Source organism: Luteibaculum oceani (genome assembly GCF_007995015.1).
GTDB classification, from domain to species: domain Bacteria; phylum Bacteroidota; class Bacteroidia; order Flavobacteriales_D; family Luteibaculaceae; genus Luteibaculum; species Luteibaculum oceani.
In genome coordinates this window covers 57,672-115,342 of record NZ_VORB01000011.1, presented here as the reverse complement: position 1 = coordinate 115,342, position 57,671 = coordinate 57,672, and the positions used below count along the sequence as shown (strand labels likewise).

At 39.0% G+C, this 57,671-nt stretch carries 59 protein-coding genes and 1 tRNA gene (1 of these 60 only partly in view); 33 read left to right on the top strand and 27 right to left on the bottom strand.

Features of this window, described 5'->3' with window-relative positions:
- Positions 1-18 precede the first annotated feature (18 nt).
- Positions 19-447 (top strand): SRPBCC domain-containing protein, encoded by a 429-nt coding sequence (locus tag FRX97_RS11520; protein ID WP_147015370.1) that lies wholly within the window; start codon positions 19-21, stop codon positions 445-447.
- A complete protein-coding gene (locus tag FRX97_RS11515) occupies positions 447-950 on the top strand; it encodes a cupin domain-containing protein (RefSeq protein ID WP_147015369.1) in 504 nt (167 codons plus the stop codon). Before FRX97_RS11520 ends, FRX97_RS11515 begins: the two co-directional genes overlap by 1 nt.
- Positions 951-1,093: 143 nt before the next feature.
- Here the strand turns inward: FRX97_RS11515 and FRX97_RS11510 are convergent, their stop codons facing one another.
- A complete protein-coding gene (locus FRX97_RS11510; RefSeq protein WP_170227125.1) occupies positions 1,094-1,456 on the bottom strand; it encodes an ArsR/SmtB family transcription factor in 363 nt (120 codons plus the stop codon).
- 196 nt (positions 1,457-1,652) lie between these two features.
- On the opposite strand from FRX97_RS11510, the gene FRX97_RS11505 reads away from it, so the two are divergent.
- The 3 genes from FRX97_RS11505 (at position 1,653) to FRX97_RS11495 (ending at position 3,860) form a co-directional block, all read left to right on the top strand.
- The gene (locus FRX97_RS11505; protein WP_147015367.1) at positions 1,653-2,207 is read left to right on the top strand and encodes a methylated-DNA--[protein]-cysteine S-methyltransferase; all 555 of its coding nucleotides are present in this window, start codon (positions 1,653-1,655) and stop codon (positions 2,205-2,207) included.
- 162 nt (positions 2,208-2,369) lie between these two features.
- Positions 2,370-3,293 carry an SPFH domain-containing protein gene (locus FRX97_RS11500; protein ID WP_147015366.1) on the top strand — a complete coding sequence of 308 codons (924 nt, stop codon included), beginning with the start codon at positions 2,370-2,372 and terminating at the stop codon, positions 3,291-3,293.
- A complete protein-coding gene (locus FRX97_RS11495; RefSeq protein ID WP_147015365.1) occupies positions 3,294-3,860 on the top strand; it encodes a hypothetical protein in 567 nt (188 codons plus the stop codon).
- Between the two features lie 14 nt (positions 3,861-3,874).
- Here the strand turns inward: FRX97_RS11495 and FRX97_RS11490 are convergent, their stop codons facing one another.
- Positions 3,875-5,419 (bottom strand): SulP family inorganic anion transporter, encoded by a 1,545-nt coding sequence (locus FRX97_RS11490; RefSeq protein WP_147015364.1) that lies wholly within the window; start codon positions 5,417-5,419, stop codon positions 3,875-3,877.
- Positions 5,420-5,586: 167 nt separating this feature from the next.
- Between FRX97_RS11490 and FRX97_RS11485 the strand changes: the two genes are divergently transcribed.
- The 6 genes from FRX97_RS11485 (at position 5,587) to FRX97_RS11460 (ending at position 11,430) form a co-directional block, all read left to right on the top strand.
- Positions 5,587-6,423: a hypothetical protein gene (locus FRX97_RS11485; RefSeq protein ID WP_147015363.1), complete on the top strand. Its 837-nt coding sequence runs from the start codon at positions 5,587-5,589 to the stop codon at positions 6,421-6,423.
- Positions 6,424-6,440: 17 nt separating this feature from the next.
- Entirely contained in the window at positions 6,441-7,313 is an 873-nt protein-coding gene (locus FRX97_RS11480; protein WP_147015362.1) for a DUF3575 domain-containing protein, read from the top strand.
- Positions 7,314-7,338: 25 nt separating this feature from the next.
- On the top strand, positions 7,339-8,172 hold the full coding sequence (locus FRX97_RS11475; RefSeq protein WP_147015361.1) for a hypothetical protein: 834 nt from the start codon (positions 7,339-7,341) through the stop codon (positions 8,170-8,172).
- An 18-nt stretch (positions 8,173-8,190) separates the two neighbouring features.
- Positions 8,191-9,363: a hypothetical protein gene (locus FRX97_RS11470; RefSeq protein ID WP_147015360.1), complete on the top strand. Its 1,173-nt coding sequence runs from the start codon at positions 8,191-8,193 to the stop codon at positions 9,361-9,363.
- 30 nt (positions 9,364-9,393) lie between these two features.
- On the top strand, positions 9,394-10,272 hold the full coding sequence (locus FRX97_RS11465) for a hypothetical protein (protein ID WP_147015359.1): 879 nt from the start codon (positions 9,394-9,396) through the stop codon (positions 10,270-10,272).
- A gap of 186 nt (positions 10,273-10,458) precedes the next feature.
- Positions 10,459-11,430, top strand: a complete 972-nt coding sequence (locus tag FRX97_RS11460; protein ID WP_147015358.1) for a c-type cytochrome — start codon at positions 10,459-10,461, stop codon at positions 11,428-11,430.
- A gap of 31 nt (positions 11,431-11,461) precedes the next feature.
- Here FRX97_RS11460 and FRX97_RS11455 read toward each other — a convergent pair whose 3' ends face one another.
- Genes FRX97_RS11455 through FRX97_RS11430 form a run of 6 tightly spaced genes read right to left on the bottom strand, consistent with a single transcriptional unit; the run spans position 11,462 to position 16,421 of the window.
- The gene (locus FRX97_RS11455) at positions 11,462-12,241 is read right to left on the bottom strand and encodes a hypothetical protein (protein ID WP_147015357.1); all 780 of its coding nucleotides are present in this window, start codon (positions 12,239-12,241) and stop codon (positions 11,462-11,464) included.
- Positions 12,238-13,143 (bottom strand): hypothetical protein, encoded by a 906-nt coding sequence (locus FRX97_RS11450; RefSeq protein WP_147015356.1) that lies wholly within the window; start codon positions 13,141-13,143, stop codon positions 12,238-12,240. Before FRX97_RS11450 ends, FRX97_RS11455 begins: the two co-directional genes overlap by 4 nt.
- Positions 13,130-14,245: a poly-gamma-glutamate system protein gene (pgsW, locus tag FRX97_RS11445; protein WP_147015355.1), complete on the bottom strand. Its 1,116-nt coding sequence runs from the start codon at positions 14,243-14,245 to the stop codon at positions 13,130-13,132. The genes FRX97_RS11450 and pgsW overlap by 14 nt, the downstream gene beginning before the upstream one ends.
- A gap of 7 nt (positions 14,246-14,252) precedes the next feature.
- Positions 14,253-14,711: a poly-gamma-glutamate biosynthesis protein PgsC gene (gene pgsC / locus FRX97_RS11440; RefSeq protein ID WP_147015354.1), complete on the bottom strand. Its 459-nt coding sequence runs from the start codon at positions 14,709-14,711 to the stop codon at positions 14,253-14,255.
- Positions 14,708-15,877, bottom strand: a complete 1,170-nt coding sequence (pgsB, locus tag FRX97_RS11435) for a poly-gamma-glutamate synthase PgsB (protein ID WP_147015353.1) — start codon at positions 15,875-15,877, stop codon at positions 14,708-14,710. Before pgsB ends, pgsC begins: the two co-directional genes overlap by 4 nt.
- Before the next feature lie 28 nt (positions 15,878-15,905).
- A complete protein-coding gene (locus FRX97_RS11430) occupies positions 15,906-16,421 on the bottom strand; it encodes a DinB family protein (RefSeq protein ID WP_147015352.1) in 516 nt (171 codons plus the stop codon).
- 102 nt (positions 16,422-16,523) lie between these two features.
- On the opposite strand from FRX97_RS11430, the gene FRX97_RS11425 reads away from it, so the two are divergent.
- Positions 16,524-17,036, top strand: coding sequence for a DUF1648 domain-containing protein (locus FRX97_RS11425; protein WP_147015351.1), 513 nt, complete (start codon positions 16,524-16,526; stop codon positions 17,034-17,036).
- On the opposite strand, the gene FRX97_RS11420 is transcribed toward FRX97_RS11425, so the two are convergent.
- The 7 genes from FRX97_RS11420 to pdxH all read right to left on the bottom strand — a co-directional run bounded on the left by FRX97_RS11420 (position 17,033) and on the right by pdxH (position 24,075).
- Positions 17,033-18,103 (bottom strand): alanine racemase, encoded by a 1,071-nt coding sequence (locus tag FRX97_RS11420; protein WP_147015350.1) that lies wholly within the window; start codon positions 18,101-18,103, stop codon positions 17,033-17,035. The genes FRX97_RS11425 and FRX97_RS11420 overlap by 4 nt on opposite strands.
- Position 18,104: 1 nt before the next feature.
- Positions 18,105-19,256: an alanine racemase gene (gene alr / locus FRX97_RS11415; RefSeq protein ID WP_147015349.1), complete on the bottom strand. Its 1,152-nt coding sequence runs from the start codon at positions 19,254-19,256 to the stop codon at positions 18,105-18,107.
- Positions 19,249-20,379 (bottom strand): amidohydrolase, encoded by a 1,131-nt coding sequence (locus FRX97_RS11410; RefSeq protein ID WP_147015348.1) that lies wholly within the window; start codon positions 20,377-20,379, stop codon positions 19,249-19,251. Before FRX97_RS11410 ends, alr begins: the two co-directional genes overlap by 8 nt.
- Positions 20,376-20,813, bottom strand: coding sequence for a GNAT family N-acetyltransferase (locus tag FRX97_RS11405; protein WP_147015347.1), 438 nt, complete (start codon positions 20,811-20,813; stop codon positions 20,376-20,378). Before FRX97_RS11405 ends, FRX97_RS11410 begins: the two co-directional genes overlap by 4 nt.
- Positions 20,785-22,161, bottom strand: a complete 1,377-nt coding sequence (locus FRX97_RS11400; protein WP_223266620.1) for a sodium:solute symporter family protein — start codon at positions 22,159-22,161, stop codon at positions 20,785-20,787. The genes FRX97_RS11405 and FRX97_RS11400 overlap by 29 nt, the downstream gene beginning before the upstream one ends.
- Before the next feature lie 91 nt (positions 22,162-22,252).
- A complete protein-coding gene (locus FRX97_RS11395) occupies positions 22,253-23,392 on the bottom strand; it encodes a glycosyltransferase (RefSeq protein WP_147015345.1) in 1,140 nt (379 codons plus the stop codon).
- A gap of 35 nt (positions 23,393-23,427) precedes the next feature.
- A complete protein-coding gene (gene pdxH / locus FRX97_RS11390) occupies positions 23,428-24,075 on the bottom strand; it encodes a pyridoxamine 5'-phosphate oxidase (protein ID WP_147015344.1) in 648 nt (215 codons plus the stop codon).
- A gap of 68 nt (positions 24,076-24,143) precedes the next feature.
- Between pdxH and miaE the strand changes: the two genes are divergently transcribed.
- Together miaE and FRX97_RS11380 are read left to right on the top strand one after the other, a co-directional pair.
- The gene (gene miaE, locus FRX97_RS11385; RefSeq protein WP_147015343.1) at positions 24,144-24,728 is read left to right on the top strand and encodes a tRNA-(ms[2]io[6]A)-hydroxylase; all 585 of its coding nucleotides are present in this window, start codon (positions 24,144-24,146) and stop codon (positions 24,726-24,728) included.
- Positions 24,707-25,312 carry a YqgE/AlgH family protein gene (locus tag FRX97_RS11380; protein ID WP_147015342.1) on the top strand — a complete coding sequence of 202 codons (606 nt, stop codon included), beginning with the start codon at positions 24,707-24,709 and terminating at the stop codon, positions 25,310-25,312. Before miaE ends, FRX97_RS11380 begins: the two co-directional genes overlap by 22 nt.
- On the opposite strand, the gene FRX97_RS11375 is transcribed toward FRX97_RS11380, so the two are convergent.
- From FRX97_RS11375 to FRX97_RS11365, 3 genes are read right to left on the bottom strand one after another with little or no spacing between them, the layout of a single operon-like run.
- Complete coding sequence (locus FRX97_RS11375; protein WP_147015341.1) at positions 25,281-26,171, bottom strand: aminotransferase class IV; 891 nt, start codon at positions 26,169-26,171, stop codon at positions 25,281-25,283. The two genes, FRX97_RS11380 and FRX97_RS11375, sit on opposite strands and share 32 nt — an antisense overlap.
- Positions 26,164-26,652: a D-glycero-alpha-D-manno-heptose-1,7-bisphosphate 7-phosphatase gene (locus FRX97_RS11370; RefSeq protein WP_147015340.1), complete on the bottom strand. Its 489-nt coding sequence runs from the start codon at positions 26,650-26,652 to the stop codon at positions 26,164-26,166. Before FRX97_RS11370 ends, FRX97_RS11375 begins: the two co-directional genes overlap by 8 nt.
- 1 nt (position 26,653) lies before the next feature.
- Complete coding sequence (locus tag FRX97_RS11365; RefSeq protein ID WP_147015339.1) at positions 26,654-27,271, bottom strand: rhomboid family intramembrane serine protease; 618 nt, start codon at positions 27,269-27,271, stop codon at positions 26,654-26,656.
- Positions 27,272-27,414: 143 nt separating this feature from the next.
- On the opposite strand from FRX97_RS11365, the gene FRX97_RS11360 reads away from it, so the two are divergent.
- Together FRX97_RS11360 and asnB are read left to right on the top strand one after the other, a co-directional pair.
- The gene (locus FRX97_RS11360; RefSeq protein WP_147015338.1) at positions 27,415-28,308 is read left to right on the top strand and encodes a glycosyltransferase family 2 protein; all 894 of its coding nucleotides are present in this window, start codon (positions 27,415-27,417) and stop codon (positions 28,306-28,308) included.
- On the top strand, positions 28,308-30,200 hold the full coding sequence (gene asnB, locus FRX97_RS11355; RefSeq protein ID WP_147015337.1) for an asparagine synthase (glutamine-hydrolyzing): 1,893 nt from the start codon (positions 28,308-28,310) through the stop codon (positions 30,198-30,200). Before FRX97_RS11360 ends, asnB begins: the two co-directional genes overlap by 1 nt.
- 36 nt (positions 30,201-30,236) lie before the next feature.
- On the opposite strand, the gene FRX97_RS11350 is transcribed toward asnB, so the two are convergent.
- The 3 genes from FRX97_RS11350 to FRX97_RS11340 all read right to left on the bottom strand — a co-directional run bounded on the left by FRX97_RS11350 (position 30,237) and on the right by FRX97_RS11340 (position 33,055).
- A complete protein-coding gene (locus FRX97_RS11350) occupies positions 30,237-30,836 on the bottom strand; it encodes a peroxiredoxin family protein (RefSeq protein ID WP_147015336.1) in 600 nt (199 codons plus the stop codon).
- A gap of 34 nt (positions 30,837-30,870) precedes the next feature.
- Positions 30,871-31,452, bottom strand: a complete 582-nt coding sequence (locus tag FRX97_RS11345; protein ID WP_147015335.1) for a hypothetical protein — start codon at positions 31,450-31,452, stop codon at positions 30,871-30,873.
- A 358-nt stretch (positions 31,453-31,810) separates the two neighbouring features.
- Positions 31,811-33,055 (bottom strand): S8 family peptidase, encoded by a 1,245-nt coding sequence (locus tag FRX97_RS11340; protein WP_223266619.1) that lies wholly within the window; start codon positions 33,053-33,055, stop codon positions 31,811-31,813.
- A gap of 558 nt (positions 33,056-33,613) precedes the next feature.
- On the opposite strand from FRX97_RS11340, the gene FRX97_RS11335 reads away from it, so the two are divergent.
- From FRX97_RS11335 to FRX97_RS11325, 3 genes are all read left to right on the top strand, one after another.
- Entirely contained in the window at positions 33,614-34,246 is a 633-nt protein-coding gene (locus tag FRX97_RS11335) for a hypothetical protein (protein ID WP_147015334.1), read from the top strand.
- A 157-nt stretch (positions 34,247-34,403) separates the two neighbouring features.
- Positions 34,404-35,009, top strand: coding sequence for a hypothetical protein (locus FRX97_RS11330; RefSeq protein ID WP_147015333.1), 606 nt, complete (start codon positions 34,404-34,406; stop codon positions 35,007-35,009).
- Positions 35,010-35,335: 326 nt separating this feature from the next.
- Complete coding sequence (locus tag FRX97_RS11325) at positions 35,336-36,157, top strand: hypothetical protein (protein ID WP_147015332.1); 822 nt, start codon at positions 35,336-35,338, stop codon at positions 36,155-36,157.
- A gap of 475 nt (positions 36,158-36,632) precedes the next feature.
- Here FRX97_RS11325 and FRX97_RS11320 read toward each other — a convergent pair whose 3' ends face one another.
- Together FRX97_RS11320 and FRX97_RS11315 are read right to left on the bottom strand one after the other, a co-directional pair.
- Entirely contained in the window at positions 36,633-37,553 is a 921-nt protein-coding gene (locus tag FRX97_RS11320) for a tyrosine-type recombinase/integrase (RefSeq protein ID WP_147015331.1), read from the bottom strand.
- Positions 37,554-37,650: 97 nt separating this feature from the next.
- A tRNA-Met gene (locus FRX97_RS11315) sits at positions 37,651-37,724 on the bottom strand.
- Between the two features lie 126 nt (positions 37,725-37,850).
- Between FRX97_RS11315 and FRX97_RS11310 the strand changes: the two genes are divergently transcribed.
- From FRX97_RS11310 to FRX97_RS11280, 7 genes are all read left to right on the top strand, one after another.
- Complete coding sequence (locus tag FRX97_RS11310; protein ID WP_147015330.1) at positions 37,851-38,225, top strand: START-like domain-containing protein; 375 nt, start codon at positions 37,851-37,853, stop codon at positions 38,223-38,225.
- A gap of 53 nt (positions 38,226-38,278) precedes the next feature.
- Positions 38,279-39,442, top strand: a complete 1,164-nt coding sequence (locus FRX97_RS11305) for a 5-(carboxyamino)imidazole ribonucleotide synthase (protein WP_147015329.1) — start codon at positions 38,279-38,281, stop codon at positions 39,440-39,442.
- A gap of 3 nt (positions 39,443-39,445) precedes the next feature.
- Positions 39,446-39,937 carry a 5-(carboxyamino)imidazole ribonucleotide mutase gene (purE, locus tag FRX97_RS11300; protein ID WP_147015328.1) on the top strand — a complete coding sequence of 164 codons (492 nt, stop codon included), beginning with the start codon at positions 39,446-39,448 and terminating at the stop codon, positions 39,935-39,937.
- Positions 39,934-40,620, top strand: coding sequence for a hypothetical protein (locus FRX97_RS11295; RefSeq protein ID WP_147015327.1), 687 nt, complete (start codon positions 39,934-39,936; stop codon positions 40,618-40,620). Before purE ends, FRX97_RS11295 begins: the two co-directional genes overlap by 4 nt.
- A gap of 15 nt (positions 40,621-40,635) precedes the next feature.
- Positions 40,636-42,054 carry an LptF/LptG family permease gene (locus FRX97_RS11290; RefSeq protein WP_170227123.1) on the top strand — a complete coding sequence of 473 codons (1,419 nt, stop codon included), beginning with the start codon at positions 40,636-40,638 and terminating at the stop codon, positions 42,052-42,054.
- Positions 42,051-43,265: a glycosyltransferase family 4 protein gene (locus FRX97_RS11285; protein ID WP_147015325.1), complete on the top strand. Its 1,215-nt coding sequence runs from the start codon at positions 42,051-42,053 to the stop codon at positions 43,263-43,265. Before FRX97_RS11290 ends, FRX97_RS11285 begins: the two co-directional genes overlap by 4 nt.
- Before the next feature lie 66 nt (positions 43,266-43,331).
- Positions 43,332-44,552: a bifunctional 3,4-dihydroxy-2-butanone-4-phosphate synthase/GTP cyclohydrolase II gene (locus FRX97_RS11280; RefSeq protein WP_147015324.1), complete on the top strand. Its 1,221-nt coding sequence runs from the start codon at positions 43,332-43,334 to the stop codon at positions 44,550-44,552.
- A gap of 297 nt (positions 44,553-44,849) precedes the next feature.
- Here FRX97_RS11280 and FRX97_RS11275 read toward each other — a convergent pair whose 3' ends face one another.
- Positions 44,850-49,196 (bottom strand): translocation/assembly module TamB domain-containing protein, encoded by a 4,347-nt coding sequence (locus tag FRX97_RS11275; protein WP_147015323.1) that lies wholly within the window; start codon positions 49,194-49,196, stop codon positions 44,850-44,852.
- A 55-nt stretch (positions 49,197-49,251) separates the two neighbouring features.
- On the opposite strand from FRX97_RS11275, the gene tsaD reads away from it, so the two are divergent.
- The 5 genes from tsaD to FRX97_RS11250 are packed head-to-tail and all read left to right on the top strand — an operon-like array spanning position 49,252 to position 53,198.
- A complete protein-coding gene (gene tsaD / locus FRX97_RS11270) occupies positions 49,252-50,286 on the top strand; it encodes a tRNA (adenosine(37)-N6)-threonylcarbamoyltransferase complex transferase subunit TsaD (RefSeq protein WP_147015322.1) in 1,035 nt (344 codons plus the stop codon).
- A 52-nt stretch (positions 50,287-50,338) separates the two neighbouring features.
- Entirely contained in the window at positions 50,339-50,776 is a 438-nt protein-coding gene (locus tag FRX97_RS11265) for a hypothetical protein (protein ID WP_147015321.1), read from the top strand.
- Positions 50,769-51,470 carry a hypothetical protein gene (locus FRX97_RS11260; protein ID WP_147015320.1) on the top strand — a complete coding sequence of 234 codons (702 nt, stop codon included), beginning with the start codon at positions 50,769-50,771 and terminating at the stop codon, positions 51,468-51,470. Before FRX97_RS11265 ends, FRX97_RS11260 begins: the two co-directional genes overlap by 8 nt.
- A 29-nt stretch (positions 51,471-51,499) precedes the next feature.
- Positions 51,500-52,180 carry a TrmH family RNA methyltransferase gene (locus FRX97_RS11255; RefSeq protein ID WP_147015319.1) on the top strand — a complete coding sequence of 227 codons (681 nt, stop codon included), beginning with the start codon at positions 51,500-51,502 and terminating at the stop codon, positions 52,178-52,180.
- On the top strand, positions 52,167-53,198 hold the full coding sequence (locus tag FRX97_RS11250; protein WP_147015318.1) for a hypothetical protein: 1,032 nt from the start codon (positions 52,167-52,169) through the stop codon (positions 53,196-53,198). Before FRX97_RS11255 ends, FRX97_RS11250 begins: the two co-directional genes overlap by 14 nt.
- Here the strand turns inward: FRX97_RS11250 and FRX97_RS11245 are convergent.
- On the bottom strand, positions 53,176-54,270 hold the full coding sequence (locus tag FRX97_RS11245; protein ID WP_147015317.1) for a PAS domain-containing sensor histidine kinase: 1,095 nt from the start codon (positions 54,268-54,270) through the stop codon (positions 53,176-53,178). The two genes, FRX97_RS11250 and FRX97_RS11245, sit on opposite strands and share 23 nt — an antisense overlap.
- 162 nt (positions 54,271-54,432) lie before the next feature.
- Between FRX97_RS11245 and FRX97_RS11240 the strand changes: the two genes are divergently transcribed.
- Positions 54,433-55,497 carry a sensor histidine kinase gene (locus FRX97_RS11240; protein ID WP_170227122.1) on the top strand — a complete coding sequence of 355 codons (1,065 nt, stop codon included), beginning with the start codon at positions 54,433-54,435 and terminating at the stop codon, positions 55,495-55,497.
- Positions 55,498-55,506: 9 nt separating this feature from the next.
- A complete protein-coding gene (locus FRX97_RS11235; protein WP_147015315.1) occupies positions 55,507-55,923 on the top strand; it encodes a response regulator in 417 nt (138 codons plus the stop codon).
- Here the strand turns inward: FRX97_RS11235 and FRX97_RS11230 are convergent.
- Complete coding sequence (locus FRX97_RS11230; protein WP_147015314.1) at positions 55,920-57,311, bottom strand: TolC family protein; 1,392 nt, start codon at positions 57,309-57,311, stop codon at positions 55,920-55,922. The genes FRX97_RS11235 and FRX97_RS11230 overlap by 4 nt on opposite strands.
- Positions 57,308-57,671 carry the 3' end of an HlyD family secretion protein gene (locus FRX97_RS11225; RefSeq protein ID WP_317129542.1) on the bottom strand. It continues 779 nt past the right edge of the window, so 364 of the gene's 1,143 nt are visible here — the last part of the coding sequence; its start codon lies off the right edge, out of view — the gene reads right to left on this strand; it ends in the stop codon at positions 57,308-57,310. The genes FRX97_RS11230 and FRX97_RS11225 overlap by 4 nt, the downstream gene beginning before the upstream one ends.

Below are 57,671 nucleotides of genomic sequence, written 5' to 3'. Positions count from 1 at the left end.
TTTAGCAAAAAATTGAAAATGAGAATATCTGCTAAAGTCCAAAATAGAGTGCATGCTTCGCGCGAGGCAATAATGGATTGTATTATAAACAAGGACAAGCTCTGTAATTTTTTTGTATCCCATTCTAGTTCCGACTTAAGCTCCGGAGCAAAAGTGCATTGGAAGTGGGAAGACTACAATGCAGAAACGGATGTAGAAGTTGTTAGTATATCTCCAGAGCAAATTGTTTTTAAGTGGCCTAACATCGAAAAAATCACAACGGTTACTATTACTATAAAAGAGTTCGAGGATTACTGTGATGTAATAATAACTGAAGATGATTTCTTATTGAATGAAGAGGGTGCGAAACAAATAATGAATCAGTGCCAGGGTTGGACAGATTTTATTTGTTCGCTAAAAGCGTATCTGTATTGCGATATAAACCTTAGGAAAGACCCCAGAAAGTAATGTACAAATACAATGTAGAGGAACTAGTTGAGAAATTACAGCTCCTGCCCCATCCTGAAGGCGGATATTATAAAGAGATCTATCGAAGCCAGGAGGAAATCTGTGAAGCGTCTTTGACGCCTCTAAACATTGATGGAAAAAGGAACTTCTGCACTTCCATATTTTTCCTGCTAACTCAAGAAAATTTTTCTGCTTTTCATCGCATCAAGCAAGATGAGCTTTGGCATTTCTATTACGGTGACCCTTTAACTGTTCATGTAATTGATAACAAAGGACATTATAACCCTATAAAAATTGGGGGAATTGATCAAGGACTCCTCCCAACCTGCACAGTTACTGCAAATCAATGGTTTGGTTCATCGGTGAAAAATGGCTTTGCATTAGTGGGATGCACTGTAGCTCCAGGTTTTGATTTTCGAGACTTTGAACTAGCCAAAAGAAGTGATTTAATAACTCAATTTCCTCAACACAGGGAAATCATATGCAAGCTTACCCGAGATTAGCAACTCAAATGCGATAGGAAACCAAGAAAACCTGGGTTAAGAACACCAAAGATTCTCAAATATTTTAAAATACTAAGTCAACTCTAAATCTTCACTTTTAAGATCGATTATTACTGCAGTTTCTTGACCTTTTTGTAATTTAATTATTGGTTTTGCGACTCAATAAAATCAAGGAAACTATTAGGTTTTGTGCGTTTATTATCGGGGTCTGCTATCTCATTTTGCTTCCACTCGTTTGAACTGGAAATTCCAAAATCTCCCAACCAACTCCCCACGAATTCCAATGGTTCTATATTGGCTCGAAAAAATTTTTCTCTGCCTTCGAAACGTACCTGAATTAAATCTGCCCCTATAAGTTTCGATAGATGCTTACTCAACCCTTGTCTGGTCATCGGAAATAGTTCAGACAACTCCGATAAGTTGTACTCCCTTTTAGCATCGTGGATTAGTTTTAATAGTTTCCTGCGATGCTCATCAGCTAATGCCCTGAAGACTTTTTCTTCCATACCTCTCATATGCAACCATTTGGTTTAGCCAAATTAGTCTATTTAAAAGTTCAATTGAACAACTCCATTTTTTTCACATTTTTTTCATAAATCGAAATTTTATTACAACTTAACGACAGTTTTAAACGTCTAAATGTTATCCCTCTTATTTTGGTACTACTAAAACCACATGCCATAATCTTAGCGTATACCAACCATGCCGAGTTCCATAACTACGACCTTTTATACCACCCCTTTTGGAGAGCTATTTATAGGGAGCTACCAGGGCAAGATTTGTCTTTGCGATTGGAAACATCGCAAACAGCGAAACGTAATTGACAAAAGAATAGCAAGAGGGTTAGGTGCTGATTTTAAGTCGGGGGAAGATTCTGTTATAAAGAAAACCATTGCTGAACTCGAACAATACTTCGCTGGAGAAAAACTCAATTTCGATATTCCACTGTGGTTGGTTGGCACTAGTTTTCAACAATCCATTTGGATAGAACTACAAAAAATTCCATACGGCGAAACACTTTCATACAAGCAATTAGCATCCAACATAGCTAGCGACAACTCCGTAAGAGCAGTAGCTGCCGCAAATGGAGCCAATGCAGTATCCATTCTAATTCCTTGTCACCGGGTTATTGGAAGTAATGGCAATTTAATGGGCTATGCGGGAGGACTAAAAGCTAAAAAGGGATTGTTAACCTTAGAAGGAAGTCTTAAGCAAAGCAATCAGGTTCTTTTACCTCTGGATGCCGAAAAAAAGTAGTTCAAAATATTGTCATTTATATTTCTGTCTTTTTCCCTCCTATTTTTCTGTCTATAGAAATTTAGCAGATGGCCGTATCTGAGGTTCAGCCCATCTACCGTTGGTAAATAATTATTCCAGTCTCTAATTATTTCCTGTATTTTCCGTAAAAATATTTTAAAAATGAACGGACCACAGATTATCATTTTCGCTTTACTACTCATTCTCGTGATTTCGGGAATTTTCATCGTTCGCCAGCAAACAATTGCCATTGTTGAACGCTTTGGAAAATTTCATTCCGTTCGAAGACCTGGATTTCATCTGAGAATACCGATTGTAGATCGTATTGCCGCTAAGGTAAATCTGCGGATACAGCAACTCGATGTTATGGTTGAAACCAAAACCAAGGACGATGTTTTTGTTAGAATTAAAGTTTCGGTTCAATATCTGGTGCTCCCCGATTCCGTTTATGATGCATACTATAAATTAGAAAGTCCTCACGACCAAATCACTTCATACGTATTTGATGTTGTACGTGCCGAGGTGCCTAAACTAAGGCTCGATGATGTTTTTGAGAAAAAAGACGACATCGCCATAGCGATCAAAAGGGAGCTCGAAGAAGCAATGAATACTTACGGTTATGGTATTATAAAAGCTTTAGTTACGGATATTGATCCCGATGAAGAAGTGAAAAATGCAATGAATCGAATTAACGCTGCTGAGCGCATTAAAACAGCCGCTGAATACGAAGGGGAAGCCGAAAGAATTAGAATTGTTGCTAAAGCTACTGCCGAGGCAGAAAGTAAGCGCCTTCAAGGCCAGGGAATAGCGGACCAAAGAAGGGAAATCGCCAAGGGGCTCGAAGAATCAGTGGAGGTTCTAAATAAGGTAGGAATCAATTCTCAGGAAGCCTCCGCTCTTATTGTCATTACTCAACATTACGACACCCTACACGGTATTTCAGAAAATACTAAATCCAACTTAATTCTGTTACCTAATAGTCCAAATGCTGCGAGCGACATGCTAAATCAGATGGTAGCTTCTTTTTCGGCTTCCAATGAAATTGGAAAAATGCAGCGAGAAGACGATGAAGATAAAAGTCGATAAATGATTAAGGTTTCAATTAATAAATCCTCAAGATGGTTATTACCAATCTTGGGGATTTTCTTTTATGGCACCATTTGTGCTCAACAATCGCTAAGGATAGAAGATCCAACCCGGATACTCAATTTATCTTATCCTGAAGGATGGAAATATAAAGACGATGGCTATAATTTGATATTGTATCCAAAAGGCCAGAAAAACAATATCCAGTTGGATATAACCTACTTCTCCTACGATGAAAAAGTACCTGCAGACTCCCTATTTTGGATTCAAGCAGAATTGGTTTTCCCCACCCAGTATAAAGTATTTAACCGCCTTAACCAGGGCAGCTTTGAAACCGAATATGGGTTTGTTCGATTTCTAGAATTTTCAGCGAAAAAAAGCTGGCGGATTTGGAACTATACGTATTACCAATTTATCCAGCTGGGCTCAGAGTTTCGCGTATTTCTTCGGCACCGCAGGAAATTGGATGAAGACACTAAAAAGAGGGTATTAGAAATTTTACAATCCATCCAACTTTCTAACAAGGACTACACCCATTATTACATTTCTACATTAGTAAATTGCTAAACTAAAAAACCAGCCTACGCAAGTTTATCAACCGCTACCTTGTAGGTTGGATCTTCCTCAATATTAACCTCAATGATATCATCGGCGTTTTCAAGAAGTCGCAAACAGTCCTTACTTAAATGTCTTAAGTGCACCTTTTTACCCACTTTAGAATAGCGTTCAGTAATTTTATTCAAGGCCTCAATCCCCGACATATCGGAAATTCTAGATTCCGAAAAATCAATAATTACTTCTTCGGGGTCATTTAAAACATCAAACTTTTCATTGAAGGCACTGATAGATCCAAAGAATAGCGGTCCGTATACCTCATAATGCTTCACTCCCTTGTCATCCATGTACTTCCTGGCTCTAATACGCTTTGCATTTTCCCATGCAAATACAAGAGCTGAAATCACTACTCCTATTAATACCGCCAAAGCAAGATTGTGAAGGAATACAGTAATTAGTGTTACCAAAACCATTACCAGAATATCAGAATTAGGCATGCGTCTAAATGTTCTTAAACTGGCCCATTCAAAAGTCCCAATAGAAACCATAATCATTAAACCGGTAAGAGCCGCAACAGGAAGTTTTTCTATAAGCTCTGCTCCATACATAATAAACACTAGCAACATTACAGAGGCTACAATTCCAGAAAGTCTAGCCCTCGCACCAGAAGATATATTAATTAGCGACTGCCCAATCATGGCGCATCCTCCCATTCCACTGAAAAATCCTGTAATAAAATTAGCAAGTCCCTGAGCGATTGACTCCTTATTTCCCCTTCCTCTGGTTTCCGTTATCTCATCTATTAAATTTAAGGTTAACAAGCTCTCAATTAAACCAACCCCTGCAACGATAAGTGCGTAAGGAAATATAATCTGAAGAGTTTCTAGACTAAATGGAACCTCGGGAATATGAAAAGGTGGGAAACCTCCTTGAATAGAAGCTAGATCCCCTACTGATTTGGTATCAATATCTAATCCTAAAACGATTGCAGAGATTACTAAAATAGCAGCCAAGGAAGATGGAAATACCTTGGTTAATTTTGGTAATCCCCAAATGATTAGCATGGTTAAGCCAACCAATCCGAGCATAATCCATAAATCCGCTCCTTGCATCCAAACAAATTCGCCTGCTTCGTTGGTAAATTTAAAAGAGGCCAATTGCGACATGAAAATTACGATTGCCAGACCATTCACAAATCCAAACATTACTGGATGAGGAACCAAACGGATAAATTTCCCCAATTTTAATACTCCACAAAGCATTTGAATTATTCCAGCAAGAACCACCGTTGCGAAAATGTACTCCACACCATGCGATTTAGCCAGAGAAACGATTACCACAGCTACAGCTCCCGTTGCCCCAGAAATCATACCTGGCCTTCCGCCGAAAATTGAAGTAATTAACCCCATACTAAAGGCCGCATACAACCCTGTTAAAGGAGATAACCCCGCTATAAAAGCGAAGGCAACCGCTTCTGGAATAAGAGCCAGAGCTACGGTTAAACCAGAAAGAATCTCGTTTTTATAATCTACTTTTTGGGATAAATCGAATAGGTTTAAATACTGCTTCATTGCGGCTTCTTAAAATGCGCTGCAAAAGTAGGAATAATAAACCGTTTGAAGCTTTTACTAATTGATCACGAAAATTTTAAAATCACCAATCCAAACTTCGATTAACAAAAATTTGCTAACTTATCTAAAGTTAGTATCATTTGTCGAAAATTATCAGCACTGTTAAAATGAAGTTAATTAGTACCCTTTTCTGCCTAACTCTATCTGCACTAGCCTTTGGCCAAAAAGACACGATTTTCACCGTAAGCTCCGAAAGTATTATTTGCAGTGTAAAGCATATTGGAGATAAATCCATCCAATATCAGCGCCCTGAGATTAGAGAAGACCTTGATTTCAAAATTTCCTTAAACAAGGTGTCGAAAGTGGTATTTGAAAATGGAAAGGTTTTGATTCCAAATAGGGGAAACGCGAAAAACAAAAACCTGTCTTTGGAAAGACAGAAAGGTTCTGCAATTAAATTAAACTTCGCCACACCGGTATTTGCCACCCTTGAAGTTTCCTATGAAAAAAATCTCGATTTAGGTAAATCGATCGAGTTTGTTTTCGCTTACAAAGGCACCAACATGCTAGAGGAAGTATATAGCGGGTATAACTTTAGATTGGGCTATAAATTTTTAAAGGATCCGCATACATACATAGGTGAAGATAAGTATGCACACATTTTAAAGGGAACCTACATCAAACCAGAAATATCTTATTCTTATTTATCGGGAATGGTAGATATGGAAGGAAAAGATAGAATGAGTGATACCCCTAGCGTAAGAGACGATGAAGTTTCGAGTTCTGCAGGGGCGATAATGATCAATTTTGGAAACCAATTCGTTTACTCCAACTCCTTGTTAGTAGATGTCTATATGGGAATTGGCTACGGATTTACCAGCGATAAAGCCTACGATAAAAGAGGCAATGATTTATCCTATAGCTTTAGAGGTGGATACGGAATGTTTGTAGACTTTCCTCATCTTGCTTTTTCGGCAGGAATAAGAATAGGAATACTCCTTTAACCCAAATCCAACCTACCATGAGATACCTTGCCATTTTACTCCTAATTTTTTGCACCCTTGGTGCCGAAGCCCAGCTAGATACTCTTCTTCTGAGGAATAGGGATAAAATTGCATGCAAGGTTCAAAGAATAGAACCCAAACAAATTGTATATGTAAATCCTTCATTATCGGAAGAGGTCATCTTTAAAATTCCCACTTGGAAAGTTGTTTCCATCACCTTTAAAAATGGGAACGCGTGGGAAAATGATGCGGCAATCCTTGTTAAACCAGATACCACCGGGTATGCTACTTTGTACCCACCAAGAAAGTTTGCCTTAAAATTTATCCCAGGCAATTTTGGTCAATTTGGGGAGTTCGGAGTCGAATATGCTGTTGGTACAAAACAATCCGTGGATTTGATGTACGCCTACCAATACAATTATGGCTGGGGAAGGGACAGATATTTTAAATTGGTTTCAATTGGTTATAAATGGAGGGGTAGGAATAAATACAACCGCCAGTTTATGGCAAGCGGTCCCTTTTTAAAACCATCTATATTTTACCATGATTATTACGAACATCTTGGTGAGCAAGAGGAAAAATTAGCAAATAGTGCTGGTCTTATTTTGCATGGAGGATATCAATGGATTGTAAAAGGAAGGGGATTTATTGAAGTTTCCGCAGGATATGGCCTTGCGTACCTTTTAAACTCTGCCCACAATAAAAGAGACCCCAACAATCCAGGAGGGGATTTTATCACTTTGGATGAAGAAGGGGAAGATGAAGAAAGAAGTGGTTGGGGTAACAATAGATACCGAAATAACACCTATAGATTTTTCCAACATAAAAAAGGTATTCCGAATATCGCAGATCTAGCCAATGTTTCTTTCAAAATTGGTGCAATATTCTAACCCACCCCAATCAAATGCTCTAATAATGAAAACTCCTACCCTTTTTATAATTCTTGCTTTACTTCTTTGTAAGATTACACATGCACAGAGCGATACCATTTACTTCGCAGATGACAACATATCCATTTGTGTGGTTGAAAAAATGAATTCGGATGAAGTGGTTTATTCTAAGCCAACGCTTTCTCCCGATGTGAAATTCAATGTGAGCAAGTCAAAAATTAGGATGATTAAATTTCACGACGGTGAAGTTTGGATCAATTACCAGCTTGGAAACAGTAATGAAAATCTAAAATTCCGATATCCTGATAGGAAATATGCAATCAAGTTATTTCCTGCAACTGGCTTCCTAAACTATGGAGAATTAGGTTTTGAAATGGCCACAGACAAAATTTCAAGTATCGATTTTAATCTCTTTTTCAACTTACAAAATAGTGAAAGCTTTCATCTGGGAGCCTTTGGATACAAGTTTAGATTGTACAATAAATACCAACGAGATTATTTAGCCTGTGGGCCCTATGTTAAACCAACGGCCATCTTTTATAAGCACACTTTAAAGTTCGAGAATGGTAAAGAGCACAAATACTTTGGAGTGGGCCCTATGTTAAACTTCGGCTACCAATGGGTAGTTCTAGGAAGAGGTTTTATTGAACTAAACCTAGGTAGTGGACTTAGCTATTCTTCCACCAATTTCGGAGACCGTCTAAGTGAAAATGATAGAGAAACCTTGCAAAATCCTAATATTAAAAACTACAAAAATCCAGACGAACAAAGAATGTTCTTCTTTGAGCAATTGGACGATAAAATTGAAAACTGGTCAAACATTTATCATGGTTCCATTCGAGTTGGAATCGTCTTTTAACCCCAATAACTACCAAATATGAAATCGATTTACGCAGTAATTTTCACCCTTTTCACTGTATTAGGGTATTCACAATCCGACACGCTAGCCCTTAAAAACGGGGAAAAACTTGTGGTAAAAATCACCTCAACAAAGGGTCAAGAAATTGTTTACCAAAACTTCGGTTTTGGAGAAAATGTAACCTTTAGTATCGACAAAGAAAAGGTAAGTTACCTTGTAAGAGCATCATACGGTGAGCGTGAGTACATCAAGAACAAAGGCAACAAGAAAACCAAAAAAACAAAATCATCATCTTTAGCTAAATCTTCAAAAGAACCCAAGAAAGCGAAAGCACCTAAAGAGAAAAAAACTTGGAAACTTTTTACCCCTAAGGAAGCTACGGTTAACAGTGAACCTGGTAATCAGGAGACTGCAAAAGTGGAAAAAGTGGAAGAGAAACAAGAAACCGTTAAGCCTTCAGAAAAAGAGGAGCCCAAAACTAAAGAAGAAGCCGTAAACCAAGAGGAAACTGCTAAAAGTAAGCCTGTTAAAACACCCAAGGCCGAAAAGAAGGAAACAAAGCCCTCAAAAGATGAAAAAGGAAGACCGCGATTTTTCTATCCCCACAAAGTCCCAGGAAATAAATTGCAGTACAACCTCGTAAACCTGGGAACAGGAATTCTAGAATTAACTTATGAGCGTGTTTTTTCTCAACATTTTGGTTTAGAACTAACCTATGGTACCAAATCAACCAATGATATTGAACTTAGAAACTACGGTTTGGGCTTTAAGCTTTATAATAAATCCAAAGGACAAGGTAGAACCGGTAACACCTACTTTAAACCCGAATTGTTTTACCTAACCTATGTGAAAACAGATGATGGTGTTACCCAGGAAGAAGGTGGAATTTTGGGTGGAGGAACCACCAGCACTTACTCTGCAACGTACGAACAGCAAATTGCAGGTTTAGCATTACACATTGGTAGAAAGTGGGATTTTACACCTCGTTTCCAATTCGAGATTTTCCTTGGAATTGGAGCGGGATATTTAATAGAAAGCTACGACAGCGACAACCCGAACAGCGAACCGAATTACGGCTCACAGGACGACATTAGAGGTTCTAAATTTGTTTACACAGAAGGATTTAGAAATGAAGAACTACCTGTAGTACCAACTGCTTCTGGTGGTGTGAAATTTGGTTTTAGCTTCTAATTCTACATCAAAAATTCAATTCAAATAATTATGAAGGCCGGCAAAATTTTCACTTTAACCCTGATCATAGGTTTGTCCAATTTAGTTTTTGGTCAAAAGGATACCATTTTCAAATTTACTGGAGAGGTAATACCATGTAAGTTGGTGGAAATTGGAAATGATATAATTAAATACACCAGACCAGAACTTAACCCTGACTTGGCCTTTACCATTAATTATTCGGCTTGCTCACGAGTGGTTACCGCCAATGGTAAAAATGTGGTTTTACAGGAAAACCTCAACAATCAAGAGAACTACAGTCAACAAAATAAGCGTGCTATCAAGTTTAACTTTTTAACCCCACTGACCAACTACTGGGAAGTTTCTTACGAGAAAAGCATAGAACCTGGTAAATCTATGGAGGTTAATTTGGGATTTAACTTTGGTACAACCGAAATTTTTGGCAGTTCAGACGAAGAAACCACAGGATTTAATGCTCGCTTTGGATATAAGCTACTTAAAAGCCCAGATTTCTATCTAGCTGGAATGAAATACTCCCATATTTTAAAGGGAGCGTACATCAAGCCAGAATTGGTAATTAGTTCGTTAAACCACTCTGGAAAGGCATATCAGTACGACCACGCTACTTTGACATCCTCCGAACAGGGTTATAGCTACAAAACGTTGGGTGCCGCATTTATGGTTAACCTAGGAAAACAGGTGGTGTACTCAGATAGTTTTTTAATTGACTATTTCGTCGGGATAGGATATGGAGCTGTCACTAAGTATGATGAATCGGCGGAAATGGATGAGGACAGTTATTACTACTCCTATGGTACGGGAGAGGTCCACCGTGGAGGTATTATAATTACAGATGGTAGCCCCAAAATAGCATTGAGCGCCGGATTGCGGATAGGTTTTCTTTACTAAGACACAATGAGAATAGCAGGTTTGAGCCTGCTATTTTTTTGTCCTCACTCCAAGTTTTATACACTAAAAACCATTTTTCAGTTCAAATTTTAACGTTTCGTTTGTTTTATTATGATTTAAATTAGCTTAAATGATTTAAATGGTACTATAATGTTATCTTAATGCCGTAATTTAACATCCCGTACCATGAAAGTGCTTCGCTTTTTCCTTTTTCTTATTGCCATTCTTTTGATTTTTGTAGGTGGATTTCTGGTTTATCTCAAGGTATTTTTGCCTAAAGCAGAGCAAGCACCAGAAATAACCGTAGAGCTTACACCACAAAATATTGAAAGGGGAAAATATTTAGCCAATCACGTAATGTTATGTATGGATTGCCATGCCCAACGCGATTGGACCACTTTTGCAGCTCCCCCCGTTAAAGGTTCTATGGGTGCTGGAGGAGAACGCTTTGATCAGATGATGGGGTTTCCAGGGAAATTTGTTTCCCCAAACATTACCCCTGCCGGATTGGGAAAATGGACCGATGGGGAAATTTACCGGGCTATTACCACGGGAATATCGAAAGACGGTAGAGCGCTTTTCAATTTAATGCCTTATCACCATTACGGTAAAATGGACCCCGAAGACATTAAGTCGGTTATCGCATACATCCGAACGTTAGATCCGGTAGATTACCAACCTGAAAAATCCGAACCTGATTTTCCGATGAATTTCATCATTAACACCTTACCAAAAAAGGCTACTCCCAGCAAAAGACCCAGTCAGGAAAACTTAATTGCCTATGGAGAGTACTTGGTTAACGCTGCAGCATGCTATGACTGCCATACCAAGCAAGAAAAAGGTGAATTCATTGGAGAGGATTTTGCGGGAGGCATGGAATTTCACTTTCCCGATGGAAGCATTTTGCGTTCAGCCAATATAACTCCACACGAAACTGGAATTGGAGCCTGGAGCGAAGAACAATTTATAAGCAGATTTAGGCAATACACCGATAGTAGCTATGTACCACCAAAAGTAAAAGCAGGGGAATTTCAAACTGTAATGCCATGGCTTATGTATGCCCATATGGACACCAATGATTTAAGAGCAATATATGCATACTTAAAGTCATTGCCAGCAAAGGAAAACAAGGTGGAGTTGATTACCGCTGCGCTTTAGTCAAACACTCTTTAAAATCTAGAAGATTTTGCTAGAGGCTGTAATTTACCTGTAACCCAATTAAATTATAGTTATTGAAGGGTAATGAAATTCTTGTTCCAGAACTATTTCTCGGAAAGTTTAATTCATTGCCCCATGGCAAATTGAATTCCACATTTCTAGCAATGTACATTCCGACTTTCAAAGGATTAAGATTTCTTATCGGATTTAACATAAATCCAGCCTTAAACCTAATTCGATGTATTCCATCTGGTGATTTCTTTCCAATTGCTTGAAAGTTATCATCGTAGTACGTTCTCTCTTTGCCATTTAAATAATAATAAAGAGCCGTCTGCATATAGGGCTTAATTTTTAAAGGGAGATTTCCCTTTCGGTAATAAGACCTAATTACCAACTGAAATCGTTGTTGATACCTTGAAAATTTGGGATTGTTATTTTGAGCAATCACCCTGGTTAACAAGCCTATTTTTCCAAGTCTAAAGGATCGAGAAATCATTGCTGTTTGGGTAACAAAATTTTTATTCCCACCAGAAGATAATTTATAACTAGATATTGCTATTCCCATTGAAACAGACCAGAACCGATCTAGTTTATAGGCCACAGAAAAATCATGGTAATTGAACCATTTTTTATTCGTAGAAGCTCTTATGCTATATATATTTAGATTACTGGCACTAAACCTATTGTTTAGCTTTTTTGAAAGAAGAACGGTATTCCAATAAGTGTTTTGTGACCTCGAATTATCCTGTCCAAAAAGGGGGTCTAAAAACAGAAAACTGATTAGAATAAAGACTAATTTTATGAGCTTCATCTTTTAATCCCTTTCACATTTTCAGAGACTTTTACAGCTGCTTTTTTACAGCCAGAAATTAACTCCAACTTAAAAGTAGACCCCACATCTTCAGGCTTCATTTCAAGGTAAAGGGTACTGGAAACCCCTACGGCATTTTTTTTGTCATTTACAAAAATTGCTGAAGAAGTACGTTTGGAGTTTATCCGGTATATTTTTTCTTCTCCCGTGTTGAGATTGGTTAGTTTCAATTTCACCAAAATTTCATCCAACATGGAGTAAGAAAATTTTGGTCTTACTATGATCCTTAAATAATCACTGCCGTTAAAATTAAACAGGAATTGATTTGTTTTTCTATTTAGCTCATAATAGTTACTTACCCTACCTGATTTAGTAAATTGAATATTTGATGAAGCGAGAACTTTTTTTGATTTTAAATCCTTCCACTGTGGTTTCGAAAATGGAGTATAATATGCTTTGACGTACACACGAGGCTCGGGCTGATATTTATAAATTTTATAGGTGTTTTTTCCAGGTTCCACTGGGATATCCAAACGATAATACTTGGTAGGCGCTCCTGGCAACTTCTGACTTTTAAATTTCAGATTCCCAACTGTAAGTGCAGGTACCTCATATATGTCGATATGTTTATTATTCTTAATTACCTTTATTTTAAATGGTTCTGATTTTAGCCCCTCCTCTACTCTTACCCTTACATTTAGGCTTATTACTCCTGGTCCGTTGACCTTATAAATTGTGGATGATTTTGAAGAAAGTGCATAATACTTATGCTCGTATTTTCCTTTTAAGGTTACTTTACTAACCTCTTTTACGGGATTTAAATCCACTTTCTTTTGAGCATTGCAGAAAATGCTGAAAATTAGCCCCAGACTAAGTATTAATACTCTGTTATTTAATAACATTTTGCCCTAATTTATTTTGGTGGTTGTCGTAAAGTATGATTGCTGTTATAAAAACGATAAGCAACAAGGTAAGACCAATTACAAGATTTAGATTGTATTCCAAATGTTCAAATAATTCGCCCTCTCCAGGATTGGGAAGCGGAACCGGATCCTTGGGGAGGCCATATTTATCCATTATCCGGTTGATATTCAAAAAGTTTATGAAAGGGACACCCTTTAGTGCAACCATTTCGAAAAGCACCCCTGTTCTATCTTTAAATTGATTCAATTTTGGGTCAAGAACTAATCCAGATGGGATGTTGTCATGATTATCACTGCTACCTAGGCTTGCTACTCCTCCCCCTATATTTATAAACAACGAGATTTCCTTTTCAAATTTATTTTCGTTGTCCTTTATAATTTCAATTCTTTTTAAAACATTATCTCTCAACGACGTACCGTTGATTAATGGAATATTATTTCTTTCTATTGCTATAATTGCCGCCTCCCTACCCGACGGAGTTAATGTTCGACCTATATCTTGATTAGCACCAATTGAAGCACCAACAACCTGAAATGACACCAAGCCTGCTTGGTACAGGTGGTTATGCATATCTAAATAGGTATAATTGGGGTCATTTGCCCCCCAAGAGGATGAGGTAACCGAACTTATAAAGGTAGTTTTTAACCCCAAGACCTCGGATGCCGCTAGATAAGCAATGTTAATAGCAGGAAACGAACCTGTTGCACAAACTGCTACGTGATCTCCTTTTTCAACACCACTTTCTTTTAATAGCTCAATAATTAGAGCTGCAAAATTTGGATTAGTGGTACTTAGTTTAATTGGTAAGGATCCTCTTCCAGAAGTTATTTCGGAATATCTGGTTCCAATTAGCCGAGTGCCATTAGGATCGTTAATATTGTCAATTGAAATTTCATTTAGAAAATTCTTTTGCTTAAGGTATTGCTGATATTTTAAGTTGAGCTCTGCTGCGGCTAGTTTTTCCTCGTAAAACTCTTGTTTGGTTAGTTGCTGAGTCTTTTCAACCAAGAAAATAGCCATAATTGATATAAGAGCTAACACAAGTAGGACCCATGTAGACCTAATGGAGATGTTTCGCATGATACGTCTAATAGAGGTTTGGAATAATTTCACCTCCCATACAAAGGATCACTAATAATCTAGCAATGGAGGAGATAATAATTAGCATTGAAATTGTTTTAACGAACCCTTGTTTAAGAGACCAGTGTGCCACTAAGCCTGGTACAACCCACCCTACTGCTGAGAACTCTAGCGTTGTATTTTGGCCATTTATGAACATAAAATGATGTGAAACCATGGAAAATATTGTTCCTACTAAAAGCGCAATCACCATCTGCCTTCGACCAAATAAAAACGTAAATTTTCCAATTAGCTTCAAAACAAAAAATGTAATTAAGGCAACCAACACCAACCCAACTAATCGGTCTGGAGTTCCTAATTGAAGTGCCACATATCCGGGAACTATAATTCCACCTGCAGCCATTCCAAAAGACTCCAAAAAGAATAATGACAAGGCTATACCAATCGTTACTGCTAATTCTATCATAGCGTTCTTTTTTGAGCAAAATATTCAGACATTTCTGCACCACCTGCTCCCATATTACCTACTGAAAATATCATTGAATTCGATGCAATAAATTCCATGATTTGATTAAACCTAACTTCTGGATCATAGGAAGAAATAACATGAACTTTATCCTCTAAAAACCCATGTTTTAAGGCTATAGACCGGGACAATTCAACATTATCTCCACAAATAATAAGTCCATCAAGCGCTACACTAGAAAATCCAGATAAAAGGGATATTGTCCTGTCTTTTCTGTCTTTTCTTCCGTTCAATAACAAATAACCAGCATCAAAATCTTCAATTGAACTTATATTCTTCCAAATCATTATACTAGACTCAATATCGTTTGCGGCTAAACCATTATAATAGACTATCTTCTTTTGTGAAACATCGATTTCATATTTACGCAAAACACCTTCATCGGGAACACTCTTTTTCATAGCCTCCAAGGCGACGGTTTTATCCACCCCTAGGTCTTCACAAATGTCCAAAGCCAGTGCCACATTGGACGCATGCTCTAAGTAGGTAAAGCCTTTCATATCCTGCTGGCTAACTTGCCCCAAATCGGAGAAATAAATCTCAGAATTCCTTTTCTTACTTTTTTCAGTTAACAAACCTCCAAACCTATCTTCTGCAGTATAAAGTTTTGAGTTTTTTGGTACCGTATTTGAAATGGCCTCAGCAACATTTTCCAATCTAGGTCCCATAACATCCAAATGATCCAACCTAATATTGGTAATAACCCCGTGGGTCGCTTTAATCATCTGATGTTCGGTAATTTTTTGATAAATGGGCTGTAACGCCATACATTCTATCAATAATACATCGTAATTATTTTTTGCACAGTACTTTACTATATCTAACTGTTCAAGAATATTTGCACCTGCTTTACGATGGATAGCTACTTCAGTACCATCACTTGAAACTAACCTCGGAAAAGTTCCAGTAACTTTTGTCAGGGTCTTGAGGCCTCCTGCTCGTAACCCCGCTCCCACCAATCTAGTAACACTGGACTTCCCTCTGGTTCCATTTACATGAATTCTAATTGGAATTTTTCTAAGATAAAATTGGTGTCTTTGGTACTCAAGTACCCCGTAAACCAAGAGGCTTACGGTAATTAAAACAATAAAAATTAGATTCACCATACTTTAAGATGGCTGCAAATCTAATATTTTATAAGTACTTGCTTTCTAACACGTTCATGTGGTGCATTACATGACCGGCCATTATATAGCATATTGCTTGTACACCAATTTTTACACCACTTGCTTTACCCATGTTATTCCATTGAGATTGGGAAAGGTTTTTAAACATGTGTAGGTTAGCTTGGCGTAAATGGTAAAACTCTTCGAGCAATTCCTCCATAGCTACATCATTAAATGGGGCATTAGCCACATAATCATCCTGCTCAAAACCTGGAAGCTCCTTTTCTTCACCGCGACTAAATGCCATTGCGCGATATCCAAATATCCTTTCTACATCATTGATATGTCCTACAACCTCCTTTATCGACCATTTTCCTTCGGCGTATGAGGTGGTGTATTCATTGGGAGCCACTCCACCCAACAATTCATCAAGGGCTTCGCTTTGTTCTTCCATTACTACAACAGGGTCCTTCTTCCCTATTAATCTTATATAACGGTGGTAGTACTCTGGTGCAACCGCCAACACCTCATCCAATAATGACATATGCTATTAAAAATCGAAGCGAAAAATAGGATTTTACAATAGGAATGGGGATTAATTATTGGTTATTTTTAGTCCAAACTTGTAATCAATCCGAGCAATAAAATGTTTGAAACAGAAAATAGACCACCATATCAATTTCGCTATCCTCTTACTGATAAATTGCTCGATATTTCTTGCCTTGCCCTTGCAATATCTTCCTGGTTATACCTATTCTATCACTATGGAAGTATACCTGCAAAAGTTCCTATGCATTTTAATGCCGCTGGCGAAATAACCCGATATGGTGTAAAAGCCGAACTTTTTATCCTAACGGTAGTTGCAACAGCCGTTGCAGGAGGATTGGTAGCGCTTGCGAAATATCCTCGCATATATAATTATCCGGTAGAGATAACAGCGAAAAATGCCCAGAAACAATATAATCTAGCAACTCGAATGGTTCGGGTTATGAATTTATTGGTGACCACTCTTTTGTGTTATGCCACATTTAGCACCATACAAATAAGCATATCCAACAAAAATAAATTATCCCCTATGGTTATTTACATATTGGTTGCAGCCGTTTTCGCATTGATTATAGGCTACCTAATCCTTGCGAACAAAAAGAACAAGGACTAAATAACTCGCTTTTCGATATAATCGGAGTTAAACAGACGAAGAGCACCCATGTACTTCATTTCAAACTCTACAAAATCGCCCACTTTATATTTTTTTGCCTCGTCCCCTAGTTCTATAACCAACATATCGGACGAAGCTCCTGAGATTGTCAAACCCTTTTCGACAGGCTTTACAAAGTCAGTAGAAAGGTCAAGCAGTCCTACATCCAAAATCATACGCTCTGCAGTTAACCCATATTCACTCTCATCAATTTCATAGGTTTCGCCTGAGGGATTGGCCTCCATGTTCCCTATGGGCACCTTAGGTTTTTCAGTAATTTCAATTACCTGAGCGTACAATTTAAATACATCGTTGTGCATTCCCTCAAAAGTGGTCCCGCCCACTAAATCAGCTCCAAAATAAAGGGTCTCTCCCACCCTAAAATGGTTAATCCCCTTAGGAAGGCGATTATTCATAAGTAAGGGCATTACAACAGATGTCCCTCCAGTTACCCATGGAATTTCCACATTAAATTTCGCTTCTAAGAGCTGTTTGTATAAAGACAACTGAATAAGCTTATCCTCTGAAGGCATTACCCCATACAAACAATTTAAATTCGCTCCCAATCCAGTTACTTTAATATGCGGCAATTCGAACACCTTTGAATAAAAGTCCAAAAGTCGTTCTCCCATAATTCCTTCGCGCAGATCCCCGAGCTCTATCATTATAATAATATGATGCGTCTTGCCCTGCTTTTTAGCTTCCTTGCTTATCTCTTTAATGGTAGTGTATGAGGAGTTTAAACTGGCGTCCGCATAGCGAACTACATCTTCTATGATTTCTTTGGCGGGAGGCTTAATATATACGGTTTCAATGGAGGGGTCTAACTCTTTTACCAATACCAAATTACTAAGGCGTGCATCACAAACCTCTTTTGGCTTGTGTTTCAGGACTTCCTTCATCAACAAGGTATTACCACATAACAACTTGGTAACTGGAGCCCATGAAATATTGCGCTCCTTGAATTTCTGGTCGAGAAACTTATAATTCTCTTCTAACTTTTTTGAGTCTAGGGTTACGTAGGCCATGTTACTTAATTAAACGAGGTATGTTATGAGGTAAACGCGTTAATAGTTCGTAATTTAATTGATCTGAAAATTTACTAAACGAAGCCACGGAGATCTGTTGGTCTCCTTCGCCACCTATCAAAGTTACTTCATCTCCTATCTTTACGGTTTCTAGGTTGTTAATGTTTACGGCTATGCAATTCATATTTACTATTCCTATCACACCAGCCCGTTTTCCATTAATAAGTACCCTACCGGTGTTAGAAAGGTTTCGAGAATATCCGTAACCATAGCCCACGGGGACCAATGCAATTTCGATGTTTTCACTAGCCTGGTATGAGGTACCATAGCCAATGAAATCTCCTTTTTCTACTTTTTTGAGGGACATTACAGAGGATTTCCATGAAATCACTCGCTTTAATGGGTCTTGCCCCAACTTTTTCTTTTTTGAGCTGTACTCGATAAAAATCTCTTCACTGGGCCAATACCCGTAATTCATAATGCCAAATCGAACCAAATCGAAATGCATATCTGGATATCTAAAGGCCGCAGCGGAACAGCAAGCATGTATTTGCTCAAATTGTAAATCTTGTTGTTGCAAGTATTTCAGATACTTTTTAAAAGCCCTCTTCTGTTTTTGAATTCGGAGATAATTGCTTATTGATTCAGCGCCTGCGAAATGCGTACAACATCCTACTAGTTCTATATACCCTGCATTTTTTTTAACAAATTCAACCACCTGTGGCAATTCTTCAACTTGAAATCCGGTTCTATTCATCCCCGTTTCCAACTCTAAATGAATTTTAGCAGGAATATTTAAACGCTTGGCTATTTGCACAGCTTTTTCTAGCCTTTTAAACTCAAAAACGAAAAACTCAACTCCTTTTTCTATGGCCCATTCTACCGCTGCATCACTTAGATATCCCATTACAAGAACAGTCGGATGGGCTTTACTTGCGGCATATACCTGCTCCGCCTCTTCGGCAGAATAAACCGAAAAATGATCTACCCCGGCCTTTTCAGCCATACTAACTATAGGCTTAATTCCATGGCCATATGCATTTCCCTTTGCCACAAAGCTCAATCTGGCATTTCCTTTCAATTGCTTTCTTAAGAAAGAAATGTTATTCGCCAAGGCCGTTTGGCTCAGTTCTATATAGGTGGAATTAAACATGAAGCTCTTTAAAGTAGTTGGTAAGTAGTTTTATTGTGGGATAAATAATCTCATCAGGAAAGTTATATCCCGGATTATGCAAGGGCTTTTGATTCTTTCCAGACCCTACTCCAAACATTAAGGTTGGAAAAAGCGGGGACAAATACCCAAAATCTTCTCCCCAAGTGTTGGGACCCGGCAATCTAGACATTTTTAAATCAATGTGTTGGGCTTGACTTTCCAATTGGGTTAACAAAACTTCGTGGGCTCCAGTTGCAGGAAAAATTTCCAATTCTTCGCAGGTAATATCTAGATCCTCCTCCCTAGCCAATTCCTCCGCCTTTTGCTTAAGGGCGTTTTTAAACGATTCGAATAACTGGTTATTTGCCGCGCGAATGGTTATGTGAATCTCTCCGTTTCCTGGGTTGGTACCATAAGCGGTATCTCCAACTCGAACACAAACAACTGTTCCGAATGCAAAGTCATTAGGTTTTGGGAACACGTTATTATCGTCTAACCAACTACTTAACTTAGAAATGGCTGCATTAGGGTTTTTACCATTCCAGGGTTCTGCAGCATGAGAACACAACCCTTTAAACCGAAAAACAAGGGTAGAAACTGCGGCAGAAAAAGTGTTGTGATTGGTTAAGATGGTCCCTAATTCGAAGCTGGGTAAATTATGAATGGCTGTTGCACTTTTAAACTCAATGGAATTAAAGGTTTCATCTTTGAGCACTTCCAACATCCCCATTCCCGTTTCTTCCGCAGGTTGAAAAAGCACGTATATCGGCTCGTTGATCCCGTTTGAAATAACACTAGAGCATAGCCCAACAGCAATTGCGGTATGTCCATCGTGGCCACAAAGGTGGGCTACTCCTTTGTTAACTGATTGGTAAGAAAGATCTGGGTTATCTTCTTGGATGGGAAGCGCATCAAAATCGGTTCTATACAAATGACCTGCAGCACCTATATCTCCCGTGCACTGTACTAAAATTCCCGTACCTGCAACTTTCCAAATTTTTACCGGATTAAACCCTTCTAGTACTTCAATAACCTTTTTTTGTGTTCCCTTTTCCTGAAAAGCAGTTTCTGGGTTTTGATGCAAGTGCCGCCGTAATTCTACTAATTGTTGTTCACCAATCATTTTTGTAACCTCATTTCTAGGTACTTGCTGGTAAAACCTAACTTTTCATACAAATGCCTTGCAGGGTTATCTGGTTCTACATGTAGTGCAACCGCTCCCTTAGCATGGTCGCAAGCTGCCTTCATTAGCTTTTTTCCTACTCCTTGCCCTCTAAAAGCTTTATCTACGGCAATGTAGACCAATATATTTTCTGGGATATATCCGCCCATTCCAGTTTCGTTCATTATTACTACTCCTGCGAGTTTATTATGCTCATCGTGTGCTAGGGTTACAAAACCACCAATTCCGGATTTTAGAGCAAAATCATAACACATTTTTATTTGATCCACCGGATCGCCATATTCTTCTAAATGTTTGTGTAAAAAGGAGCAAATTGTCTCTCTATCAAAAACGGGATGTGCTCCGCTATCCCGTGTAATTATGCTTATATCCATGTCGCTTAAAATATGTAGAAATAGCGTAAAAAATTACTAATGAGGTGGTAAGTCCAAACAAATTAGGATCTAGATCGTAGGGCATTGATACCCCAGAAATCTCCAATGCCAGCGTACATACTCCTCCCCCTATCATAGCTCCTATAGCGGCGTTTGGATGATGATTCTTTCCAAAAAAACCACCCAATAATGGAACTAACAAACCACTAACCATAAAGGCATAAGATAGTAGCATTAGATCTAAAACATTGGTCATAAATCCTGCAAAAACCATCGCAGTTCCACCTACCAAAAAGGTAATAGCACGATTCCATACCATAGATAAATCGCCACCACCTTTTTTGTTAGGTTCTATCAAATCGGAAACGATATTACCAGAAGCAGCCATTAAACAAGAATCGGCGGTTGACATAATAGCAGAGAAATAAGCCGACATAATCAAACCCAATAGTCCAACGGGAAAAACGGTCTTAAGTAATACCGGCAATCCTGTTTCGGCATCGGGCTGTCCGCTCTCTAACAAAGGAAGTTCTATTTGATTTTCTAGCCAAGCAACTTTGGCAATCACCCCCAGCAAAGTGCCCAAAAAAGCCATTACCGGCCATTCGAAAAACCCTGCTATAAACCATGCCTTCTTGGCCTCTTGGGCAGATTTACTTGCATAAATCCTTTGGTATAATGTCATACCAACAAACCAAATCGGGATAATAGTAATGGCCCAATTAATTAGTTGCGACCAGCTTACATTATCCAACCGCATGGTGGAAGGATCTAATTCAGAATACAATCGATCCCAACCACCAATGAAATCTATTGAAAGTGGTATTCCAATGAAAATTAACCCGGCAAGTAGCAGTATCCACTGAACGGTATCGGTATAAATCACCGCCTTTAATCCGCCCATTACGGTATACACCACGGCAACGCCTCCCATTAGCCAAAGGGCTTGATCCAATGAAAGAATATCGAAGGTACCTGAAGCTAATTTAGCACCAGCCAGAATTTGACTGGATGTAAACCCCCAATATCCAATGGCAGAAATTACTGCAGCCACCATGGCCACTTTTCCATTGTATAAGAATTTAAAAAGCTGAGGAAAGGTTAGAAACTTGTGCTGGGCAGATAGCTGGTAAACCTTTGGAACGAGGTAAACTCCACTTAGAATAGCTCCGATTAATCCCGTAAACAACATCCAGGAGCCTGATAAGCCTATCAAAAAACCTAATCCTCCTAATCCTATGCTAAATCCACCTCCTACATCGGTAGCCACTACCGACAAGCCGATATGCCATCTCCCCATACTCCGCCCACCGACGTAGTAGTCATCTTTAGCTTTGCTGGAGCGCATAAAAAAAGCTCCAAAAGCAAGCATGGCAAGAAAATAGAATATGAAAATTATTAGGTCGAGGGTGTGCATGATGGCACACAAAGCTAACAGATTAAGAACTTTTATCTAAATCTCTAAGGCATGAAAGCCTGTAATACCAACCCTTTTTATAATTAATTGACATTTTAATACAAAGCTTCTGAAAAGCCTCATCAAGGTTTTGGTTAGGGTATTTATAATCGCGTAATGCATGGATAAATTTCATGGTGTGGAAAAGATCAAATTTTTGGAAAAACCTCTTAACTCTTTGATCTTCACATGCAGTATTTTGTTGAATAACTTCCCAATCCTTCTTCCACCCAAACAATGCATCTAAATGATTCAATTCTTCTTGATACTTTAGTTTTCCTCCGAATAAAGTACTGTCCACCCAATTTTTAAGAACGTCAAAAATCGCACTGTGGTAGGTATCCAAAACCTTTCCTTGCTTTACTTCCTCCATAGCTCTTCCTGTGCCAAAAGGAACTCGAGTACTTATCCTAGCGCTGGGATATACCGTTGTTTCAAAACACTCGGAAAACCCACCCAGATGCATGAGTTTGTTTAGAAAATAAAAATCCTCACCAGCCTTTTTGGTGTTCATCCCTCCCTGCTTCACATAAGCCGTCAACCTGCAAGCCATAGAACTTCCTACCGTATGAAAAGCGTAGGGATGCCCCATAAACCTTAAGTGTTGCCGGTACAGCCGCAGATGTGACTCGTACGCTGCAATTGGCGGTTCTATATTCTCTGATGGAGCTACCGGATGTTCAAAATTTATACTGCAGGCCGGAGTGTCTTTGTTCTTAGAAAAATGCCTAATTATTTCCTGAGTGTAATTTTCATTTACGCGACAATCTCCATCCAAACACGCCAAAATACAGTCGGTGTGATTTATTGCTGTGCAATGGTCCACAACGGTATCCATCAGTATTTTTCTAGCCAGTCCTACCCCGCCTTCCTTATCGCTAAACACCGAATGGATTACATTTAATGGGTAGTGTAACTGTTTGGAAAGCCCTTGTAGGGCCTCGTATTGGCTGGCATTAAATAACTGCGCTTCCTGGTCGGATTCTAACGAATTTAAATGCACCCAAACCTCGAATTCTCCTTCGTTTGAAGCGAGATCCATCAGTGCTTTTTCCAATTCTGTTTCGTGGTAGGCTGGAATACAAATGTAAAGGGGAGCAGCTTTCTTGCTTGTGACTTTCACCTCCCCTATTCGACCTCTTTTATCGAGGTATTTTTTTACGGATAAAGTCGCTTTAGATCCCAAACCCCTAATTCGGTTTCAGTCATTACCATTCTATCGTGCAAACGGCTAGCGCGCCCTTGCCAAAACTCTATTTTATTGGGGTTAATAATATAACCTCCCCAATGTGGTGGTCTTGGAACATCCTTCCCATCATATTGCAAACGAAGAGTTTCGAGCTTTTTCTCTAAAACTTCTCTTTCTTCGAGGGTTTGACTCTGATTAGAGGCCCATGCTCCCAATTGCGATTCTCTTGGCCGGGATGCAAAATATTCGTCGCTTACTTTTTCCGATGTTTTACTGATTACACCCTGAATTCGGACTTGGCGCTCAAGTTCGGGCCAAAAAAACAAGCAGGACACTTTAGCATCCTTTGCGAACTCTTTTCCTTTTTGGCTATTGTAGTTGGTATAAAAAATAAATCCATCCTTAGAAAAGCCTCGCAAAAGCACTACCCTGCTACTCGGGAACCCATCAATACCATTACTCGACACGATCATAGCATTAGGTTCTTTTGCATTTTTAATCGCATCGGCTAACCATTCCTCAAAAAGAGGAAAAGGAGTTTTTGGCACATCGGATTCTTCGAGTGCGTCTTTGGTATAGTTGGTTCGTATGTCTTTAATCTTTTCTTTTACGCTCATTTTACAGGCATTTTGCTTGTATAAACAACAAAGCTACAATAAGGTTAATACCTACAAGGCCGAATAAAATGAAATTATCTCTAGACCTGAGCTACCAAACCCCAAAAGAATGGGCAAACGTTGTATTGAGCGATTTTGATGCTTTTCTGCAAGACCACGCAGATTGCGAAAGAAAGGCCAGCTCCATGGCCATGTCATTGGTCGCTAAAGCGCCAGACAAAACAAAAATAATTCCTGGGCTAATTGATACCGCCTTAGAAGAGTTAGAGCATTTTCAGATGGTTTACCAAGTTATGGAGAAAAGAGGTGTTATGCTACCTCGGGAAATGGAAAAGGACATGTACATCCATGATTTGGTTGCGAAATGCAGGCACGGCGCAGAGGAACGTTTTTTAGATCGATTATTGCTAGGATCCATTATTGAGTGTAGAGGCGCTGAACGATTTAGACTGGTAGCCGAAGCATTGGAACCCGGCGAATTAAAGGACTTTTACAAAATGCTTTGGACCTCTGAGGCAAAACATGGGAACATCTATGTAAAATTTGCATTAGAATATTATGAGGAGCAGGAAGTTTTTAATAGACTTGAGGAGCTGAACCAAGCCGAAGGCGAAATTTGTGCTCAACTTAAATGGCGTCCAGCACTTCATTAATTATGGACATAGAAATAAAACTAGATACCAATATTGCTCCGGGCGCCGGTAAAATTTTAATCTCCGAACCCTTTTTAGAGGATCCATTCTTTAAGAGAAGTGTGGTTTTGCTATGCAGACACTCGCTTGCTGAAGGTAGCTTTGGGCTGGTATTAAACCGTTTTTTGGATGTGGAAATAAACGAAGTAATTACCAATTTCCCTGCTTTTGGCGGTAGAGTTGGAATGGGAGGCCCAGTAGAACCCTCCAGCTTATTCTACCTACATACCCAGGGTGATGTAATTGAGGATTCCCTGCATGTTTTTGATAATGTTTACCTCGGAGGTGACTTTGAGAAAGTAAAAGAGCTGCTAAATCTTGGAATAATGACCAAAAAAGACGTGCGTTTTTTTATTGGATATTCGGGGTGGGCCAAAGACCAACTCCAGCATGAACTGGATGAAAAATCTTGGCTAGTTGCCGAAACATCGTCAAAAGCCGTAATGGAATCTTCGGATAAAAATTTATGGGAAAAAGCCCTAAAAGATCTGGGTGACGACTTTGGCTTTCTTGCTAACTTTCCTGAGGATCCTTCTCTAAACTAATTCGCTCCTCCACCTGCTGGTTCAAAGCCTCAAGAAGCTGATCGGCAACCTTGTGAAAATAGCGCTTGCTTTTATATCGATTAACCCATTGTATCCCTTTAACGCCATTGGTTAAAAAGACCTCATCAGCATTCATTAGCCTTTGGTGGGTTAAACCGCATTCAAAAACCTTAAATCCTAAATCAATCGCCGCGTTTATCACGTGCATCCTCATGGTTCCTGCTACGCAACCTTCGTTTAATGCTGGGGTGTAAATAACATTTCCACTTACCGTAAAAATATTACTACTAGTACTTTCCACAATATTGCCCTTTTCATTCAAAATCAACGATTCATCCAGTCCCCTCTCTCTGGCGTCAATTCCAGATAAAACATAAAGCTGACTGTTAATGAGCTTAAGACCCGACAGCGCGTTTATTTGTTTCTTGAAATCGTGATAGGTGTCTACTGCCAATCCCTGGGGATTTAGTGAAAATCCTTCACCTGGAGTATTTTCAACGGTAAGTAAATAGCTTAATTGATTGTCCTCTGGGGTATATCCTAGGCCAGGATTTCGAAAAACTGCCAAACGAACGCGAGCATCACTATAAATGTCGTTCTTTTCTATTAGCTGATCAATGTGCTGAACAATACGTTCGACGTTGAAATAAGAAGCCGTTTCGATTTTTAATTTCTCTAGACCATAAAACAAGCGGTTAAAATGAACGTCGATATCCCATGCCTTTTTTTTAATCACTCTAAACGATTCAAAAAGACCGTCACCATAGAGAAAAGCACGATTATCCGACTTAATTACAGCATTGGATTGCAGTAAATAATTTCCGTTAAATACAAGGTATTGTTCCGCTGGTTTATCCATGAAGTATGGGTTGGATATTTTTTACAAAGTTAGTGTTCGCTTCTATCAAAATGCCTTTTATCCCATGCTTTTTAGCAGGAATTATATCTCTTTCCTTATCGCCTATCATCCAGCTGATTTCTGTTTGGATATTGAATTTGGCAATGGCCTTTTCAAAAAGCAAATCTCCGGGCTTACGGCATAAGCACTTCGAAAAGTCAGGATGATGAGGGCAATAGAAGATTTCCTCAATTTTTATTCCCAGGCTAGCAGCTTTTTCAAAGATTAAATTGTTGAGGGTTAGCACATCTTTTTTCTGGTAAAGTCCTTTTGCAATTCCACTTTGATTCGTAATCACAACAAATTGAAACCCTTGCTGAGCAAGTTGCTGCATGCCTTCCCAGAAACCATCTACCCATTTAAAATCGCTGGGTAAAAATGTATGTTTCCCCCTTTCCTGGTTAATTACTCCATCTCTATCTAATAGAACGAATTTCCCCATTTTAACTAGCTATATATTCCGAAATAGATTTAAAAAACTGTGGGAGAATCCTAAAATCCAGGAAAATGGTAAAAAGGATACCGAATATAGCCCCATAGAAATGGGCGTCATGTGCAATTCTTCCACCTTCTCGCTTGTCCATAAAATACTCGTAGGCCAGATAAAGCCCTCCAAAAATAAAAGCTGGGATAGGAATGGGAATAAAGAAAAGATAGATGCTGTTTAATGGCTGGAACAAGACAAAGGAAAAAAGGACTGCACTCACAACTCCACTCGCTCCTACCGCATGGTAAGAGGGATTATCTCTATGTTTTGCAAACCCTTTTACCGATGAAAAAATGGCCGCGCCTATTAGAAGCAAGTAGAACCATAGTTCCCCAATAGCCCCCTTTAAACCTAAAAACATGCTCAATACATATTTTCCAAAGGTGTAGAACACAAAAAGATTAATCAACAAATGTCCTATAGATCTATGTACCAAAACATGACTTAAAAAACGGTACCACTGCTGGTTTTCAACGATGTAATAGGGAGAGAAACTTAACTTATGAATAAGCTCGGGCTTGCGTAAGGCTAAAAAAGAAACGACAGCTATAACGGCAATTAATACCAAAAACATCTTTTTATTTTTCCGCAAGAAACGAAATATCCACGTGGTTGGGGTTTTAGGCTTGAACAATTTAATGAGCAAAGTCAGAATGATTTTATTAAATCCATCAATTGGAAATAATCTGCTAGTTCGTAGTTTGCAGACCCAAGACCATGCCCCATACGTCGCCTAAAATATCGCTGATTACCGTTAATTATAATGGTGAAGAAGATAGCTTGGAGTTTATAGCATCCCTCCAAAAAAGCACGCTCCGTGATTGGGAGTTATTTGTGGTAGATAATGCATCCCACAGAAGCCCATGCCGAATTGGGGAAATCCAAGATGATAGAATTCAACTTATTGCGCTGAGCGAGAACAAGGGTTTTGCAGGAGGAAACAACGTGGCAGTACCTAAGTGTTCTGCTCCCTATCTGTTTTTCGTAAACAATGACACCATTCTTACTCCCGATTGTTTGGAAATCCTCCATGATACGGCAGAAGAAATTGAAAATCTGGGGGCATTAAGCCCCAAGTTTCATTATTACCACCAACAAAATTTGATAGAGTTTGCCGGTTGCACGCAGATAAACAGAATAACCGCCCGAAATACAGCCTTGCACAACAGAGAAATTGATAACGGGGTGAAAGGATTAATTGAAACTCATTACGCACACGGTGCGGGAATGCTAATACCAAAAAAGGTAATAGAAACTGTTGGCACCATGCACGAGGCCTTCTTTTTATACTATGAGGAGATGGACTGGTGCGAGCGAATAAGAAAAGCTGGATACCAAATATATTGCCAACGCGACGCGCTTATTTACCATAAAGAATCAGCCTCGGTTGGAAAACTTAATCCCCTTAAAACCTATTACCTGAATAGAAACCGTATATTGTTTATGAACCGAAACTTTCCCTACCCCTCTAACTTTCCCTTTCTCCTGTTTTTGATATTTATATCCATACCCACAAACTTTTTTCGTTTTCTAGTGAAAGGAGAAATAGACCATTTAAAGGCCTACTTGAAGGGAATATACTGGCACATTAATTCAAAATCTACCATTTAATGTGCGGAATAGCTGGATATATTGATTTTTCTAAAACACTGGGCGAAGACCATCTTAAACCCATGTGCGACGCCCTTACCCATAGAGGTCCAGATGCCGAGGGCAGAACTGTTCACCTCCATCCTAATGCCCACATAGGTTTGGGACACCGAAGACTTTCCATTTTGGATTTAAGTGCCGAGGGAATTCAGCCCATGGAAAAAAATGGTATCTCCATTGTTTTTAACGGGGAGATATACAATTTCAATGAAATTAAAACGGAATTAGAGTCTTACGGAGCAAAATTTAAATCGAGAACCGATACAGAAGTAATAATTGAAGCCTACCGAGAATGGGGCATGTCTTGCCTTACTAAGTTTAAGGGAATGTTTGCCTTTGCATTGTACGACGAGCGCAAGGAAAAGGTGTATGTGGTTAGGGATCGCGTTGGAGTAAAACCATTGTTTGTTTATCACAAGGGGCAGCACATCCTTTTTGGGAGCGAACTAAAATGTTTTCATGAAAGTCCGGTTTTTGAGAAGGAACTGGACCACACCGCGCTATCACTTTTCTTAAAATTAAGCTACATCCCTACTCCCTACTGCATTTTTAAGCACACCCAAAAAGTAAAACCCGGGCATATACTCGAGATAAATCTCAATAAGCAAAGCATAGTAGAAAAGAAATATTGGGATGTTGTAGATGCCTACAATGCACCGCCACTCGATTTATCTTACGCAGAAGCCGTTGATGAACTAGAAAGGCTATTGCGCAAAAATTTCATGTACCGCATGGTTGCCGATGTTCCTGTAGGAGTCTTTTTAAGTGGAGGCTACGATTCTGCCGCGGTTGCATCCATTATTCAAGATCAAACAAGTAGTCCAATTAAAACCTTTACGGTTGGATTTAACGAAGTAGATTTCGACGAGGCTAAGGATGCAGAGAAAATAGCTAAACACATTGGAAGTGAGCACTATACACTCACTTGCACTCCAGAAAACGCCTCCGACATTTTTCATAAAATACCTCAGGTATACGACGAACCGTTTGCAGATAATTCCGTAGTGCCAACTATGTTGGTATCTAAATTTGCCAAACAAGAAGTAAAGGTTGCATTGAGTGGAGATGGGGGCGACGAAATTTTTGGTGGTTACAATAAATTTAAACAGGCTTTAGATTTCACCCAGCGCTATCCTCACTTGCTACAAACGGTATTGGGAAAAGCCATGTCCCTAATAGATCCAGAATCCCTTCCCATTTTGCGGAATACCCATAATTTTTCCTCTCGTTATGAGAAGATGATAAACATTTGGATGTCGCATAGCCCCTTTGTTGCCTTAAAGAATATTTCCTATTACATAACCGATGAGGAGGTTAAAAAAATCCTCAATGTACCCTTTGATTCCCCTACAACATTTTTCGATATCGAAGGGAAACTAGCCCCTCACAACGACTATTTAAACAAGTTGTTAGCCATAGATTACAAGACATTTTTAATGGATAATAACATGGTTAAAATAGATCGGGCTTCCATGTCGGTGGGATTAGAGGGACGAGAGCCCTTTTTAGACCAGGAAATTATTGAGTTTGCCGCGCGACTACCTTCGCATTACAAAATCAGGTCGGGGTACACCAAGTCTATGTTAAAACATGTAACCCACCGATATATAGACCCTGCATTAATGGACCGCCCGAAAAAACCATTTATTGCCCCCTTAAAAGAATGGTTTAAGGATGACATGCGTGGATTGATGATGGATTATATCAACAAGGAAACTTTAGACCAACAAGAGATATTCAATACCAAGGAAGTATTGGCGATGCGAGATAAATATTTGCAAGACCGAGGAGTTGGACATCAAAAAGTGTGGAACATCCTCCTTTTCCAATTATGGTATAAGGCGTATATGTAGTGTAGGAAAATCTCCAATATAGACCTAAATAATAAACTACATGGAACTTATTAAATCATCCCAAACAATATTAGGTTCTTGCATAATTTCACCGTCGGGATCAATAACTATATAGCTAGGAAAACCAATTGTTAAAAGAAATTCGTCCATAAAATTCGGGAAAAAATCTTTATCGAAATTCAATAATTTTTTATTTGTTCTTATATCTCCATATTCATCTATATCAACAAAAAACAAAGGTCCGTTGTAACCTCGCTCGTTAAAAATTTCCCTTAGTCTGTAACGCTCCATATAATTTTCAGGTGAAACAAATAAGACCAATCCCTTTTTTTCAATCTCCTTCTTGTATTCCAAGATTTCTGGCAATTTTTCCTTACACGGTTTACAAAAAGTCGCCGTTTTAACAACAATAATTTTTTTTCCAAAATATCGTGATAATCTGATTAAACCATCCTTATTAATAGTGTAAACGACGTTGGAATCAAGAAAATTTGCAGGTATTTTTTCAGGTAAAGAAAAATTAAATTTAACTGGTTTAATTTGGTCTCTGTAATCTAACGGCAAATCAGAATATCTGGGATTTATTAAAAACAGAGAACATCCTGTGAAGACAAATAAAAAAAAGAGTAGCACCATAAGTACTACTCTGTTAAACGTAAAATCGGCCACCTTAGAAATCAAATTTTTCGGTAAACGTTAAAATTAAGTAACCGTTGTCAATTCTAGCCTCTGCATTTACACTCCGGTCATCATCAATATCCCTTCCGTTGTCTGCTACAAGGGTGCTATCTAGATCACCGATAAGCGGTTTAGTAGGTTTTTTCTTACCACACCATCTCATAAATTCGCACCTAAAACCAACTCCTCCTCTGCATCTTTTAGCTCTGCTTCCGATTGATACAGTAACACAAAGTCCAAAACCATCTCTGTGCTCAGCAACGGGATCATCCTCACCTTCAAAAATAACCTGGTCTTCAGTGTTGTTTATTTTAAATTTAACCTGACCCGCAGGATTACCGTTAAAGTAGATTTCATTCTCACCAGATGCCAATCTGATTTCAGAAGAATATCCCAACATGGCTGACAATTCCATAGGAATTGAAAATTCTTCTTCGTAAAAAGGTATTGGAGTAGTCCCATTTACTATCCCCATTGGTTTTGTTGTTTCAATTAACTCATTTCTTGACTTTTCACAAGAGAATAAGATAACAATCAATAGCGGTAAGCATATAACTAACTTTTCAATTTTCATTATTTAAATTTTGTTTGTTTAATAAATTGGTTCATGCTGGCCAGCGATGGCAAAAAAAAAAAAAAAATGAAATATTTAATATTTATTTTCAATTAAATTGAAGTTACATGAAAGAATAGTTAAAAGATAATATGTATGGATTGATTATATCAACAAGGAAACCTTAGACCAACAAGAGATATTCAATACCAGGGAAGTATTGGCGATGCGGGACAAATATTTGCAAGACCGAGGAGTTGGACATCAAAAAGTGTGGAACATCCTCCTTTTCCAATTGTGGTATAGGGCGTATATGTAGCAATAAAAAAACCGCTTAACGGAGTTGTTAAGCGGTTTCTGAATTATCAAATCATTTCTCCTAATGCGAAATAATTGGATCTGCATTACCATCGGGGTCGCCAATTACAGAACCTGATGTAGTTGGATTTCCTCCTGTAATAAGCAATACACCCGCGGCGTGAGGAGCGGCCATTGAAGTACCACTAATGGTATTGTAGCCTCCATTTTTCCAAGTGGAGTTCACTGAAACTCCAGGGGCACAATAGTCTACCGGAGGATTGCCGTAATTAGAAAAACTAGCCCAAACATCCGAGCTATTCATTGCTGAAATCGTATATACATTTTGATGATTTACTCTAGCTGGTGAGCTATTGTTAGCATCTCTAGATTCGTTTCCAGCGGCTAGTGCAAACAATATTCCTTGAGACGCCGCATTTCTTACTGCATCATCTAAAGCTTGAGAAGTTGGACCGCCCAAACTCATATTTGCAACATCACCCGGAGATGCAGCACTTGCAACATAATTTACACCAGCTATAACACCAGAGTACGATCCGCTACCTCTAGAATCCAGGACCTTAACACCTACAACCGTAGCATTAGCAGCAACGCCAACTACTCCAATATTGTTATCAATGGCAGCAACAGTTCCTGCACAGTGAGTACCGTGTCCATTTCCATCGTCGGCGTTTTTCGAATCCTTACCAGAACTGATAAAAGTTCTGCTTCGTGCAACGTCTACATTTAAATCTGGATGATCTAAATCCACTCCAGAATCTAAAATCCAAACGGTTTTACCCGTAGCATCCACTGCACCTCCTACTCTCGTAATACCATAGGGAGTGCTTTGCGAGGAAGATCCTCCGTCATCTCCACCACCTTTACCTTTTCCAGGAGGAGGCGCTAACATAATAACGCGATCGGGCTCGATAAACTTAACTCGCTGGTCCCCTTGAATCTTTTCAAGGTCTCCTTTAGAGCTGCGAATAACCGTAGCATCAATCGCCTTTGCCATGGCGTTGAGAACAGTAACATTTTTAGCACCCATTTGCTTAAACAGATCGGAACTAATTTCCATAGCCATCTGCTCTTGCTCAACTGCAGACTTTCTTAAGGCTGCACTCTCGAAGGTTCCATCTTCAAATACAACAATGTATTGATCGGGAATCATCGCTCCGTTTTCAGAGTTGCTCTGAATGGATTTGCTTTGGTCTAACTGAGTTTGCTTTTCAGTACTTAAATCCTCCTTAGAACAAGAGGTCATAAATCCTGAAAAGAAAACTCCCAAAGACCAGGTGGCCAGTAATAATGACTTTCTTTTCATGTATTAAGTTTTTTGTACCCCCGATTTTAATTTAATTCATGGATAAGCGGTTTTATAGCTGGATAAATAAGTTAAAACAAGGGATAAACGTTATTAATTGAAGGGTAAGATACATTTTCTAAAAGATAAATCCACGAGGTTAATTGATGAGTAGTATTTGGGTAGATTTTAATATCCATCAATAAAAATTGAAGAAAACCGTAGGATTTTAGCCCCGAATCTTTGTGAAATGAAATTTCTTATTGCTTTTGTGGCACTTTTGGTCATTTCGTGGTGCGCAGGCACGGCAAAAGGTTTTTACTTGGATAAAAACACCCTTTTCTATTTAAGCTGTGGGCAAATTACCTTCTACTTTCTCGTATTGAGGATAGAGCGCTTTCTTATAAACAAGGTGATAAAACGATAAAGTTTGAGCCAAAAAAAAATCGCTAAACCTAAAGAGACTTAGATTTAGCGATTTTAGGAGTAGCGAGAGAGAGACTTGTTACCGCTGATTCTGGTGTTTACGCTAAAGGAATAAAACGGGCACACTCAACAACCCAGACAGGCGGCGGATCTGTGATGCTCTCTTTTGATTCTTTCGAGTATGATTCGGGAGATGTTTTTGCATCCTCAGCAAATCAACAAGTATTTGAAATTCAGACTCCAGGCAAGTACCTTTTAAAAGCGGGTTGTAAAATAAATAGCCATCTTGGGTCAAGCAGATTGGCCCTTCGCAAAAACGGGGTGATTATAGCCGAAGATGAGAAGTCTACGAGTGAAGGACTTGCAGCTCCGTCCAGAAACATTTCAAACCTTGTTTCAACGGTTATATACCTGGATGCCGGAGATCAAATTTCAGTTTTGCATACATCCAATCTTGCAGCCACAACCCTTTTAGCAAATCCTCATACCTTCCTTATTGTCGAAAGCATGGAGACGCTGGCTCCTGAGCAGGAAACTTACAGCCTAAATGCAGCTACTGAATATTCCTTCCATGGTGTTTATGCGGATGTTAATGTGAACGTAGGAGGTCCAGTGGGAAGCTCTGGCCATGGGATCATTGTTTATAAAACAACGGGCTCAGGATGGGGGTTTGCCGAGAGCTATCAAGTTAATGGTCGCGGTACTAACCTTCTTGGCTTAACCATGGGTAACAGGGTTTTGTTGTTTCAAGGTATGTTCAAATTTAATCCAGCTGTTCAAACCTAGTTAAATGTTACGCCTAGCGTGCCCTTGTATTTAGATCTGAATGGTAAGCCAAGTAAAACCCTCCAACGGATCCAGCTAGAGTGAAAAGGTTTATTGGATCCAATTTGGGAAACAACGTATTTTATTTTAACCCTGTCAGTTCATTCACGATACTATAATGCCTGTTTATCTCGGAAATATCAATCAGAACGGTAACTCAGCTTTGAGGTACAACAATGACTTTGGCAACTTTGAATTTGATGTTGACAACGAAGTTGATCCGAGACGACTCGCCAGGTCGGTAAACGGCATTCTGACTAACCGTGGCAAGCAATCGTTAAACCCGGATGATCCTGAGATCCTTATTGCTGAACTTTCACTTCTAAAAAAGGAGTTCATTTTCTCAGCCGTGGAATTTCGAATGACTGGAGTTTTAAAGGCCCACGACTATGCCGGAGATTATGGATCCTTTGTATTCAGAGCCGGCCCTATCACCATAACCCATAATCCCACCACGGATCAACAAAGAAACTTCGAGTGGCTTGTCCGAGTAACTGGAGAGCAAAAGCAAACTGCGAATCAATCGCTTTTGCGTATTATGTATTCAGTGGTTTTAAACGTGGATCTTGTAAATCCCCAAAGGCGTGTTTTAGAGTGTTTCCAAGAACTTCTCATTGTTCCTGACGATCCATTTGCTCATGAGTTTTACGCGCGAGCTATCCACCCTATTCAAACCGACAACCATTCTTTGTTGTTCAAAAATGTTGCAGCGCATATTTTCTAAACCACTTTTTTCGCTTTTCCCAATAACCCAAAAAGCCCCGACCGATAGGACGGAACTAGGAATGGGTTTTTTATGGTTTAAATTGCTTTCATGATTCTCGGTAGATCTGATTTAATCAATTAGAAATAATTAGATTCCTATAAATTAAACTTCTTGCATTGAGTCATTAAAACACATTTGCTTTTTAAAGGATTCAAATATAGAATACCGTGAAGATTATTGAAATTATAAAAATGAACAACTCACTTAATCAGAAATCGAAATATAGTTTAATGTTGTTTTTTTTTGTTTACCGTTGTAGCCACAACTAAAACCAGTTTTATAACATGAAAAAAGTTCTGTTTTTTGTTTCAACCGTGTTTGCTTTTCAAGCATGTAAAAAAGTTGACCTAGAGAGATCTACAGTCTCAAACTCCCTTCAATCTGTGAATTACGGGGTGGTCCACAATGAATACATGGATAACCTGTTAAATTTCCAGGCGGATACGACCATTACTTCATTTAGCGACAAGAAAGATTATGTAATTGACTTTCACACATCTTACTCTTCTCAAAGCAGTCTTAGCGCTTCTGATCAAAATGACGTAAATAGTTCATTGAATGATTCAAAGGATTACCTGGATCTTCAAAAATTTATTGATCAAGCAGTGTATGGAGAAGGATCATTTACCAATAATTATTCCGGAAGTTATTTTAAACTTTATTCAGAATTACTTACTGATTCTAAAATTTCAACTTTGCTAGCAACCAAAATGATTGAAATAGGAAAACTAGCAAAACAAAATCTAGATGGGACCCTGCCTGATGATGCTCTTTATAATTCACTTAAGTTAATGCAAGAAGAAGTGAAAATAACTGGAATTACAATAGATCAAGGTGAGCTGGCATACTTGCAATCTGTGTTGGATATCGGTGTATCATCTTATGAGTGGTGGAGTGTAAACAGCTCAGAGATTTCAAATCACTACAAGGTTGCTCCTTGGATAATTGCAGACCTAATCGGAGCTGGCTTTAGTGGTGGAATAGCCCTTCTTGTACAACCAGACGGGGATATTAACTGGAAGGCCGTTTTAGCCGCTGGATTAGGTGGTGCTATTGCATCATCTACAGGAGGTGCATTGAGGATTGCAAGATATTTATTCGGATGAGAATTTTAATATTTGTTATCACGATAATTGGCATTCCGTGTGGTATGTTAGCATTAAACTGGGTTTCAATTTCTGAAGCAGTATACATAGGAATTGCAATTCTTGTAGGCGCAATTGTATCAAATCTATACTTATTGAAGAAGAAGTAAACTTGTCTATACAACCGAAACTGATCACCTTTTGATAACTACATCTGGGTGATCAGTTATTTTAACCACAGTTATATTCGGTTATATTATTTAGCGTCGATAATTCGTAATAATCAAAGCCACGGCGCATCCTTGAATTGTTCAATAGCCATATTTTGAATTCGCTTTGCATAGATTTCTGTTTGACTTACAGAATGATGCCGATTCTGTTCCTTTAGTAATTCAAGACTAACACCCTTGGCCAAGAGTTCTGAATTTCCAGTAGGTTTTAATGAATACAACTTCAATCGATCTGGCAATTCACAAGCGGCCTTAGCTTTGTTGAATCATGTGTTTATCCTAGTAATTGCAATTTGCTTCTTCCCTGGTTTAAGATCTCGGCTAATTAGTAGATAGTCTTTAGGATAAGCCCTTAATATCGGTGTAAGTAATTCAATCAACTGTGTACTAAGGGTAACGGATTTAGATTTTCGGTCTTTAGCCTGAGATCCTTTTATGTAAATAATGTCGGATCCAAGGTCAAAATCCCCAATAGTGAGTCGCACAATTTCTTGTGGTCGAATAAAGCAATGATAAACTAGGAGCACAACGATAAACAACTGAGGATCATTCTCTTTCACCCAGTTGGCTAATGTTCTTTTTTGATAATCATTCCAGAGAATAATTTCGCTTTGTTGCATTGGTAATGATTTCAGCCTTGCAAATGGATTGTCCTTTATAACATCTCTCTCGATAGCATCTTCAAATAAGGTTTTGATGAAACCTAATTGAAGGTTGTAAGTCTTGGCGCTCCATCCCCTTTTTTGGTGGGTTCCTCTCAAATATTGTATTGCATGCGATTTGGTAAATTGGGTTGTATAGATCTTTTCAAACGCATTTCGTTTAAGCCATCCTTTAAGGTGCTGCAGGGCATTTCTAAAAGACAAATAACCCCTATGAGTGCAATAGTTTTTTTTTCGCTCCAGGGCCAATTCAAGGGATTCTATTACAATCTCTTTTTTTGCCTTTTGTTTTGGTGCCTGGTTAATGATCTTACCTTCTTTCAAAAGCTTGTTTATGCTTTTAACCAATTTAGCCAAAGCAGCATACCGTTCCTCGGCATTTAAGGAGTTTGGAACGTATTCGCGTTTGCGAACTAGCTTATTGAGTTTTGAATCGTAAGTGTAGAAATATGCAAACCAGCGTTGTGAAAGGTCGCCTTTTGCATCGTAGATTTTAGCTATTTTGTAGAGCTTGAAATGGGCCATTTGTCGCAGTTTGTCGCAACGGGCCGTTTTTTTGTCGCAAATGAAGGGTAAAAAATGCTGAAACCTTTTTGGGAGTTGGGTTTCAGCATTTTGACAGTAGCGAGAGAGAGACTTGAACTCTCGACCTCAGGATTATGAATCCTGCGCTCTAACCAGCTGAGCTACCTCGCCATTTTTCGAGGCGCAAAGGTACACTTTTTTCGTACCTACCAAAAAATATTTTTTCTTTTTTCTCGCTTCTTATACTGTGAAAAGCTATTTATTTTAATATATTTAGCCGCATTAGAGAATCTGTCTATGGAGAAAATAGAAATGGAATTTATGGTCCGAAGCTCCACCTCGGTCCTTTACGATATGCTTTCTACCCCATCGGGACTTTCAGAGTGGTTTGCCGATGATGTAAATATTAAAGATGACATCTACACTTTTATGTGGGATGGAAGTGAAGAGGAAGCTAGATTATTAAAGAAAAAGAAAGGCGAATACATTCGCTTTCATTGGCTGGATCACGATGATGAAGATACCTACCTAGAAATGCGAATTAAAGTTGATCCAATGACCAATGAAGTTGCGGTAATTGTTACCGATTTCGCCGATGAAGACGACATTGAAGAGACCAAAGAGCTTTGGGAAAGTCAAATTGGAGAACTTACCCATCGACTTGGGGTATAGCTTTAGCGAAAACAATGTATTTTTGGGCACCTAAATCAGGTGCCTTTTTTTTTATGCAAAATTTTGTCTCTTCGAATTATACAGTTGGAATACTTGGTGGTGGTCAGTTAGGAAGAATGTTAATTCAATCTGCCATTAGCTTCGACCTCAATATTCATATTCTAGATCCCAACCCCGAAGCCCCCGCTTCAAAATATGCCCATCAGTTTCAATGCGGCGATTTTAGGGATTACAATGCGGTGGTAGAATTTGGAAAGTACTGCGATTTAATTACCGTTGAAATTGAAGATGTTAATACCGATGCACTGCGAACACTGAAAAAGCAAGGCAAAGTGGTACATCCCGATCCTGATGTATTAGATTTAATCAGGGACAAGGGTAATCAAAAGGAATTTTACGCCGAGAAAGGACTTCCCACCGCTCCATTCAAACTATACCCTTCCACCAAAGAAATAATAGGCGATATAAATAGAGGAGAAATAGCACCTCCTTTTGTTCAAAAACTAAGAACCGGTGGATATGATGGTAAAGGAGTGCAAATCGTTAAGGACACCCGGGAGTTAACCGAGTTACTCCAAGGACCTTGCTTAATTGAACAGATTGCAAATATTGACAAGGAGCTTGCTGTAATTGTAGCGGGAAGCGATCACAATAACGAAATTACCTGCTTTCCTCCGGTAGAAATGCTTTTCGACCCGAAGGCCAACTTAGTTGAATTTTTATCCTCCCCTGCTGATATTGACGCCGAAACGGCCAAAGAAGCGCAGGAAATTGCTGTCCATTTATACAAGGAAATGAACATGCGCGGATTATTAGCGGTGGAATTATTCCTGAATAAAGATGGAAGTATTTGGATAAACGAAGTTGCTCCAAGACCTCATAATAGTGGTCACCATAGTATAGAAGGAAATTTAACCTCTCAATTTGAGCAGCACCTTAGATCTATATTAAACGCACCCCTAGGAAATACAGCAATAAAAAAACCTTCGGTTATGGTTAATTTATTAGGGGCCGATGGAGAAAAAGGACCCGTTTTATACGAAGGATTAGACGAAATCATGGAGCTTCCTGGGGTATACCCACACCTTTATGGGAAAAAAGAAGTTTCTCCGTTCCGTAAAATGGGACATGTAAGTTGCGTTGCCGAAACAAGAGAACAAGCAATAGCACTTGGAAGAGAAGTGAAAGAAAAAATTAAAGTAGTAGCTAAAAAATAAGCGATGGTAGGAATTATAATGGGAAGCGATAGTGACCTTCCGGTAATGAAGGCAGCATGTGAAATGCTGGAAGAACTTAAAGTTCCCTACGAAATAGATGTTGTTTCTGCGCACCGAACACCTGAAAAAATGTACGATTATGCTTCAAAAGCGCACGAAAGAGGTTTAAAGGTGATTGTTGCTGGTGCTGGTGGTGCAGCGCACCTACCAGGCATGGTGGCTAGTTTAAGTCCCCTACCCGTTATTGGTGTTCCCGTTAAATCTTCGAATTCTATAGACGGATGGGATTCGGTTTTAAGCATCCTACAAATGCCTGGTGGGGTACCCGTTGCAACGGTAGCTCTTAATGGCGCAAAAAACGCGGGTATATTGGCCGCCCAAATTGTATCGGCTGGAGACCAGGAATTGCAAAAAAGAATTATCGAATACAAGAAAGGGCTGAAATCTTCCGTTGAAAAGAAATCAGAAAAGGTAAAAACGAACTACCATCCATGATAAACCCCTTACTTATAGTTGGGTTCGCAGTATTATTAGGCTTTTCGCCAAAGGATAATCCAAACAAAAAAACCGTGGAGCGAATTGGCGTGGCTACGCATGTTGTGGAGAACTCTATCGTATACAGAGAAGAACTGTCCAAATCTTTCAAAGACCAAACTATAACCGTAAATGCGATTTATAAATCGGGAGAACGCGTTTTCGGGGTAAAGGAAATTTCATGGGACGCCAATGGCCCCAAAAATTACAAGTATACCAATCAGCAAAAAGGGTACAGCGAGGGAATTACAAAATTAAGTTCAACCAAATACTCAGTTTTCACCACTTCAGGGGATAAGAAAAAAGAAAGTACACTCGAAATTGACGGAACTGTGGTTTTCGATGAGTATTTAGTTGCTTGGACTCAGAATAATTTGAAGGCAATTACAGCTGGAGAAGAACCTGAAATTAAAATTATTGTCCCAAGACGACTAGACTACTACAGCTTTATTGCAAAGGGAAAAATTGAAAAGTCTGGGGATTACGCTATTGAAATTGTTGCTGACAACTTCATTCTTCGTCAAATTGTGCAACCTATAAAGTTGAGGTTTAACGCGAAACAAGAATTGCTTAGCATTAAAGCAATGAGCTATATCCACCCAGTTGAAGAAGATCTTCAACCCATTTTGGTAAAATATCAATAAATCCAAACAAGCACCTTGTTCAATAAACTAAGCATACTGACATTTAGGGCGTTTTTTGGACCATTTCTTGCCACCTTTTTCCTTACCCTGTTCATTTTGGTGATGCAGTTTGTGTGGAAATACATAGACGATTTAATGGGGAAAGGACTGGAATTTACCGTGGTAGCAGAACTATTACTCTATGCCACTGCAAACCTGGTAACCCTTGCCCTACCCTTAGGAATACTTTTGGCTTCCATTATGACCTTTGGGAACATGGCTGAGAAATATGAGTTGGTTGCACTTAAGTCATCTGGGTTATCGCTATTTAGAATTATGCGTCCCATGCTTATTCTGGTGTGTATACTAACGCTTAGCGCATTTCTATTTTCGAATTATGCATCGCCAGTAGCCAACCTAAAATTTAAGACCTTATTGTGGGATGTTACAGAGCAAAAGCCTGCCTTAGAGCTCAAGGACAACATATTTTATAACGGAATTGAAGGCTATAGTATTCGAGTTAAATCTAAGGATAACGAAACAGGGCAATTAAATGATGTACTGATTTACGACCACAGAGAAGAAAACAAGGGGAATACCTATGTTATTAGAGCGGAATACGGCTTTATGAGTAAATCGGCAAATGGTCAGCTATTACTGCTTACCCTCTACAATGGCGATAGTTATGAGGAAGTAGCTAAAAACCCGAGGATGGTTAGTAATTTCCCACACGTTCGAAATAATTTCAAAAAACAAATTATCTCCTTTGACCTAAGTGGATTTAACCTTACCAGATCCGATGAAAATCTGTTCAAGCAAGGTTATCAAATGCTTAATTACAGGCAGCTAGAGCATGTTGCTGACTCCTTAGACCAAGTTAAGGAGCGAAAAATTGAAAGTTACCTTGGGTATCTTGAGCGCTCTATTTGTTTAACCGCAGATAGTGCCGTTTTAAAGGAACCTACTAGTCCTGCTACCTTTGGTCATTTGTACGATAGTGATGTTAACAACATCATTATCATGGCTCAAAACCAAATCAGAAATGCAAAAGCCTACGCGCAGCGAACTGATTACGAAGATGAAACAAGACAAAAAACAATAAACCGGTACCGCGTTGAAAAAACGAGAAAAGTATCGCTTTCTCTTGCATGTATTATTTTGTTCTTCATTGGTGGACCATTGGGAGCCATTATAAAAAAAGGTGGAATGGGAATGCCAGTGGTGTTTGCAGTCATCTTTTTCTTGGTATTCCACGTCTTATCTATGAGTGGAGAAAAAATGGCCATTGCAAACGTAGTTTCTGTGCATACAGGAATGTTTCTAAGTTACTTTGTATTGGTGCCCATCGCAATCTTTGTGACGATAAAAGCCAACCAAGATTCGGCACTTTTCGATGCGGCTAGTTACCAGAAACTACTGTCCAAAATCCCCCTAATAAAGAAAACAGTTAAATGAGGATATTACAGTTAACCGTCAAACCACCCTACCCTGCTGTTGATGGCGGTTGCATTGCAATAAAGAACTTTTCTGATATCATTTTGGAAGGCGGACACGAATTAAAAATTCTAAGTCTAGCTACCCATAAACACCCCTTTGTTCCCGAAGAAATTCCTGCTGATTTTAGAGAAAAAACCGATATCGAAGCGGTTTATGTGAAGACTGAAATCAATTTCATCGATGCATTCTCCAGCTTTATTACCATGGATTCTTACAATATATCCAGGTTTTACTCAGTAGATTTCGATGCCTTACTGGAGGAAACCCTTCTGGGTGCAGAATATGATATAGTGCAGTTAGAAAGTCTTTTTATGACGCCCTATATTTCCACCATTCGCAGGAACTCACAGGCAAAAGTGCTTTTACGATCGCATAATTTCGAGCATTCTATTTGGGAGCAAATCGCTGCAAGAGAAGATGTTAGATTTAAGCGATGGTATTTGAAGTTTTTGGCCAGCAGGCTAAAAAACTATGAATTAGAAATAATGGACTCCTTGGATGGAGTTATTGCCATTTCTACTGCGGATGAAAAACGATATAAAAATTTAAAGACCAAGCGACCCGTTTCTTGTATCCCATTTGGAATAGAAATCGACGATTACCCCTTCGATACCGAGGTGAATAAAATTCCAAAATTATTTCATCTGGGCGCCATGGATTGGCAGCCGAATATCGATGGAATTCACTGGTTCCTCAAGCAGGTTTGGCCCGATCTGTCCATAAATCAACCCCAAGCGGAACTGCATTTAGGTGGAAGAGCTATGAACATTGAGGAGTTTAAGGGGTACGGATCTCGAGTTTTCCTTGAGGGAGAAGTGGAGTCCGCTACAGATTTTATGCTCAGTAACGACATCATGGTGGTTCCCCTGCATACGGGTGGAGGTATCAGAATTAAAATTCTAGAGGGCATGGCCATGGGGAAAACTGTGGTTTCCACAAGTATTGGTGCTGAAGGTATACACGCTAATGATGGCGAAGAGATATTTATTGCCAATTCTGCCAATGAATTTGTTGACATCCTGAATAAACTGTTAACCGATAGAGAAAAAGTGAGGGAAGTTGGAATTAATGCGCGCAGTTTCGTTCAGCGAAATTTCAACAAATCTGTTTTGCGAGAACGCTACGAAAGCTTTTGTATCGATTTAACAAGGAAAACCACCGTAAGCTAACTACCTTTGTAAAAGTTTGGAAACCAATTCGTATAAAGCTGGTTTTTAGATTCAATAAAATTTACCATGAGTAATATTAAACTTGATAGCATCGAAGATGCATTAGCAGATATAAAAGCCGGAAAAATTATCATTGTTGTTGATGATGAGGATAGAGAAAATGAAGGCGATTTTTTAGTTGCCGCAGAATTTGTTACCCCAGAGGTAATCAATTTCATGGCTAAACACGGTAGAGGACTTATTTGTGCGCCTCTTGTTGAGGACCGTTGCGACGAATTGGGTTTAGACCTGATGGTACAAAGCAACAACGCAGCATACGAAACTCCATTTACCGTTTCTGTTGATTTAATTGCCGACGATACCAGCACTGGAATTTCGGCTTCAGATAGAGCTAAAACAGTACAAGCATTAATTGATCCAGAAACTAAACCAAGTCAGCTTGGAAAACCGGGTCACATTTTCCCGCTAAGAGCCAAAAAAGGAGGGGTTTTAAGGAGAGCTGGACATACGGAAGCGGCAATAGACTTTGCAAGGTTAGCTGGACTTAAGCCAGCTGGAGTTATCGTTGAAATAATGAATGAAGACGGTAGCATGGCTCGATTACCAGAATTAAGAACTATTGCGGACAAGTTTGATATGAAACTTGTTTCTATCGAAGACCTCATTACATACAGATTGGCCAAAGAATCGCTAATCGAAAGACAGGTAACCATTAAAATGCCAACCGAATGGGGGGATTTTAATTTAACTGCCTACAAGCAAACTACCAACGGTCAAGAACATTTAGCACTGCATAAAGGCGAATGGACTAAAGACGAAAAGGTATTGGTACGCGTTCACTCCTCTTGTGTAACCGGAGATATTTTTGGCTCTTGCCGCTGCGATTGTGGTAAACAACTGCAAAAATCCATGGAAATGGTAGAAAAAGAAGGCAAGGGACTTATTGTTTATATGAACCAAGAAGGCCGTGGAATTGGGTTGCTCAATAAATTAAAAGCCTACAAGCTTCAAGAAGAGGGATTAGATACCGTAGAAGCCAATTTAAAGCTGGGCTTTAAAATGGATCAGCGCGATTACGGAATTGGTGCACAAATTATCCGTGATATGGGGGTTCAGAAAATGAGGCTAATGAGCAACAACCCAACCAAAAGAATTGGTTTAGTAGGTTACGGACTGGAAATTGTAGAAAATGTAGCTCTTGAGGTTGAAGCCAATGAGCACAACCGTTTTTACCTAGAAACCAAAAGAGAAAAAATGGGCCATTCTCTAAAGTTGGGGAATAAGTAGTTAGAAGTCAGGAGTTAAGCGTTAGGGGTTGTACCCTGATTAGCGTTGATTATTCACCAGTATACCAGATAACCGGAAATTTTGATCGATGGGATCCACCTTCGAAATAACAAATTCAATTATTAATTTATGCTGGCTAATAGGACCATTGAGAACTACTAACCATTCAACTACTGACTATTCAACAATTGACCATTCAACAATTGACTATTCAACTACTGACTATTCAACTATTGACCATTGACCACTAACCACTAACCACTCCCCCTTAAAATCAGCGCCTTTTGTAACCAAAAATCATTTGTTTTTTCTTTTCAATCTGAATTTGAACTTGGACCACACCTCTTTTAGGTTATCGAATTCTGTACTGTAGGCCACACCAACTCCTTGAATAAAAGGAAACAAGTTACTACCGGCATAGGTATTATCGGCAGTTTCGTTAAAGGCTTTTAAGCGAACTTTACCATCCTTAGTTAGCGCATACTCGGCCGAGAAATCACCTATCAACCCGTTGGGATTACTCGTTGTTTTATCGGTTACCCCAAGGTTACTGCTAATGGTCATACGCTCATTTAAAACCTGGGTTGACAAACTAACAGCCACTTCCCTGCTGGTTACCTGATCTCCAGGTCGAATATTTACCCCCATATTAAAATCGGAGGAGATTTTTGAAAATATATTGCTCAACTGGTTTGATAAAAGCTCTGATGTTGGTGTTCCAATATCAGATCCCAAACGAGACGTTTCAGATCCTGCTACCGCATTTAATGGTTTTACAAAACGGTTTAGCATCAAAAGGGAAAACACCTGTCGGTTCATTTCCTGCTCGTTATTCACCACAGATTTCACCTGACCACGAACGAAATCATCCGCATTTGGAAGCAAAATATCGAACTCGATATTGGGGTTTACTAGCCTATCTGTAAGTTTCATTTGCAGAACAACAGGTTCACGACGTTTAAACCTTTCGTCGGGTGTGGGCATAATATCATACAAGGGTGCTCGAACCACGTATTCGGCTTTTAAATCCAATATTGCCTCATAAGGATCTCCATACCAGTTTATGGTACTTCCCTGTTGAATATTAAATTTCTTATTAATCAAATTTTCCAGCGTAAATAGGTAATCTCCGTCCGACACCATATAGGTTCCATACATTTCGAAATTACTTTGCGCATCGATATCCATGGTGATATTTCCACTTCCCGTTGCAGAAATCACATCACCAACCGTTTCATCAAAAATCAGGTTAACCTGAGCATTTGGATTTACATCCAACTTAAAATTCAGACTTAATCCAGATAAATCCACTGCCTTATCTTCATCCCTTTCGTCCTCTGGGGAAACAAACTCAACATATTCCAAGTCTTCTAACTCTTCCGCTTCGTCGAGAGGAATATTTATAACGGTACCTTTTTCTGGACTAACCGACACCTCAATCGCTGTATTAGCAGCATACCCGGAAATACCAATTGTACCGGTAACGAGTGCCTTTCCAAAAAAGGTAGAATTATCGAAACGCTGCGTATTAAGCGCAAGGTTATTTTTTAGATCGGCAAAGAAATCGTAGTTCCAATTGGTAAAATTATCGTGGAATACCGTACCGGTTAACTTTGCGGTTCTGTTATTGTCGTCCTTAACGGTAATATAATTCACCCCTATATAATCGGGTTTTACAACAATTTCATCAGTGAAACCATAACCACATTGCAGGTACGGGATAAACGCATATCCATTTTTAATCATCATTTTCCCTGCAATTTCAGGATGGTCTAGACTACCCTCTATTTTTAAGTTACCAAATGCCTTTCCTCTTATCCGCGTTACATCTTCGGTAAATTGATTGTTCAAAAAAGCTAGATCAAACTTATTGAAGTCTACATTTAAATTAAGGGGTGCCTCTAAATCTGTGTAGTAATAACCGTAAAACCTGGCTGCACCACCCCCAGTTTGATTTATGGCCCCATCAAATCCCACTTGGCCTAGGTCGTCTTTCTGAGTCGTTTTAACCTTAATGTTTCCAACATCCTTTCCATTCATCCACAACCTATCGATAGTTAGGTCGGAGACCAGAACAAGCGAATCTTGCTTTTTATCGAATTGGAAATTACCGTTGGCGACCCCTTTAAATTCGGGAATATCGTCGCCAAATAGATTGAAATTACTGAGCTCAAAATTCTTAAGATCCAAGTTGAAACTCGACCTTTCTAATTTGGAGGCAAACACACCAGTAAAATTCAACTCCTGGGTATTATTTAAAAAAGCTAAGTTATTGAAGTACAAACCAGTACTATCCCAATAGGTGCGAATCTGACTACCTAAAGTCCATTGCTCATTACGAATAACAGCCGAAGAGGGTAACCAGTCTACCCTCCCCTTATTTTTACCCTCAATTTCAATCAAGCCACTTAACTGGGCATTGGTTACACCTGGATTATCCCAGGTAAGAGAAGCTTGAAAGTTGTCTGAAACTCCTTTTAGAGAGAAATCCAATTCACCTAAAGCCACTTTAGGCCCCAGTTGCACATCTTCTGAATTGACCCATAAATCTGTTACAGGACCATTTTTAGAACCTTCGGTGATAAGCTTTTGAAACACATTTTCGCCGTAGGATATATTTTGGCAAACCGCATTAAATCCAACTTTATTCCCATAGCTACGGTAGTATCCCAGCAGCTGAAAATTACCTTCGAAATTAAAGTCTCGATTAAGTACACCAGAGAGCAGTTCTGCATTGGTTAAATAGCATTCAATGGTAAAATCCTGACTAGGTCCTGTCCGTTGCTTTCGTTTAGGTTCGGTAAAATATATGGCGCTTATATCCGCTAGTGTTTCATTTAAGTCATCTACCAAAGTTTCTGGGTACACCTCGCCAACAAGTTTAAGAGAACCAACCGTTGAGCTAATGTTTATCTCTCGTTGAGGTACATTTCTGGTGTATAACTCAATATTTCCTAGGTAAAACTCTTTGTACTTATTACAGTAGGAGATATTTCTGGCCTTTGCGGTTCCAGTAAAATTGGAAAATTCATTTCCCTTGGCATTAATATCCACCCTACCCGTAAATGCGCCCTCTATGGTATCGCTAAGCCAATTTAAGGCCGATAAATTAACCTGGTATAGATCCGCTGTAAAGTCGTAGAGCGGAAGCTTTTTTCTAAAATCCACCAACCCTTTAAAATTGATATTAAGATTGGGATCCAGGGAGTTAAACTCTCCATTAAAGCGCCTATCTCGGAACTTCCCGTCAAGTTGAAGGTCGCGGTATTTATATTCTTTTACTGTGAGTTGTTTTACCCTCCCCTTTACATTTGCATCCAGTGTTTCTTGGGTAAGACCTACTCCATTAACCGTTAGCTGGGCTGTTAATTTCCCTAGAGTTTTATTGTTGAAATAGGCCCCTAAATCAAATTCCTTTGACCTTAATTCTCCGCTGTACTTAACAATTTCTGATTCACTATTTAGGGATAAATCTGAATCTAAGTTTCCTATCTCTGATTGTAGCCTTCCGTAAGCCACAAAATCGTGAATAAATCCGCTAAAAGATCCTCCAAATTCAATTTTACCCAGGGATGCTATGTTTTCTGGAATGATACTTCCCTTTTCATTTACCAATATTGAAACGGATTTCAAGTCTCTGTAATCGGTTACAATCTGATCGATTTCGAAATCGATATAGGTTTGTTCAATATCCGGCAAACCGTAAGTATAGAATTTACCTTTAAACACAGATTTTTGCCCCCAGGAAAATTTCATGTCGTCTCCGGTAAGCTCTGAAATAGGCCCTTTTATGTTTCCAGAAATGGTAAATTGATTATATAACTTTTTAAAGGAGGGTACAAACACCGTCAGATCAGATGGTATTACCGTAGAGGGTTTCAGACTCCCCTCCAAAACAACTTTATTATTAAAGTCTGAAAAATCGGCAGCACTATTGTATTTAAACTTGAGATCTCCCTGAATTAATGAAGATTTAGATCTAAGGGTAAAATCTTCGAAATACATTGCGTGGTTGGTGTAGGCGTAAACCCCTTGATATCGCTCTAGATAAAGGCCTTGAGGTTCAATAGCATGAAGGGTATCGATATTCAAACGAAGCGAGTCACCCCACAATCCAAACTCACTAATCGCGGCATTTATTTCCTTAACGTGCAGGTTAGAATAATCTATATCATCAATTAAAGTGTCTCTGGCGCCAGTCAGATAAAACTTCCCCCCCATTAATTGAACACCATCTATTAGCATTTTAAAGCTTGTAGAATCCGAACTTTCGCCGCCTTCGATCTTCTCTAAAACACGATCTAAATTCGTTAGACTATCATTTTCGGGTGTATGTATTCTAAAAAGGAAATTATTTAACTCCGAATTCCCTAACACCAATTCGTTCTCCAAAGAAATAAATGATCGATAGGAAGTACTAACAAAATCAGAGTACAATAGCGTGTCGCCCCTGAGGTCTTTTACCATTAATCCCGAAAGTTTTATGGTATTTGGGAAACGAACCGTTAAAGACCTAATATTAATATCTATTCCCGTTTCTTTCTTAAGGTAATTTGCTGCTAAATTTGCAGTGAAAGTTTGAAAGCGATCTACATAAAACAGAAGAAAGGCCAGTGTAATCAGTAAACTGATTAATACCGCCAAAGCGATTCCTATTTTTTTGAGTTGTTTTATGGCCTTTAAATTCTTTGCAAATGTAATGATAACGAATAAAGACAAGGTTTACATATTAGGAATAGAATCTTCGTGCGACGAAACTTCGGTTGCAGTTTTGCGAGGAAACAAAATGTTGAGCAATGTTATATGTACTCAGGAGGTGCATGCCAACTACGGAGGGGTAGTTCCGGAGCTAGCGAGCAGAGCACATATGAAAAACATTGTTCCAGTGGTTGATGAGGCTTTAAAGAAAGCTGGCATTAACAAAGAAGAGTTATCGGCAATTGCTTTTACAAGAGGACCTGGATTAATGGGAGCCCTTCTGGTAGGTGTCTCTTTTGCAAAATCATTGGCGCTAGGTCTGGATATCCCTCTTATCGAGGTAAACCACATGGAGGCTCACATTCTTGCCCATTTCATAGAGATGGAGGGTAGATCTATCCCGGAGTGTCCATTTATATGTTTAACGGTTTCTGGGGGACATACTCAAATTGTTAAAGTGAATAGTCCTCTTAGTTTTGAAATATTAGGGGAAACGTTAGATGATGCTGCAGGTGAAGCTTTTGACAAGGGGGCCAAGTTAATGGGCCTACCCTACCCAGGTGGTCCGCATATCGACAAGCAAGCAAGAGAAGGTAACCCCTTAAAATATGAATTTACCAAACCCTCGGTACCTGGATATAACTACAGCTTTAGTGGATTAAAAACTGCCCTTCTTTATTTCTTGGAGGACGGTATGAAGCAAAATCCAAACTTTATTCAAGAGCATATCAACGACATTTGCGCATCATACCAGCACGTTATTGTAGATTATTTGCTAGACAAGGTAAAGGCAGTTTTAAAGGCCGAAAACATCAACCGTTTGGCAATTGCCGGAGGTGTCTCGGCCAATTCCTATTTGAGAAATGCACTTAAATCTTTGGCCGAGGAAAATGGTATGGAATTATATATTCCTGAATTTCAATTTTGCACAGACAACGGTGCTATGATTGCGATGGCCGGTTATTTTAAGTACCAAAATAAAATCTTTAGTAACCAGGCAGTTACCCCTAAAAACAGGATGGCATTGCAAAAATAATCTGCGTTAAAAGTCAAATTTTAGTTTAGATTAGCCTTGTAAATAGTGAAATATGAGGCTATCTAAAATATTTATCCTTCTACTCACGTTCGTCACTCTCTCTTGTGATAATTGTGTGCAAAAAGAGATAAAAGTATATCTAAACTTTGTCGACGCCAACAACCAGGAGGTTCAAACGAATTTCGATCGGGTATATGGATTAGGTGGAAAGGGAAACTGGAACTTATCCTCTACCGGTTACATCCCGCTAAGCTTGAGTGCCGATTCCACCCTGTTTTTATTTGAAAGAGGGGCACAAGTAGATACCCTTTTAATTACGTACGAAAGACACATTAGAGAAACAGCAAGCATAAACGAAGGCTACTGTATGCGCTTAATCTCTGAGCGACTAAAGCAATCTAGTTTCGATGTAACCTGTGTGCAGTTTGGTAGCGGCGTGATGAATTCTTGCGGTTCTCATAACTACGAAATAACCCTGCGCTATGAATAAGTTTTTAATCTGCCTACTTATAGGGTTTCAGGCACATTTTATTATGGCCCAGGAAACCAACCCTACTCCCCAACAATATGGTCCAATGGGGTATTCTAGCGATGAATACCCTTCGGTTCAGGTCGGAGTAGATTTAAATGGAATGGCTTTGATGTCGATTTTTGCAGCTGCTGCGGATTCTACCATACACCGTTTCAGACCAACGGCTAAAATAATTTGGCGTCCAACAGGAGTGCTATTCCTAGAGTCTATGATTGGCTACGAATCGGCCAAATACAAGCAAAAGCTAAGAAACGTAAACAACTATAGAAGCGCCGGAACTTTTTTAAAGTTTGCGTTTGGTGTCCAGACCAAAAGTCAAACCATGTCTTTCGGAATTGGATACTTCTATTCTTCTTTCAATCAAACAGGAATAGCAACCTTTGGAGGAGAATATTTTCAACCCGGTGAGTTTGATATAGAGAATAGGCTGATATCCAATGGAACCTACATTCGGATTTCATCCAAAATTCCATTGAGCGATAGAATGCGACTCGAAATTGAACTCGATTTTAGCGCTGGACGATTATGGAGTAAAAAGAAAGGACCGTTTTTCAACCAAGCATATTTAGTTCCTGGAGTTGGAAAGGTTATTTCGAACGGTATAGATTACGGGGCTTTTACACCATTTTTCAACTTGCTATATAGACTTTAATTAAAGCTAAATGACTTTAATTTGCCGCAATGAAATCTAAGCAAGCTATAATTTCTGCCCTGCGCGAACATATAACTGAAGAAAGGGCCGCTAGAATACATGAAGTGATTCAATTGCGGACCAAGTTTGTAAGAGTCGCAGTTGAGGATATACAACAAGACAGAAATGCAGGAGCCGTTATTAGATCTTGCGACTGTTTTGGGATTCAGCGAGTTTCGGTGATTGAAAACAAGTACAACGCCAAAGTTGCCAACAGTATTTCAAAAGGATCGGATAAATGGGTAGATGTAGACCGCTTCGATTCCGACGAAGAGGATAACACGGTGGCCTGTATAAAGCATCTAAAATCTGAGGGATTTCATGTGGTAGCCACCTCTCCCCATAACCACACGGTAGAATTGCCAGATTTTGAAATTACCAAGCCTACAGCCTTTTTGTTTGGTACTGAAATCCACGGTTTGAGTGAAACTGCCCTTAATCTGGCCGATGAGCGCTTGCGCATCCCCATTTATGGCTTTACGGAGAGCTTTAATATATCGGTATCTGCCGCTTTAGTTTTACAACAAAGCGTTGCCAAATTGCATCGCTCAAAGCTTCCTTGGCAATTAAGCGAGGAAGAAAAACTAGATCTTGAAATAAAGTGGATTACCTCATCCATTGGGAAAACTGGAAAGGGAATCCTTAAAAAGATTTTAGATGAAAAGCCTTAACCCAAAAAAGGAAGACCTTTTATTGTGGTTCTGTTTCTTCGCACTATTGTTTGGACCCGCATTTGCTTTATTTAGTGAGTATAGCTACAATTTAGAAGCTAATCCAGATATTTTAAGCTATTTAAAACTAGCGGAATTAGATTTTAATGATTCTCCGGTTCGACGTTACCGATTTATTATTCCGTTTTTATCCGGTGGACTGCACATTTTGCTTACTCCTTTAAAAACGATTCAACCATGGGATTTCCCCGGACCCAACTTTACTTTGGGGCTCTCCTTTCTTATAGTTAACTGCAGCATTATGGCTTTATCCTGCCTGGTGCTTCTAAAATGGCTTAGAGTTCAAGGACTTAATTTTTGGATTGCACTTATAGCTCCCCTTCTTGTTTTGGGTAGCAGATGGACTCCTTATTTCGCGGGGTTACCATTGGTTGACAGCCTCTATTTTTTGGTAATATGTTCCTTTCTTTACGCCTTTGCAACAGGTAACAAGCGACTTTTTATACTCTGCCTTTTATTAGGGCCTATTGCAAAGGAATCCTTCGTCCTTTTTATACCACTATTCTTTTTGTTCTGTCCCTTAAGCCTAATTCAACTATGTTTTTGGTTAATGATTTCGGGATTATTTAATTTTTCACTTCGCTACGGAATTGATTTAATGGCAGGACTAGACCCGCTAGAAAGTTACGTTGCCGACGGAAATCACATTCAACATATCCCAGGCTCCTTAACACGACTATTTAGCTTCCATGGCTTATACGAGTTATGGTCGGTTGCGGGATTTTTCAACTTGCTTTTGGCTTTAGCTCTGATTAAAAAATACAGATCAAAATTCCCTGCGTTTAGATGGGATATTATGGTATTTATAGGGATAATATTTAGTCATGCCATTCTATCTGGAGAGCTAGCGCGGATGTTGTATTTACTCCTACCCATTTTTGCCTATTACATGTCATTCATCCTATCCTCTCTATTTGAGGTTGAAATCACTCGGCCTAGTGATTCTTTGGAATTTTGATATGAAATACGGAACCTTTTCCCAATTCAGAGTCTACCCAAAGGGTACCATTGTGTAGATCAACTATTTTTTTGCAATTCGCCAAACCTATACCAGATCCTGAATATTCTGTTTCCAGATTAAGACGATTAAATACCCCAAAAATCTTCTCCTGATCTTCCTTTGCTATCCCTATACCATTGTCAGCAATCGAAATAATATGAAAATCGGAGGTAGAATGATTTTCCAATTTCACCAAAGGATCAACCCCTGCCCCAGTAAATTTAATGGCGTTGTGAATAAGGTTTTGCAGTAATTGCCTTAACTCTGTTTCAAAGCCTTCCACCACGGGCAGTTCATCAAAAACCACCTGAGCATGCGAAATTTCCATTCGCTCCTTAAGATCCTCCACTATGGCTTTACAAATTAGCGTTAGGTTTACCTGGGATTTTTCTTTCTTCGAGGTTCCGATTAAAGCATAATCTAAGATGTCTTCCACTAACCTTTTCATACGGTGAACCGAAGTATCTACCGCATTGAAAGCTTGCTGTACCAAGGGGGACATTTCCTCTCCTTCCTCCTTAAGTAGATTTATCCAACCAATAACTGAATTCATTGGGCTTTTTAGATCGTGGGATACCATGTAGGTAAACTGCTCCATCTCCTTGTTTTTATGCTCTAATTTCTGGCTTCTTTGCTCCAAAAGTCTCTTCGCAACGCTAAGCTCCGTGATATTTTCAGTTGTTAACATCACGTGTTCATGATCGATAGGAACAGCTTCCAAATACCACGTTTTCCGCTCCACCTTATCATCTCCATAATCCATTTCTCCGATTATAACGGTCTCACCCGTTTGTAAGGCTTTTATATAAGCATCAGGTAAACCGTGTTTATATGAATCTGGAAAAGATTCCCTCAACGTTTTTCCTACAAAAGGTTGAAAGTCTATACCCACAATTTTAGAGTTTGCGGGATTCACGTATATATTCCGGAACTCTTTGGATTTTAAATCCTCCAGTTTAAGGATAAAAATTCCTACGGGAAGATTTTCCAATATGGAAAACGATAACTCTGCAGGGAGAAAAGGTGGCATAATAATTCCTTTGCACTAAAGTAAATAATTAGCAACTAGCTGGGGCATTTATAGAAAAAAGGAGTGATTTATCGGATAGTAGAAATACTGTTGTCGATTGGGGCAAACTTTAAGATTGATATTTTTAAGATTCGAGGCTTTCTTTTATAATTTTGGATGCAGATGAAGAAAGGCGAAGATCTTTTCAATTTAGTATTTACAAACTCCGGGGTTGGTCTGGCTGTGGTTAATTCCCAAGGCCATCCGTATAAAACAAACCGAGCGATTCAAGAGATGTTGGGGTATACGGGTGAGGAACTTGCTAACATGAGTTTTGGAGAATTTACGCACCCCGATGATTTAGAAAAGGATGTAGTTCAATTTAACCAATTGGTAAAAGGTGAAATTTTGAACTACACCATGGAAAAAAGGTACATAACCAAAAAGGGAGATACCATTTGGGGACTACTTAACGTAGCGCTAATAAAAGATGAGGATGGTAATTCAACTGATGAAGCCATTGGAATGGTTCAAGACATTACGCAGCGCAAAGAAGCTGAACTAAAGCTGGAACAAACCAACAGACAATTAGAACAATTCGCTTACCTGTGCACCCACGATTTAAAACAACCCCTTAGCAATATTGAAGGCTTTCTAGATTTGCTAAAAGATGAAATAGGAAGCAGTCTAAATAAAGATGGTAAAGAGTACCTTAATTTAATAAATCAGTCCACCGAACTGCTGAAACAAAAATTAGAGGTTATTTTAGAGTATTCTAGCATAGGTGCTGAGGGCGACAAGGAAATTATTTCATTTAAAGAAACTCTTTCGGAGGTTGAGACAGAGCTTAAGGACCTCATTAAAGAAAAGGAAGCCTACATTGTAAATCAGGGGGATGTTGATTTGATCAAAGCTTTTCCAGAGGAATTTAGAGTGTTGGTTAAACATCTAATAAGCAATGCTTTAACCTTTTCTTCTGCAGATCGTAAGCCCGAAATCTATATAAAGTCTCAAAAGGTAGCTAACGAGGTAAGCATATCCATAGAAGACAATGGTGTAGGATTTGAAATGGAATACGCCGATAGAATATTCCAAATATTCCAACAACTACAAGAAAAGTCAATATACAACGGATTAGGAGTAGGATTGGCGTGCTGCAAAAAGATTGTGGAACACCATGGAGGGAAAATAAATTGTAAATCCGTTAAGGGAAAAGGAACAATTTTTACATTTAGCCTGCCTAATTAAACCTGTTTCATGTTAAATAAAATCCTGCTGGTAGACGACGACCAACCGACTAACTTGTTAAACACCATTATAATTGAGCGTCTAAATTGCTGCAAAGAGATCGTATGCAAGGAAAGAGGAGATTTAGCAATTGATTATTTACAAGAACTGTTTGAAAAGGGTGAATTAGCCCCAGACTTAATTCTCTTGGATATAAATATGCCAGGAATGAATGGCTGGGAGTTTTTAGAAGCCTACGATAAGCTAGACCAAAAGGCTAAAGCCAAGGTTATCATTGTAATGCTTACCACCTCACTTAGCAGAACAGATTCTGATAAAGCCAAAAAAATTGGAATTTTAAAAGCCTTTGAAAGCAAACCTTTAAGCAAGGGGAAAATGGCTAAAATTTTAAAGAAACACTTCCCAGATTTAGAACTTACCCTTTAGTTTTTATAGTACCCATATATTAGGCCCAATTCTAACTCCGAATTTGCGGTTTTCAAGACATTATCTATCCGGTCTATTTGCGATTTTAACCAACCTTGTTCACGCGCATTAACTAAAAACAGGGAACTTTCCCCATTTTGAAATAAGGTTCTTTCGGCACCCAGCAACTCATTGTAATTGGCCACATTTCTATCCACCAATTTTTGTTGTTGCTTAAGTATTTCTAAAGCTTGAATATTAACCTCCACCTTATTTTCAATCTCTCGCTCTTTTGACTGGTACTTCCGTTCTAAAGACTCCGTTTTTGCAGCATAAAAACGCGATTTACCTCTGGCTTCTCTGATTAAAATTGGAAAAGTAAATTCCAGCCCCCACTTGTAATTGTTATCCAACCCTTGGTACCGCAATTCATTAGGCTGCAAACTCGCAGAGTTTAGAACTTGATACTTCAAATTTAAGGTGGGTTTGATTTGTTCTCTAGCCCACCTAAGCTCCGTTTTTGTTGCGGCAATCTCGCCCTTTAATGCACGAAGCAATGGGAACTGCAAGGAGTCAAGTTTACTATCGAAATCGCGAGCATAAAAGTCTCTCACACGTGGAATTGTATTACTGTCGAGCTCCAAGGGTAAATAACCATTTTGCCATAGGTAGGTCTCCAAATCGTTTTTAGCCTTAAATAGCTTAATAATTTGATTGTTTAAATCCACCTGTCTATTAGCTACTTGAATTCCTGCCTCTACCGTATCTATTGCGGGCTTATCTCCTAAATAATAACTATTAACTACCGCATTATACCTAGTTCTAGCAGCAAAAAGCGCATCCTTGTAGATATTTAATTTAAGATAGGCTGCACACCAATTGTAGTAGGCATTTGAAGCATTATAATGGAGGGTGGCTAAGGCGAGGTCCTTTTCTGCTTCTCCTACTTGTGCTAAAGCTTTTGCCTTTGCTAATGCTGTTCTCCTTTTATCGGTGATTAAACCTTGTAAAATGGGTAGGCTTACTCCGGCATAATACAAGCCATCGGAGGGGGTGCTATTTTCAGGATTTAAAAATACCCCTCTATTTCGCTCCAAACCTGCATCAAATTTTAGTCCCAATACGGTTGGAACCACCAATCCCATTTCTCTTAATCCGTAGTAATCTTTTTGATCGAACTTTTTTTCTGATATATCGATAAAAAATTGAGGGTCGAAGTTCCCTCGGCTTTCAGACAACTTAGCTAAAGCACGGGTCTCGATTAAGTTAGCTACCACCGCCTCTGGATGATGCTCAAATACCCTTTCTATAAAATCTTGGTAGCCCAACTCCGTAGTGCTAGACTGCCCTAAAATTGGTGAGGTAATTGTGAAAAGAATAAGAACGAATGGCAACAAGCTCCGCATCATTGCTTTTTCTTTTTCGTTACACCTTTTTCTTTTTCCACTTCCTTATAAAAATCGGGTGGGAAACCGTTTATTTTCCGCCAGATTTCATACCAAACTGGAACGTCTTTTAGCAGCAAAAAATTATTGGTCCCCCCTCCTGGTCTCAAGGCCTCGGGCCATGCAACCGTGGAACTATCTTGTGCCACCAAAACTCTGTATTTACCGCTCTGGTATGTAAAATTTTCAATTGCAAATACCTTTCCACCATAAGTACCGTAACTAGTATTTGGCCACCCTGAGAAAACTATAGCAGGCCACCCGTCAAATTGAATTCTAACTTCCTGACCTAACTCCAGCAAGGGTAAGTCCACTGGATTTACC

Bases quoted from the DNA above. Each gene is read 5' to 3' on its own strand.
- FRX97_RS11520 (WP_147015370.1), top strand. From the start codon at position 19: ATGAGAATATCTGCTAAAGTCCAAAATAGAGTGCATGCTTCGCGCGAG.
- FRX97_RS11515 (WP_147015369.1), top strand. From the start codon at position 447: ATGTACAAATACAATGTAGAGGAACTAGTTGAGAAATTACAGCTCCTG.
- FRX97_RS11510 (WP_170227125.1), bottom strand. From the start codon at position 1,456: ATGGAAGAAAAAGTCTTCAGGGCATTAGCTGATGAGCATCGCAGGAAA.
- FRX97_RS11505 (WP_147015367.1), top strand. From the start codon at position 1,653: ATGCCGAGTTCCATAACTACGACCTTTTATACCACCCCTTTTGGAGAG.
- FRX97_RS11500 (WP_147015366.1), top strand. From the start codon at position 2,370: ATGAACGGACCACAGATTATCATTTTCGCTTTACTACTCATTCTCGTG.
- FRX97_RS11495 (WP_147015365.1), top strand. From the start codon at position 3,294: ATGATTAAGGTTTCAATTAATAAATCCTCAAGATGGTTATTACCAATC.
- FRX97_RS11490 (WP_147015364.1), bottom strand. From the start codon at position 5,419: ATGAAGCAGTATTTAAACCTATTCGATTTATCCCAAAAAGTAGATTAT.
- FRX97_RS11485 (WP_147015363.1), top strand. From the start codon at position 5,587: ATGAAGTTAATTAGTACCCTTTTCTGCCTAACTCTATCTGCACTAGCC.
- FRX97_RS11480 (WP_147015362.1), top strand. From the start codon at position 6,441: ATGAGATACCTTGCCATTTTACTCCTAATTTTTTGCACCCTTGGTGCC.
- FRX97_RS11475 (WP_147015361.1), top strand. From the start codon at position 7,339: ATGAAAACTCCTACCCTTTTTATAATTCTTGCTTTACTTCTTTGTAAG.
- FRX97_RS11470 (WP_147015360.1), top strand. From the start codon at position 8,191: ATGAAATCGATTTACGCAGTAATTTTCACCCTTTTCACTGTATTAGGG.
- FRX97_RS11465 (WP_147015359.1), top strand. From the start codon at position 9,394: ATGAAGGCCGGCAAAATTTTCACTTTAACCCTGATCATAGGTTTGTCC.
- FRX97_RS11460 (WP_147015358.1), top strand. From the start codon at position 10,459: ATGAAAGTGCTTCGCTTTTTCCTTTTTCTTATTGCCATTCTTTTGATT.
- FRX97_RS11455 (WP_147015357.1), bottom strand. From the start codon at position 12,241: ATGAAGCTCATAAAATTAGTCTTTATTCTAATCAGTTTTCTGTTTTTA.
- FRX97_RS11450 (WP_147015356.1), bottom strand. From the start codon at position 13,143: ATGTTATTAAATAACAGAGTATTAATACTTAGTCTGGGGCTAATTTTC.
- pgsW (WP_147015355.1), bottom strand. From the start codon at position 14,245: ATGCGAAACATCTCCATTAGGTCTACATGGGTCCTACTTGTGTTAGCT.
- pgsC (WP_147015354.1), bottom strand. From the start codon at position 14,711: ATGATAGAATTAGCAGTAACGATTGGTATAGCCTTGTCATTATTCTTT.
- pgsB (WP_147015353.1), bottom strand. From the start codon at position 15,877: ATGGTGAATCTAATTTTTATTGTTTTAATTACCGTAAGCCTCTTGGTT.
- FRX97_RS11430 (WP_147015352.1), bottom strand. From the start codon at position 16,421: ATGTCATTATTGGATGAGGTGTTGGCGGTTGCACCAGAGTACTACCAC.
- FRX97_RS11425 (WP_147015351.1), top strand. From the start codon at position 16,524: ATGTTTGAAACAGAAAATAGACCACCATATCAATTTCGCTATCCTCTT.
- FRX97_RS11420 (WP_147015350.1), bottom strand. From the start codon at position 18,103: ATGGCCTACGTAACCCTAGACTCAAAAAAGTTAGAAGAGAATTATAAG.
- alr (WP_147015349.1), bottom strand. From the start codon at position 19,256: ATGTTTAATTCCACCTATATAGAACTGAGCCAAACGGCCTTGGCGAAT.
- FRX97_RS11410 (WP_147015348.1), bottom strand. From the start codon at position 20,379: ATGATTGGTGAACAACAATTAGTAGAATTACGGCGGCACTTGCATCAA.
- FRX97_RS11405 (WP_147015347.1), bottom strand. From the start codon at position 20,813: ATGGATATAAGCATAATTACACGGGATAGCGGAGCACATCCCGTTTTT.
- FRX97_RS11400 (WP_223266620.1), bottom strand. From the start codon at position 22,161: ATGCGCTCCAGCAAAGCTAAAGATGACTACTACGTCGGTGGGCGGAGT.
- pdxH (WP_147015344.1), bottom strand. From the start codon at position 24,075: ATGAGCGTAAAAGAAAAGATTAAAGACATACGAACCAACTATACCAAA.
- miaE (WP_147015343.1), top strand. From the start codon at position 24,144: ATGAAATTATCTCTAGACCTGAGCTACCAAACCCCAAAAGAATGGGCA.
- FRX97_RS11380 (WP_147015342.1), top strand. From the start codon at position 24,707: ATGGCGTCCAGCACTTCATTAATTATGGACATAGAAATAAAACTAGAT.
- FRX97_RS11375 (WP_147015341.1), bottom strand. From the start codon at position 26,171: ATGGATAAACCAGCGGAACAATACCTTGTATTTAACGGAAATTATTTA.
- FRX97_RS11370 (WP_147015340.1), bottom strand. From the start codon at position 26,652: ATGGGGAAATTCGTTCTATTAGATAGAGATGGAGTAATTAACCAGGAA.
- FRX97_RS11365 (WP_147015339.1), bottom strand. From the start codon at position 27,271: ATGTTTTTGGTATTAATTGCCGTTATAGCTGTCGTTTCTTTTTTAGCC.
- FRX97_RS11360 (WP_147015338.1), top strand. From the start codon at position 27,415: ATGCCCCATACGTCGCCTAAAATATCGCTGATTACCGTTAATTATAAT.
- asnB (WP_147015337.1), top strand. From the start codon at position 28,308: ATGTGCGGAATAGCTGGATATATTGATTTTTCTAAAACACTGGGCGAA.
- FRX97_RS11350 (WP_147015336.1), bottom strand. From the start codon at position 30,836: ATGGTGCTACTCTTTTTTTTATTTGTCTTCACAGGATGTTCTCTGTTT.
- FRX97_RS11345 (WP_147015335.1), bottom strand. From the start codon at position 31,452: ATGAAAATTGAAAAGTTAGTTATATGCTTACCGCTATTGATTGTTATC.
- FRX97_RS11340 (WP_223266619.1), bottom strand. From the start codon at position 33,055: ATGAAAAGAAAGTCATTATTACTGGCCACCTGGTCTTTGGGAGTTTTC.
- FRX97_RS11330 (WP_147015333.1), top strand. From the start codon at position 34,404: ATGCCTGTTTATCTCGGAAATATCAATCAGAACGGTAACTCAGCTTTG.
- FRX97_RS11325 (WP_147015332.1), top strand. From the start codon at position 35,336: ATGAAAAAAGTTCTGTTTTTTGTTTCAACCGTGTTTGCTTTTCAAGCA.
- FRX97_RS11320 (WP_147015331.1), bottom strand. From the start codon at position 37,553: ATGGCCCATTTCAAGCTCTACAAAATAGCTAAAATCTACGATGCAAAA.
- FRX97_RS11310 (WP_147015330.1), top strand. From the start codon at position 37,851: ATGGAGAAAATAGAAATGGAATTTATGGTCCGAAGCTCCACCTCGGTC.
- FRX97_RS11305 (WP_147015329.1), top strand. From the start codon at position 38,279: ATGCAAAATTTTGTCTCTTCGAATTATACAGTTGGAATACTTGGTGGT.
- purE (WP_147015328.1), top strand. From the start codon at position 39,446: ATGGTAGGAATTATAATGGGAAGCGATAGTGACCTTCCGGTAATGAAG.
- FRX97_RS11295 (WP_147015327.1), top strand. From the start codon at position 39,934: ATGATAAACCCCTTACTTATAGTTGGGTTCGCAGTATTATTAGGCTTT.
- FRX97_RS11285 (WP_147015325.1), top strand. From the start codon at position 42,051: ATGAGGATATTACAGTTAACCGTCAAACCACCCTACCCTGCTGTTGAT.
- FRX97_RS11280 (WP_147015324.1), top strand. From the start codon at position 43,332: ATGAGTAATATTAAACTTGATAGCATCGAAGATGCATTAGCAGATATA.
- tsaD (WP_147015322.1), top strand. From the start codon at position 49,252: ATGATAACGAATAAAGACAAGGTTTACATATTAGGAATAGAATCTTCG.
- FRX97_RS11265 (WP_147015321.1), top strand. From the start codon at position 50,339: ATGAGGCTATCTAAAATATTTATCCTTCTACTCACGTTCGTCACTCTC.
- FRX97_RS11260 (WP_147015320.1), top strand. From the start codon at position 50,769: ATGAATAAGTTTTTAATCTGCCTACTTATAGGGTTTCAGGCACATTTT.
- FRX97_RS11255 (WP_147015319.1), top strand. From the start codon at position 51,500: ATGAAATCTAAGCAAGCTATAATTTCTGCCCTGCGCGAACATATAACT.
- FRX97_RS11250 (WP_147015318.1), top strand. From the start codon at position 52,167: ATGAAAAGCCTTAACCCAAAAAAGGAAGACCTTTTATTGTGGTTCTGT.
- FRX97_RS11245 (WP_147015317.1), bottom strand. From the start codon at position 54,270: ATGCCACCTTTTCTCCCTGCAGAGTTATCGTTTTCCATATTGGAAAAT.
- FRX97_RS11240 (WP_170227122.1), top strand. From the start codon at position 54,433: ATGAAGAAAGGCGAAGATCTTTTCAATTTAGTATTTACAAACTCCGGG.
- FRX97_RS11235 (WP_147015315.1), top strand. From the start codon at position 55,507: ATGTTAAATAAAATCCTGCTGGTAGACGACGACCAACCGACTAACTTG.
- FRX97_RS11230 (WP_147015314.1), bottom strand. From the start codon at position 57,311: ATGATGCGGAGCTTGTTGCCATTCGTTCTTATTCTTTTCACAATTACC.